The sequence below is a fragment of the Mesorhizobium sp. LSJC269B00 genome, assembly GCF_000502815.1.
GTDB lineage: Bacteria > Pseudomonadota > Alphaproteobacteria > Rhizobiales > Rhizobiaceae > Mesorhizobium.
In genome coordinates, this window is the sequence record NZ_AYVN01000003.1 from 557,977 (window position 1) to 615,647 (window position 57,671).

Annotated in this window: 51 protein-coding genes and 3 pseudogenes (2 of these 54 only partly in view); 28 read left to right on the forward strand and 26 right to left on the reverse strand. The window is 63.9% G+C overall.

All coding sequences use genetic code 11. The features are described from left to right. The 6 genes from X771_RS154130 to X771_RS154105 form a co-directional block, all read right to left on the reverse strand. Positions 1-574, reverse strand: partial view of a glycerol-3-phosphate dehydrogenase/oxidase gene (locus X771_RS154130; protein ID WP_023687719.1) — the start only. Its footprint begins 1,235 nt before the window's first position; the window shows 574 of its 1,809 coding nt (coding positions 1-574); its start codon is at positions 572-574; its stop codon lies off the left edge, out of view. A 77-nt stretch (positions 575-651) separates the two neighbouring features. Beyond that, a complete protein-coding gene (locus tag X771_RS154125; protein WP_023687720.1) occupies positions 652-1,647 on the reverse strand; it encodes an aldo/keto reductase in 996 nt (331 codons plus the stop codon). After that, positions 1,637-2,617, reverse strand: a complete 981-nt coding sequence (locus X771_RS154120) for a sugar-binding transcriptional regulator (protein ID WP_023687721.1) — start codon at positions 2,615-2,617, stop codon at positions 1,637-1,639. The genes X771_RS154125 and X771_RS154120 overlap by 11 nt, the downstream gene beginning before the upstream one ends. A gap of 1 nt (position 2,618) precedes the next feature. Next, a complete protein-coding gene (locus X771_RS154115; protein WP_023687722.1) occupies positions 2,619-3,605 on the reverse strand; it encodes an ABC transporter permease in 987 nt (328 codons plus the stop codon). Positions 3,606-3,622: 17 nt separating this feature from the next. Beyond that, on the reverse strand, positions 3,623-5,149 hold the full coding sequence (locus tag X771_RS154110) for a sugar ABC transporter ATP-binding protein (protein ID WP_023687723.1): 1,527 nt from the start codon (positions 5,147-5,149) through the stop codon (positions 3,623-3,625). 68 nt (positions 5,150-5,217) lie between these two features. Beyond that, the gene (locus X771_RS154105) at positions 5,218-6,189 is read right to left on the reverse strand and encodes a substrate-binding domain-containing protein (protein WP_050587426.1); all 972 of its coding nucleotides are present in this window, start codon (positions 6,187-6,189) and stop codon (positions 5,218-5,220) included. 402 nt (positions 6,190-6,591) lie between these two features. Here X771_RS154105 and X771_RS154100 point away from each other — a divergent pair, with 402 nt between their 5' ends. Next, positions 6,592-7,122: a hypothetical protein gene (locus tag X771_RS154100; protein WP_023687725.1), complete on the forward strand. Its 531-nt coding sequence runs from the start codon at positions 6,592-6,594 to the stop codon at positions 7,120-7,122. A gap of 16 nt (positions 7,123-7,138) precedes the next feature. Then, the gene (gene plsY / locus X771_RS154095; RefSeq protein ID WP_023670502.1) at positions 7,139-7,777 is read left to right on the forward strand and encodes a glycerol-3-phosphate 1-O-acyltransferase PlsY; all 639 of its coding nucleotides are present in this window, start codon (positions 7,139-7,141) and stop codon (positions 7,775-7,777) included. Positions 7,778-7,799: 22 nt separating this feature from the next. Here plsY and X771_RS154090 read toward each other — a convergent pair whose 3' ends face one another. Then, entirely contained in the window at positions 7,800-9,056 is a 1,257-nt protein-coding gene (locus tag X771_RS154090) for a ubiquinone biosynthesis hydroxylase (protein WP_023687726.1), read from the reverse strand. Positions 9,057-9,168: 112 nt separating this feature from the next. Between X771_RS154090 and tesB the strand changes: the two genes are divergently transcribed. The 6 genes from tesB to xth all read left to right on the forward strand — a co-directional run bounded on the left by tesB (position 9,169) and on the right by xth (position 16,901). Beyond that, positions 9,169-10,044: an acyl-CoA thioesterase II gene (gene tesB, locus X771_RS154085; RefSeq protein WP_023687727.1), complete on the forward strand. Its 876-nt coding sequence runs from the start codon at positions 9,169-9,171 to the stop codon at positions 10,042-10,044. Positions 10,045-10,262: 218 nt separating this feature from the next. Beyond that, positions 10,263-10,601 (forward strand): P-II family nitrogen regulator, encoded by a 339-nt coding sequence (locus X771_RS154080; protein ID WP_023670499.1) that lies wholly within the window; start codon positions 10,263-10,265, stop codon positions 10,599-10,601. Positions 10,602-10,632: 31 nt separating this feature from the next. Further along, positions 10,633-12,063, forward strand: a complete 1,431-nt coding sequence (locus X771_RS154075; RefSeq protein WP_023670498.1) for an ammonium transporter — start codon at positions 10,633-10,635, stop codon at positions 12,061-12,063. Positions 12,064-12,409: 346 nt separating this feature from the next. Further along, positions 12,410-15,079 (forward strand): DNA translocase FtsK, encoded by a 2,670-nt coding sequence (locus X771_RS154070; protein WP_023687728.1) that lies wholly within the window; start codon positions 12,410-12,412, stop codon positions 15,077-15,079. Between the two features lie 138 nt (positions 15,080-15,217). After that, entirely contained in the window at positions 15,218-15,898 is a 681-nt protein-coding gene (locus X771_RS154065; RefSeq protein ID WP_023670496.1) for an outer membrane lipoprotein carrier protein LolA, read from the forward strand. Between the two features lie 196 nt (positions 15,899-16,094). Then, entirely contained in the window at positions 16,095-16,901 is an 807-nt protein-coding gene (gene xth / locus X771_RS154060) for an exodeoxyribonuclease III (RefSeq protein WP_023670495.1), read from the forward strand. Positions 16,902-17,061: 160 nt separating this feature from the next. Here the strand turns inward: xth and X771_RS154055 are convergent, their stop codons facing one another. Both X771_RS154055 and X771_RS154050 read right to left on the reverse strand, forming a co-directional pair. Then, the gene (locus tag X771_RS154055; protein ID WP_023670494.1) at positions 17,062-17,517 is read right to left on the reverse strand and encodes a cyclic nucleotide-binding domain-containing protein; all 456 of its coding nucleotides are present in this window, start codon (positions 17,515-17,517) and stop codon (positions 17,062-17,064) included. Between the two features lie 165 nt (positions 17,518-17,682). Then, the gene (locus X771_RS154050; RefSeq protein ID WP_023670493.1) at positions 17,683-18,366 is read right to left on the reverse strand and encodes a response regulator transcription factor; all 684 of its coding nucleotides are present in this window, start codon (positions 18,364-18,366) and stop codon (positions 17,683-17,685) included. 145 nt (positions 18,367-18,511) lie between these two features. Here X771_RS154050 and X771_RS154045 point away from each other — a divergent pair, with 145 nt between their 5' ends. Then, positions 18,512-19,048, forward strand: coding sequence for a L,D-transpeptidase (locus tag X771_RS154045; RefSeq protein ID WP_196813612.1), 537 nt, complete (start codon positions 18,512-18,514; stop codon positions 19,046-19,048). A 113-nt stretch (positions 19,049-19,161) separates the two neighbouring features. Here the strand turns inward: X771_RS154045 and X771_RS154040 are convergent, their stop codons facing one another. Further along, positions 19,162-19,401 (reverse strand): hypothetical protein, encoded by a 240-nt coding sequence (locus X771_RS154040; protein ID WP_023670491.1) that lies wholly within the window; start codon positions 19,399-19,401, stop codon positions 19,162-19,164. 135 nt (positions 19,402-19,536) lie between these two features. Between X771_RS154040 and gcvA the strand changes: the two genes are divergently transcribed. Next, complete coding sequence (gene gcvA / locus X771_RS154035; protein ID WP_023683901.1) at positions 19,537-20,457, forward strand: transcriptional regulator GcvA; 921 nt, start codon at positions 19,537-19,539, stop codon at positions 20,455-20,457. Between the two features lie 15 nt (positions 20,458-20,472). Here the strand turns inward: gcvA and X771_RS154030 are convergent, their stop codons facing one another. The 6 genes from X771_RS154030 to tsaD form a co-directional block, all read right to left on the reverse strand. Then, on the reverse strand, positions 20,473-20,892 hold the full coding sequence (locus tag X771_RS154030) for a DUF1761 domain-containing protein (protein ID WP_023687730.1): 420 nt from the start codon (positions 20,890-20,892) through the stop codon (positions 20,473-20,475). 105 nt (positions 20,893-20,997) lie between these two features. Beyond that, complete coding sequence (locus X771_RS154025) at positions 20,998-21,696, reverse strand: methyltransferase (protein WP_198025822.1); 699 nt, start codon at positions 21,694-21,696, stop codon at positions 20,998-21,000. After that, positions 21,651-22,076 carry an EVE domain-containing protein gene (locus tag X771_RS154020; RefSeq protein ID WP_023683904.1) on the reverse strand — a complete coding sequence of 142 codons (426 nt, stop codon included), beginning with the start codon at positions 22,074-22,076 and terminating at the stop codon, positions 21,651-21,653. Before X771_RS154020 ends, X771_RS154025 begins: the two co-directional genes overlap by 46 nt. 88 nt (positions 22,077-22,164) lie before the next feature. After that, positions 22,165-22,461, reverse strand: a complete 297-nt coding sequence (locus tag X771_RS154015) for a YciI-like protein (protein WP_023687732.1) — start codon at positions 22,459-22,461, stop codon at positions 22,165-22,167. Positions 22,462-22,485: 24 nt separating this feature from the next. Continuing rightward, positions 22,486-23,502 carry an NAD(P)H-dependent glycerol-3-phosphate dehydrogenase gene (locus tag X771_RS154010; protein ID WP_023687733.1) on the reverse strand — a complete coding sequence of 339 codons (1,017 nt, stop codon included), beginning with the start codon at positions 23,500-23,502 and terminating at the stop codon, positions 22,486-22,488. Further along, positions 23,499-24,584, reverse strand: coding sequence for a tRNA (adenosine(37)-N6)-threonylcarbamoyltransferase complex transferase subunit TsaD (gene tsaD / locus X771_RS154005; RefSeq protein WP_196813717.1), 1,086 nt, complete (start codon positions 24,582-24,584; stop codon positions 23,499-23,501). The genes X771_RS154010 and tsaD overlap by 4 nt, the downstream gene beginning before the upstream one ends. Before the next feature lie 120 nt (positions 24,585-24,704). Here tsaD and hemC point away from each other — a divergent pair, with 120 nt between their 5' ends. From hemC to X771_RS153975, 8 genes and pseudogenes are all read left to right on the forward strand, one after another. After that, positions 24,705-25,628, forward strand: coding sequence for a hydroxymethylbilane synthase (gene hemC / locus X771_RS154000; protein WP_023687735.1), 924 nt, complete (start codon positions 24,705-24,707; stop codon positions 25,626-25,628). 1 nt (position 25,629) lies between these two features. Beyond that, the gene (locus X771_RS153995; protein WP_023687736.1) at positions 25,630-26,343 is read left to right on the forward strand and encodes a uroporphyrinogen-III synthase; all 714 of its coding nucleotides are present in this window, start codon (positions 25,630-25,632) and stop codon (positions 26,341-26,343) included. A 112-nt stretch (positions 26,344-26,455) separates the two neighbouring features. After that, positions 26,456-27,946, forward strand: coding sequence for a COG4223 family protein (locus X771_RS153990; RefSeq protein WP_023687737.1), 1,491 nt, complete (start codon positions 26,456-26,458; stop codon positions 27,944-27,946). A 10-nt stretch (positions 27,947-27,956) separates the two neighbouring features. Then, positions 27,957-29,455, forward strand: a pseudogene (locus tag X771_RS01000000164900) (heme biosynthesis HemY N-terminal domain-containing protein). A gap of 76 nt (positions 29,456-29,531) precedes the next feature. Next, positions 29,532-30,011: a TerB family tellurite resistance protein gene (locus X771_RS153985; protein WP_023687738.1), complete on the forward strand. Its 480-nt coding sequence runs from the start codon at positions 29,532-29,534 to the stop codon at positions 30,009-30,011. A gap of 14 nt (positions 30,012-30,025) precedes the next feature. Continuing rightward, a pseudogene (locus X771_RS01000000164905) lies at positions 30,026-30,755 on the forward strand (glutamine amidotransferase). 188 nt (positions 30,756-30,943) lie between these two features. Further along, on the forward strand, positions 30,944-31,207 hold the full coding sequence (locus X771_RS153980) for a YMGG-like glycine zipper-containing protein (protein WP_023670477.1): 264 nt from the start codon (positions 30,944-30,946) through the stop codon (positions 31,205-31,207). A 56-nt stretch (positions 31,208-31,263) separates the two neighbouring features. Further along, complete coding sequence (locus X771_RS153975) at positions 31,264-31,899, forward strand: outer membrane lipoprotein carrier protein LolA (protein ID WP_023687739.1); 636 nt, start codon at positions 31,264-31,266, stop codon at positions 31,897-31,899. A gap of 30 nt (positions 31,900-31,929) precedes the next feature. On the opposite strand, the gene X771_RS153970 is transcribed toward X771_RS153975, so the two are convergent. The 9 genes from X771_RS153970 to X771_RS153930 form a co-directional block, all read right to left on the reverse strand. After that, positions 31,930-35,133: a multidrug efflux RND transporter permease subunit gene (locus X771_RS153970; protein ID WP_023687740.1), complete on the reverse strand. Its 3,204-nt coding sequence runs from the start codon at positions 35,131-35,133 to the stop codon at positions 31,930-31,932. Next, entirely contained in the window at positions 35,130-36,236 is a 1,107-nt protein-coding gene (locus X771_RS153965; protein ID WP_023687741.1) for an efflux RND transporter periplasmic adaptor subunit, read from the reverse strand. The genes X771_RS153970 and X771_RS153965 overlap by 4 nt, the downstream gene beginning before the upstream one ends. 361 nt (positions 36,237-36,597) lie before the next feature. Next, complete coding sequence (locus tag X771_RS153960) at positions 36,598-37,839, reverse strand: MFS transporter (RefSeq protein ID WP_023670472.1); 1,242 nt, start codon at positions 37,837-37,839, stop codon at positions 36,598-36,600. A gap of 158 nt (positions 37,840-37,997) precedes the next feature. Next, positions 37,998-39,098 carry a pyridoxal phosphate-dependent aminotransferase gene (locus X771_RS153955; RefSeq protein WP_023687742.1) on the reverse strand — a complete coding sequence of 367 codons (1,101 nt, stop codon included), beginning with the start codon at positions 39,096-39,098 and terminating at the stop codon, positions 37,998-38,000. A gap of 133 nt (positions 39,099-39,231) precedes the next feature. Next, positions 39,232-39,696 carry a MucR family transcriptional regulator gene (locus X771_RS153950; RefSeq protein ID WP_023687743.1) on the reverse strand — a complete coding sequence of 155 codons (465 nt, stop codon included), beginning with the start codon at positions 39,694-39,696 and terminating at the stop codon, positions 39,232-39,234. A gap of 215 nt (positions 39,697-39,911) precedes the next feature. Then, the gene (locus tag X771_RS153945) at positions 39,912-40,616 is read right to left on the reverse strand and encodes an ROK family protein (RefSeq protein ID WP_023687744.1); all 705 of its coding nucleotides are present in this window, start codon (positions 40,614-40,616) and stop codon (positions 39,912-39,914) included. 119 nt (positions 40,617-40,735) lie between these two features. Further along, positions 40,736-42,109 carry a glucose-6-phosphate dehydrogenase gene (zwf, locus tag X771_RS153940; RefSeq protein ID WP_023687745.1) on the reverse strand — a complete coding sequence of 458 codons (1,374 nt, stop codon included), beginning with the start codon at positions 42,107-42,109 and terminating at the stop codon, positions 40,736-40,738. A gap of 23 nt (positions 42,110-42,132) precedes the next feature. Beyond that, positions 42,133-43,146, reverse strand: coding sequence for a phosphogluconate dehydrogenase (NAD(+)-dependent, decarboxylating) (gnd, locus tag X771_RS153935; protein WP_023687746.1), 1,014 nt, complete (start codon positions 43,144-43,146; stop codon positions 42,133-42,135). 42 nt (positions 43,147-43,188) lie between these two features. Next, on the reverse strand, positions 43,189-45,609 hold the full coding sequence (locus X771_RS153930; RefSeq protein ID WP_023687747.1) for a glucan 1,4-alpha-glucosidase: 2,421 nt from the start codon (positions 45,607-45,609) through the stop codon (positions 43,189-43,191). Positions 45,610-45,813: 204 nt separating this feature from the next. Here X771_RS153930 and X771_RS153925 point away from each other — a divergent pair, with 204 nt between their 5' ends. The 8 genes from X771_RS153925 to X771_RS153890 all read left to right on the forward strand — a co-directional run bounded on the left by X771_RS153925 (position 45,814) and on the right by X771_RS153890 (position 55,434). Continuing rightward, on the forward strand, positions 45,814-46,827 hold the full coding sequence (locus tag X771_RS153925; RefSeq protein ID WP_023683930.1) for an ABC transporter substrate-binding protein: 1,014 nt from the start codon (positions 45,814-45,816) through the stop codon (positions 46,825-46,827). Between the two features lie 48 nt (positions 46,828-46,875). After that, complete coding sequence (locus X771_RS153920) at positions 46,876-48,393, forward strand: sugar ABC transporter ATP-binding protein (RefSeq protein WP_023687748.1); 1,518 nt, start codon at positions 46,876-46,878, stop codon at positions 48,391-48,393. A gap of 1 nt (position 48,394) precedes the next feature. Beyond that, positions 48,395-49,366 (forward strand): ABC transporter permease, encoded by a 972-nt coding sequence (locus X771_RS153915; protein ID WP_023687749.1) that lies wholly within the window; start codon positions 48,395-48,397, stop codon positions 49,364-49,366. 2 nt (positions 49,367-49,368) lie between these two features. Beyond that, positions 49,369-50,316 (forward strand): ABC transporter permease, encoded by a 948-nt coding sequence (locus tag X771_RS153910; RefSeq protein ID WP_023687750.1) that lies wholly within the window; start codon positions 49,369-49,371, stop codon positions 50,314-50,316. 128 nt (positions 50,317-50,444) lie between these two features. Continuing rightward, the gene (locus X771_RS153905) at positions 50,445-51,470 is read left to right on the forward strand and encodes a BMP family protein (protein ID WP_023687751.1); all 1,026 of its coding nucleotides are present in this window, start codon (positions 50,445-50,447) and stop codon (positions 51,468-51,470) included. Between the two features lie 174 nt (positions 51,471-51,644). Then, complete coding sequence (locus tag X771_RS153900) at positions 51,645-53,156, forward strand: ABC transporter ATP-binding protein (RefSeq protein WP_023687752.1); 1,512 nt, start codon at positions 51,645-51,647, stop codon at positions 53,154-53,156. A gap of 281 nt (positions 53,157-53,437) precedes the next feature. Further along, positions 53,438-54,493, forward strand: coding sequence for an ABC transporter permease (locus tag X771_RS153895; RefSeq protein ID WP_023683937.1), 1,056 nt, complete (start codon positions 53,438-53,440; stop codon positions 54,491-54,493). Further along, entirely contained in the window at positions 54,490-55,434 is a 945-nt protein-coding gene (locus tag X771_RS153890) for an ABC transporter permease (protein ID WP_023687753.1), read from the forward strand. Before X771_RS153895 ends, X771_RS153890 begins: the two co-directional genes overlap by 4 nt. Positions 55,435-55,643: 209 nt before the next feature. On the opposite strand, the pseudogene X771_RS0133765 reads toward X771_RS153890, so the two are convergent. Next, positions 55,644-56,412: pseudogene (locus tag X771_RS0133765) on the reverse strand (SDR family oxidoreductase). Between the two features lie 233 nt (positions 56,413-56,645). Here X771_RS0133765 and X771_RS1000000166650 point away from each other — a divergent pair. Both X771_RS1000000166650 and X771_RS153885 read left to right on the forward strand, forming a co-directional pair. Continuing rightward, entirely contained in the window at positions 56,646-56,801 is a 156-nt protein-coding gene (locus X771_RS1000000166650) for a hypothetical protein (RefSeq protein WP_023687755.1), read from the forward strand. A 158-nt stretch (positions 56,802-56,959) separates the two neighbouring features. Next, on the forward strand, positions 56,960-57,671 hold the 5' portion of the coding sequence (locus X771_RS153885) for an LLM class flavin-dependent oxidoreductase (RefSeq protein ID WP_023687756.1). 245 nt of this gene lie beyond the right edge of the window; 712 of the gene's 957 nt are visible here — the first part of the coding sequence; the start codon lies at positions 56,960-56,962; its stop codon lies off the right edge, out of view.

The window sequence follows — 57,671 nt, forward strand, 5'->3', positions numbered from 1 at the left end:
TGCCGAGCCGTTCGGGGTAGCTGATCCAGGCGTCGTAATAGGTAGCGGAAAAGCGCAGTTTGGGATCGAGCGCCGGCCATTGCGCGAAGGTCGCCCTGGCGCCACGGAAACTGTGGCGCGGCAGCACCCGGCGCTTGCGCGTCGTCCAGTCGTAGAGCGCGAGGCCTGCCTTGATCGCCAGCGCGCCGCGGCTGGAAGGCGTTTCCGAAAAGCCGAGAAAGCCTGCCGCGCCGTTCATCAGCCCGGAGAAGACGGATCGGATCGGAATTGTCGTCGGCAGCGGCCGCACCATATGCGGCGCATTGGCCAGCAGCGCGTCGCGTTCGCGCAGCGATTCCTGCACCAGGCCGAACTCGCCATTCTCGAGATAGCGCAGGCCGCCATGGATCATGCGCGAGGGTGCCGCACTGCAGCCCGAACAGAAATCGTTGCGTTCGACCAGCAGAACTCGGAGACCCTGCAGCGCCAGTTCGCGGAAAACGCCGATGCCGTTTATGCCGCCGCCCATGACGACGACATCGAACGCGCCGTTGCGGCGGATCGTGTCGAGGATGACGGTTCTCTGATCAGCCATGGCTTTGCCGGGCAAGGTTGGGCCGTTCTGCCGTCCGGTGGACGGCAGCTCAACTTGGTTCGGGTTACTGGTGGCGGTCAGGCGTCGAGATTGGTCAGATGGCGGCTGGCGGCCTCACTGATCTGGTTGATCTCCTGTCCCGACAATTTGATGCGGCCGGCCTTCGCGTTTTCCCTGGCTTGCTGCGGGCTGCGCGCGCCGCAGAGTGAGAAGGTGATGCCGGGCTGCTGCAGCGTCCAGGCGATGACCACCTGCGCCTCGCTGGCGCCGTGCGCCTCGGCACTCGGCCTGATCGCTTCCATCAGCGCTGCCACCTTGCGGCGGTTGGCGAGCGAGAAGCGCGGATTGTCCTTGCGCTGGTCGTCGCCGGTAAAGACGCGGTCGGGACCGATCTTGCCCGAGAGCAGACCGAGCGCCAGGGAGGAATAGCTGAGCACCGACACGTTGTTCCCGGCGCAGAAGGGCAACAGGTCTTGTTCCATGTCGCGCGCAACCATGCTGTATTCCTGCTGGACCGCATCGAGCTGGCCGGCCGCGAGATAGGCCTTCACATCGGCGACGCTGACATTGCTGGCGCCGATGGAGCGGATCTTGCCCTGGGTTTTCAGCCGGTCGAGCGCTTCCATCGTTTCAGCGACCGGCGTCGTCGGATCCTGCCAGTGGGTGATGTAGTGGTCGATGTGGTCGGTGCCGAGACGGCGCAGGCTCTGCTCGACTTCGTAGACGACAGAGTCGGCACCGAGATAGCGATGCACGGGCGCGCCGTCATAGTCGAAGAAGTGGTTGCCCTTTTTCGCGTGCCAGATCAGCCCAAGCTTGGTGGCGAGCACGACCTTGTCGCGGCGGCCCTTGATCGCCTTGCCGACGATTTCCTCGGACAGCCCCTTGCCGTAGGCCGGCGCGGTGTCGATCAGCGAAACGCCTTCATCGATCGAGGCGCGGATGGTGTCGATGGATTGCGCCTCGTCGGTGCCGCCCCACATCCAGCCGCCAATGGCCCAGGTGCCAAGGCCGATCGCGGAGGCGGATATTCCCGACGCGCCAATGGTGCGCGTCAACATTTCAGGCGACATTGCGTATGCTCCCCGCATTGCTCAGGACTGCATTGGCCGTCTCTTCGTCCACGACCAGTGATTTGAGATAGTTGCCGCGAAGCGCTGCGCGGATCGGCCAGACCTTTTCGGCGCCGCTAGCGACGCCCATGACCGACCGGCAACGACCGAGCTCCGAAGGCGCCAGCGCCACCAGGCGGTCGTTGGGCGGATAGTCGGCCAGCGTGCCGTCGTCGCGGATCAGATGCGCAAGGAACTCGCCGACTGCGCCGCTGGCGGCGAGTTTTTCGCGGTCGGGATCGAGGCCCGGATGGAGGTCGTAATAGCTCGACCCCGGCGTCTGGATCGAGCCGACGCCGACCAGCGCGATCGCCGCCTTGCGCGCCAGATCAAAGATTTCGCGCACCGAGGCCATGTCCAGCAGGAGATCGCGCTGCTCGCGGCTTTCGGCAAAGAGCGGCGCATGCAAGAGCATGCTGGTGCCGCCGAGGCGTTCGGCCAGCCGCGTCGCCAGATGGTTGACGTCGGTATAGTGCTTGCCCTGGACGCCGCCGGTCAGCGGCACGACGGTGACGTCGAAGGCGCGCTCGGGCTGCAGGTTTTCGACCAGCGCGCTGATCGCCTTGCCGCCGGTAATGGCGATGACGTCGCCGTCGCGCAAAGTCTCGAGCAACTGGTTGGCCGCCGCGCGCCCCACCTGCTGCAGCGTGCTGTCGGGACTGCCGGCCACGGTCGGCGTCACGATCGCGGCTGCCAGTTGCGCGACCTCGATCAGCTGCTTTTCGATGTCGACGAGGCGCTGGAACGGGCTCTCGACCGCGATCCTCAGCATGCCGAGCTTGCGCCCTTGCGCGATCAGCCGATTGACTTTCGACGCCGAAAGGTTGAGCGCCGCCGCAATGTCGTTCTGCTTCATGCCGTCGAGGAAGTGCAGCACCAGAACGGTGTGGATCTGCCGGATCGCCTCGAAATCTTCCCTGCCGTCAGCCATCTCAGCCCCGCCGCTTGTTGAAGTAGTAGTCGGCGGTGACCGCCGTCAGCAGAATGGACCCGCGGATGATGTCCTGCCAATAGACGGACACGTCGAGCAGAGCGAGCGAGCTTGAAACGACGGAGAGCAGGATGGTGCCAAGGATGGCGCCGAGAATGGTGCCGGAGCCGCCGGTGAGGCTGGCGCCGCCGATCACCGCGGCGGCGATGACGTTCAGCTCCATGCCGGCGCCGAAGGTCGGCTGGGCCGAGCCGAAGCGGGCCATGTAGATCACGCCGGCAAAGCCGCACAGCGTCGAGCACAAAGTTGTCGTCAGGAACACGACCTTCTTGGTGCGAATGCCGGAATAGGCGGCCGCCTTCTCATTGCTGCCGGTGTAGAAAACTTTGCGAAACATCGTCGTGCGGCGCAGCATGAAGTCGGAAAGGATGACGAAGACGATGAAGATGATGATGACGACCGGAATGCCGCCAATGGCGCCCTGGCCGATGAATTTGAACTCGGGCGGCAGGGTATAGAGCCCGAGCGGGCGGCCGCCGGTGCCGAGCAGGCAGAGCCCGCGCGCAATCACCATCACGGCCAGAGAGACGATGAAGTGGTGCAATCCCACCCTGGTGACGAAGAAGCCCATAAAGGCGCCGATGCCTGCACAGGCCGCTATTGCAATCAATGATGCCAGCCAGGGGTCGACGCCGCCGAGGAAGAGCAGGCCGGCAATGACCATGGCGAGTGCGGTGACCGAACCGACCGAAAGGTCGATGCCGCCTGAGATCAGAAGGATCGTCATGCCGACGACGACGATGCCTTCGACCGCGAAGGCCATCGCCATCGCCCGCATGTTGTCCCAGGTCAGGAAGTACGGCGATGCGAGCGACATGACCGCAAAGAGCACGGCGATGATGAGGATCAGGCCGGTCTCGCGCATCCTGATCAGGCCGCCAAGCCTTTCACTGAACCCGATGCGGGCCGGCGGCGTCACGCTGTCCATGTTTTCCCCCACGATGCTCATGCGGCGCTCCGTTGCCGGCCGTCATCGGCAAGCGATGCCAGGACCATGATGTTTTCTTCGGTCATTTCCGCGCCGGTGACCTCGCCGGTGATGCGCCCTTCGCGCACGATCAGCACCCGGTCGCAGACGCCGATCAGTTCCGGCAGTTCCGACGAGATGACCACGATGCCGACGCCGTCGCGCGCCAGCTTGCGCAGGATCCGGTGGATTTCGGCCTTGGCGCCGACATCGACGCCGCGCGTCGGCTCGTCGAGGAAGATCACTTTCGGGTCTACCGACAGCATCTTGGCGATCGCCACCTTCTGTTGGTTGCCACCCGACAGCGTCGAAACCGGCTGGCCGACATGGCCGCACTTCAAGGACAGCTGCCTGCCGATCGTCTCCGCCCGCTGCTTCTCGCGGCGATCGTTGATGAGGCCGAAGCGGCTCGAGATCCGATCCACCGCCAGCGCCGAAATGTTGGCGGCGATCGACATATCGAGGAACAGCCCGTCACCCTTGCGGTCCTCGGAGAGGTAGACGATGCCGGCGGCGATGCTGTCGCCATAATGGGTCAGCGACAGCGGCTTGCCATGCAGGCTGACATTGCCGGTCACCTGACCCTCCAGCCGGCAGACACCCCGAACGATCTCGCTGCGACCGGCGCCGATCAGGCCGCCAATGCCGAGGATTTCGCCCTTGCGCAACTGGAAGCTGATGTCGCGGAAGGTGGTTGCTTCCGAGAGCTTGTTAACCTCGAGCAGGATTTCCTCAGCCCGCTCGTCGTCGCGCAGCTTCTCGGGATAGAGGCTGTCGATGACGCGGCCGACCATGGACGCCACCACCTGTTCGGGCGTCGTCGCCGATATGTCGAGCGTGGTGATGTACCGGCCGTCGCGCAGCACCGTGACGCGGTCGCAGTTTTCGAAGATTTCGGCCATGCGGTGCGAGATGTAGATGATGCCGATGCCTACGCCGGCAAGCTGGTGGATGATCTCGAACAGTTTCTTGGCCTCGCGCTCGGTCAGCGCGGCGGTCGGCTCGTCGAAGATGAGGATGCGGCAATCGAGCGTCAGCGCCTTGGCGATCTCGACCAGCTGCTGCTGGGAGATCGACAGGCTGCGCACCATCGCGGTCGGATCGATGTTGCCAAGTCGCGCCAGGATGGCTGTCGCACGTTTCTCGAGGTCGCGGTAATTCATCAGCAGCGCCTTGCTGGCGTTGGTGATCGACATGAAGATGTTTTCGGCCACCGAGACATCGGGGCAGAGCGCGATCTCCTGATGAACGAAGCCGATGCCGAGCTTTTGCGCCGCCAGCGGCGAGGGGATCGAAACGGAGCGGCCATCGATCTGGATGTCGCCGCTGTCGGGCGGCAGTATGCCGTCGATCACCTTCATCAACGTCGACTTGCCGGCGCCGTTCTCGCCGGCAATGGCGTGGATTTCGCCGGCGCGCAGCTCGAACCCGACATCGCGCAACGCACGGACAGGGCCGAACGATTTGCTGAGGCCGGATATTTTGAGGAGGGCCGGTTTTTCCATGGAGGTTCTCGACTGCTCAGGAAGATGGAGGCAACCGCGCCAAGCGGCGCGGCTGCCCAATGGTCGGATCAGCTGGGATCGCGGCCCTGCATGTACTTGTTCAGGTCGAACGAGTCGGCATTCTCCTTGGTGATGACGGCAAAGCCGTTATCGGCGAAGGGGATGCTCATCGGGTTGTGGCCCGACGTCTTGTAGTCGTTGAACGGGTCGATCAGTTCCGGATGCGCCGCCATGAAGGTGGCGACGAAGCCGAGATAACCCTGCATTCCCTGGTTCGGGCTCAGCGCCATGTGGATGTTGCCGGCCTTGATCTGCTCTAGCGTCGCCGGGGTGATGTCGGCATGCATGATCAGCACCTTGGCCTTGGCTTCGAGAACGGCCGCGACCGCGCCTTCGGCCGAACCGGCTTCCGGAATCCAAAGCGCCTTGAGGTTCGGGTTGGCTTGCAGCATCGAGGCAACCGCCTTGTTGGCGACATTGGCGTCCTGGTTAGAGGCCTGGCGTCCGACAAGCTTCATCTTCGGATAGTTCTTGGCGAGGTAATCGATGAAGGCAGTGACGCGAAGGTCGTGGTTGCTCTGGCCAGGGTTCTCCAGCACGCCATATTCCGCGTCGTCGCCGACCTGCTTGACGATCTCCTCGGCGGCGAACTTGGCTTCCGCCAGATTGTCCGAGGTGATGTAGGAGACGCGCTTGGATTTTGGCGAGTCGGCGGCGAAGGTGACGACGGTGGTGCCGTTCTCGATGGCGCGGTTGATCGGCTCGATGAACGGATCGGCCTGCATCGGGTGCAGCAGCACGCCGGCCGGCTTCTTGATCAGATCCTGTTCGAAGGAAGCGATCTGCTTGGCGATGTCATAGTCCGGCGTGCCCGAAAACACTGTCTTGCAGCCCATCGCCGCAGCCGCCTGCTTGAAGCCCTGATAGACCGGCACCCAATAGGGATGCGCGGAGACCATGACGTTCATCACGTAGGTCTCATCCGGCTTGCACTGAAACTTGCTCTCTGCCGACGCTGGCATCGCCAGGGTCAACGTCATCACAGCGGCGCTCAGCGCGCCCACCAGCCCAATCCTGTTCATTCTCTCCTCCGGGTTCCCCGACGATGAAAGCCTCGTCGCATCAGCTTTGCAAGAAATTTCATGAGATGAAATCTCTGGCAAGGTTGAATACGGCGGGATTTGTGGCATGTCAATGATGGCGCACGAAATATCAGTATATGAAATATCTTGCAGGTGGGGTGGGGTGGATGCGAAGTCGGCGTTATCGCCAAGCGGTTGCATCATTAGTGCCCGTGACGAGCGACCTGAACCCAGGACGTCCGATCTCGGCGTCTGGATGATTAGGGGGCCAGCTCTGTTTTCTCATCAGATACAATTCTTGCGTGTTGAAGCAACGCCGGAGTTCTCCTATCGTCGCCGCAATTTTCGGGGGAATTCGACATGCCTTTCCTGATTGCTATTCTCGGCGTGCTGGGAGCCGGGGCGTTCTGGTGGTATCGCATGAAGGCCATGAACGAAGCCGCGCGCGAGGTCGCCGACGTCGTCGGCCGCGTCCAAGGCAACATAAGGCGCAAGAAGCTGCGCAAGCAGGCGGCGCTGTCGCCGCTGACGGCGATCGACGATCCGGTGGTGGCGGCGGCAACGCTGATCACCGCACTGGCAGCGGAGCACGGCCCGATCCTGCCGAAGCGCGAAACAGTCATCCGCGAGGTGATCTCGCAGATTGCGGACAACCAGAAGAAGACCGATGAAGCCGTCATCTACGCCAAATGGGCCGCGGCGCAGATCGACGACACGACGATCGTCATCGACAAGCTGGCGCCCTTCCTGCGCGAGCGCCTCGATCCGCATGAGCGCGAAGATCTGCTGCAGATGCTGGATCGTGTTGCCAAGAGCGGCGAGCAGAGTTTCAAGGTCGCCGACCAACGCATGCTGCGACTGCGGCAGAAGCTGGGGTTTGAGGTCAACTGAGAAACAGCCCGGGCGCATGTCATTCTGGATAGCGAGCGTGGTAGGATCGGCTGCCGCTTACCTTATCGGCTCTACGCCTGCCGGCTATCTGGCGGGGAAACTGCTTAAGGGCATCGATATCCGGGAGCACGGCTCCAAGTCCACCGGTGCGACAAATGTATTGCGCACACTCGGGAAATGGCCAGCATTGGTGGTGCTTCTGGTGGACGTGCTGAAAGGGGCGGCAGCGGTCATCTTTGCCCGTTGGTTTTGTTTCTGGTCTTCCGCAACGCCGCCGTCGGCAATATCTGATATGCCCGTTTGGGCTCCTTGGGTTGTATGCCTGGCCGGACTCGCTGTTTTGCTTGGGCATAGCCGTTCGATCTGGCTGAATTTCACCGGCGGCAAATCGGCTGCGACGGGGTTGGGTGTTTTGTTGGCGATGTCCTGGCCTGTGGGTCTAGGCGCGGCGACGGCATTTGCCGTGGTGTTGGCAGTTTCCCGAATTGTGTCCCTGAGTTCGATGCTGGCGGCGCTCACCGCGATCGCCCTCGTCGGCGGCATGGAACAGCCATTGCCCTACCGGTTGCTGGTCATTGCCGGCGGCATCTACGTGATCGTGCGCCACCGCGCCAACATTGCGCGGCTGATGTCAGGAGCCGAGCCGCGTCTATGACAAAGCGGCACTCATTCCCGGCCTAAATCGCCTCACCCTTGAGCAGCCGTGGTGTGCCGTTGGACAACCCCGATGCCTGGCGGATGAAGAACTCCTTCAGCCTGGGCATCCGTTCGACAAGGCCGAGGCCTATGTCGCGGAGCTGGCGCAGCGGGCCGATGTCGTTGGAAAACAGCCGGTTCAGCACATCTGTGGTGACGCCCATCTGCACCGTGTCGAAGCGGCGCCATTGCTGGTAGCGCTCGAGCACGTCGAGCGCGCCGATATCCTGTCCCAAGCGATCGGCCTCGACCACCACTTCAGCAAGGGCCGCCACATCCTTGAAGCCGAGATTGAGGCCCTGGCCGGCGATCGGGTGGATGCCGTGCGCGGCATCGCCGGCAAGTGCTACGCGCGGGGCGACGAAGGCGCGCGCGATAGTCAGGCCGAGCGGCCAGGCGCGCGGCTTGTCGGTGACGCGGATTTCGCCGAGCTTCAGGCCGAAGCGCAATTCAAGCTCCTGCTCGAAGACGAGGTCGTCGCCCGAGACCAGCTTTTCGGCATCCTCGGAACGTTCGACCCAGACCAGCGACGAACGGTTGGTGCCGTCCTCGGTCGGCTTGAGCGGCAGCGTTGCAAACGGGCCGGCCGGCAGAAAATGCTCTTCGGCGCGGCCATTGTGCGGGCGCTCATGCGCCACCGTGCAGACGATGCCGGACTGGCCATATTCCCATTTCACCGTCTTGATGCCGGCCATGTCGCGCAATTTGGAATTGACGCCGTCGGCGGCGACCAGCAGCCGCGCCTCAATCGCCGCGCCGTCGGCCAGATGCACGGTGATGCCGGCGCCATTGCCGTCGAACGATGCGACCGCGACACCTTCGATGATGTCGATGCCGAGCTTTTGCGCGCGGCGGCGCAAGGCGCCGTTCAGGTCCTTGTTGGCGACCATGTGGGCGAACGGTTCGCCCGGCGCGACCTCGCCATCGAAGGTGAGAAACACCGGACGCACCGGATCGGCGGTGCGCGAATCGGTGACGATCATCTCGGTGATCGCCTGCGATTGCCCGACGATTTCCTGCCAGACGCCGAGCTGGTCGAGCATGCGGCAGGCGGCGGCGGCGATCGCCGAGGCGCGGCGGTCCTTCTGCCAGACGCCGGCGGGGGCAGCATCAACGACCGCCACGGCGAGGCCCGGCCGCGCCTGTTTCAGCGACACGGCGGCGGCGAGGCCGACATAGCCGGCGCCAGCGACCAGCACGTCGAGCGGGTTTTTTGCGTCCGTGTTGCGGTTCGCCATGTCAATTCCTTTCGAAGTCTCGACCATCCCCGCCCACTGGGGCATTCCGGCCTTGACTGCCCGCCATTCCTGTCGGAAACCGCCATAGCATCTTACGGCGAGGTCACGAAGCATGACGGCGGCCATGGACGAGCTTCTCAGCATTCTCGACCTCGAGCAGCTGGAACACAATCTGTACCGTGGTCGCAGCCCCAAGCTCGACTGGCAGCGCGTTTTCGGCGGCCAGACCATTGCCCAGGCGCTGGTCGCCGCGCAGCGCACCGTCGAGCCCGAGCGCCACGTGCATTCGCTGCACGGCTATTTCATGCGGCCCGGCGACACCAAGGTGCCGATCGTCTACGAGGTCGACCGCATCCGCGATGGCGGCTCCTTCACCACGCGGCGCGTGGTGGCGATCCAGCACGGCCAGGCGATCTTTTCGCTGGAAGCCTCGTTCCAGCAGGATGAGGTTGGCCTTGAGCATCAGCTGCCGATGCCGCGCGACGTGCCGCCGCCCGACAGCCTGTTGTCGCAGCGCGAATTGCTGGGCAAGTTCGGCGAGGCGGTGCCGGACGGCATCAAGCGCTATTGGGAGCGTGACCGGCCGATCGAGATGAAGCCGGTGATGCTGAAGCATTACACCAGCCGCGAAAAGCTGGAGCCGCAGCAGAACATCTGGATCCGCACCACCGGCCCGGTGCCGGCCGACCGCGGCATCCAGGCGGCGGTGCTTGCCTACCTCTCCGACATGACGCTGCTCGACACCTCGACCTTTGCGCACGGCCGCGCCATTTTCGACCGCGACATCCAGGCGGCGAGCCTCGACCATGCGATGTGGTTCCATCGCAGCCATCCGCTCGATGACTGGATCCTGTACACGCAGGACAGCCCCTCGACGCAGGGGTCGCGCGGCTTCACCCGCGGCTCGCTGTTTGCCCGCGACGGCACGCTGATCGCCTCGGTTGCCCAAGAAGGCCTGATCCGGCTGAAGCGGCCGCCTGCGGAATAGGCATTTTCGAAAAATTGCCTACTTTTTAATCAGTGACTGTCCGTTGACAGTGCGCACCGTGGCGCCGGGACTCGAGCGATCCGTTTGTTTACAATGAGTTAACACCCTGCTTCGGCAACTGGCACGGAGCTTGAATCCTGTTGGGCACTCTCCGGGCTTTTTGGGATCGGTGAAGGTGTGCAAACGCGGGGGACCGCAACAGCAAAGGGTGAAACCTTATGAAAATCGTGATGGCAATCATCAAGCCGTTCAAGCTCGACGAGGTGCGCGAAGCGCTCACCGCCGTCGGCATCCAGGGCCTGACCGTCACCGAAGTCAAAGGCTACGGGCGTCAGAAGGGACACACGGAAATCTATCGCGGGGCGGAATACGCGGTCAGTTTCCTGCCGAAAATCAAGATCGAAGTCGCGGTTAGCACAGACCTGGTCGACAAGGCCGTCGAAGCCATCACGGCGGCGGCCAAGACCGGCCAGATCGGCGACGGCAAGATCTTCGTCTTCGGCATCGATCAGGCGGTGCGCATCCGTACCGGCGAAACAGACACCGACGCACTTTGAGCGGCGAACACGTATTCCAATGGAGAGTTCAATGAATATACCTTCCACCTTGAAGTCAGTGGCGCGCTCCGCGCTGCTGGGCTCCTTAGCGCTCGGAGCATTGGGCACGGTTGCTGCCTTCGCGCAGGAGGCGGCTCCCGCCGTCGCGGCGGCAGCGCCAGCAGCGCCGGCTTTTACCGTCGACAAGGGCGACACCACGTGGATGATGATTTCCACCGTGCTGGTGCTGTTGATGACCATTCCCGGCCTTGCGCTTTTCTACGGCGGCCTGGTTCGTACCAAGAACATGCTGTCGGTGCTGATGCAGGTCTTCACCATCACCAGCGTGGTCATGATCATCTGGGTCTTCTACGGCTACAGCCTCGCCTTCACCCCGGGCAACGCCTTCGTCGGCGGCCTTTCGAAGATGTTTCTCTCCGGCGTCAACGTATCGACGCTTTCGGAAACCTTCAGCAAGGGCGTCGCCATTCCTGAACTGGTGTTCGTCGTCTTCCAGATGACCTTCGCCTGCATCACGCCCGCCCTGATCGTCGGCGCATTCGCCGAACGCGTCAAATTCTCCGCCTTGATCCTTTTCGTTATCCTATGGGTGACGTTAATCTACTTCCCGATCGCGCACATGGTCTGGTTCTGGGGCGGCCCGAGCGCCTATGCCGACCCGTCCGGCCTGATCTTCAGCTTCGGCGCCATCGACTTCGCCGGCGGCACGGTCGTTCACATCAATGCGGGCATTGCCGGTCTCGTCGGCGCGCTGATGATCGGCAAGCGCATCGGCTACAAGAAGGACATCATGGCGCCGCACTCGATGACGCTGACCATGGTCGGCGCTTCATTGCTGTGGGTCGGCTGGTTCGGCTTCAACGCCGGTTCGAACCTCGAAGCAAACGCCTATGCGGTGCTGGCGATGATCAACACCTTCGTCGCCACGGCGGCGGCGGCAGTGGCCTGGATCGTGCTTGAATCGCTGCTGCGCGGCAAAGCCTCCATGCTCGGCGCTGTTTCGGGCGCGGTCACCGGCCTCGTCGCGATTACGCCGGCTGCAGGTTTTGCCGGCCCGATGGGCGCTATCGTGCTTGGCATCGTCGCCACCTTCGTCTGCTACTTCTTCGTCTCGGTGGTGAAGAACACGTTCGACTATGATGACAGCCTCGATGTCTTCGGCGTCCACTGCGTCGGTGGCATCATCGGTGCGCTCGGCACTGGCATTCTGGTCAATCCCGCCCTCGGCGGCGCCGGCATCGTCGACTATTCGACGGCCGACTTCGCCGCCGGCTATGCCGGCACGGCCACGCAGCTCCTGGCACAGGGCAAAGGCGTCCTGGTAACCCTGCTGTGGTCGGGCATCGGCAGCGCAATCCTCTACAAGGTCGTCGACTTGATCATCGGTCTGCGTCCGACAGCCGACGCCGAGCGCGAAGGCCTCGACCTGACTTCGCATGGCGAAGCGGCCTACCACTCGTAAGCACCGCGGGGCGGCTTCGGCCGCCCCGCATTCTCCCATCCCGTCGTGACGCTCCCGAAAGGAGTTCACGCTTTGAGGCCCGGGTCATTCCGGGCCTCTCTTTTTGGCAACCGTGCTGGCAGGCCTCGGTCCCTGCGCAATCACGTTCTAGTGATGGCCGCCGGCGGGGAGACGTCGACCGGATTGGTTCCGAACTGTTGAGACTGCCTACAGTGGAGTGAGCAAGATCGTGGCTCCGGGTGCGTATAGTTAATGCGGCCTTAACCTTCCCCCCGATAGTCTGACATCCGAATCTGCCGGAGTGCGTCATGCGCCCGGCCAGTCCATGACAGACGGGGAACGAAGCATGCGTTCAGGGGCTTCAGCACCGCTCGCGCTGACCGATACGGGGCACGGCATCCAGGCATTCGCGCGGCGCCAGGTCGGGCGGCTGGTCGGCGCCGGCCTGTTTGCGCTGGTCGCCTTTGGCGTCGCGGCGCTGGCGACCTGGAACGTCGCCGATCCCAGCTTCTCGCACGCCACCGCCAACATCGTCACTAACGCCATGGGTTATGCGGGCGCGGTATTCTCCGACCTCGCCATGCAGTTCTTCGGCCTTGCCGCGGTCGCCGCCCTGATGCCGGCGGTGATCTGGGGCTTTCTCCTGTTTTCGGCGCGCGGCGTCGACAGGCTGCCGAAGCGCGGCCTTGCGTGGTTCGGCTTCGCGCTGCTCGCGGCGGCGATGGCCGGCTGCGTGGTGCCGCCCAAGACGTGGCCGTTGCCGACCGGCCTCGGCGGTGTGTTCGGCGACATGGTGCTCAATATTCCGGGCGTGGTCATTGGCGGCTACCCGACCGGCATCGTTGCCAGCATCATTGCCATGGTGCTCATTGCGCCGGCGGTGTGGCTGTTTGCCTATGGCTCGGCGCTGATTGCGCGCAAGAACGGCTTTGCCGTCATGGAGCGCACCGCGGAGCCCGATCCCCGAGAGGACGACCTGCTCTTCGACGAAGACGAGGACGAGGGCGACGAGGGGATACTGGCGCTCGGCGCCGTTACCCACTGGTGGCTGTCTTTCCGCGCCTGGATGCATCGCCGGGCTGTGCGCCGCCAGCAGGAGCGCGACGAGTTCGAGCCGGAGATGGAGCAGCGCTCCACCGCATGGCGCCGCGCCGCCGAACGGGTCGAATCGGCGGAATTCGCCGAAGCGCGGATGAGCCCGGATGGCCGCGCCCGCGTCGAGCCGGAATTCTTCGCCGCCATGGTCAATGACCGCAGCGTTTCCGTCGATCCGGACGATGACGACGTCCTCGATGCCGGTTTCGACAATGGCGACGAGGAGGTCGAACTCGACGACGAGCCGGTCCAGCGCCGTGCCGCGCCGAACGCCAAGATGCAAAACTTCCGGTCAGATGCGGCGACCCGCGTCGCCGCACCTGCGCCGCGTCCCGCTCCCGGCGCGCGCGTCCAGCGCGAGGCGCAGACCTCGCTGATCGGCTCGGAAACATTCGAAATGCCGTCGCTGCATTTCCTGTCGGAGCCGAAGAACGTGGTGCGCGACGCCAGCCTGTCCAAGGACGCGCTGGAGCAGAATGCGCGCCTGCTCGAAGGCGTTCTGGAGGATTTCGGCGTCAAGGGCGAGATTATCGCGGTACGGCCCGGCCCGGTGGTCACGCTCTATGAGTTGGAGCCGGCGCCCGGCATCAAATCGTCGCGCGTCATCGGCCTGTCCGACGACATCGCCCGCTCGATGAGCGCCATTGCCTGCCGCGTCGCCGTGGTGCCCGGCCGCAACGCCATCGGCATCGAATTGCCGAATGCCAAGCGCGAGACCGTCTATCTCCGGGAGATCCTGGCCAGCCGCGATTTCGAGACGACCAAGTCCAAGCTGGCGCTGGCGCTGGGCAAGACCATCAATGGTGAGGCGGTGATCGTCGACATCGCCAAGATGCCGCATGTGCTGGTCGCCGGCACCACCGGCTCCGGCAAGTCCGTCGCCATCAACACCATGATCCTGTCGCTGCTCTACAAGCTGACGCCGCAGGACTGCCGGCTGATCATGATCGACCCGAAGATGCTGGAACTTTCGGTCTATGACGGCATCCCGCACCTTCTGACGCCGGTGGTCACCGACCCGAAGAAGGCCGTGGTGGCGTTGAAGTGGACGGTGCGCGAGATGGAGGACCGCTACCGCAAGATGTCCAAGGTCGGGGTGCGCAACATCGACGGCTTCAACGCGCGCGTGCAGTTGGCTGAAAAGAAGGGCGAAAAAATCTCGCGCACCGTGCAGACCGGCTTCGACCGCCAGACCGGCGAGGCGATCTACGAGACCGAGAACCTCGATCTTGAGCCGATGCCCTACATCGTCGTCATCATCGACGAGATGGCCGATTTGATGATGGTCGCCGGCAAGGACATCGAAGGCGCGGTGCAGCGCCTGGCACAGATGGCGCGCGCGGCCGGCATCCATGTCATCATGGCGACGCAGCGTCCGTCGGTCGACGTCATCACCGGCACCATCAAGGCCAATTTCCCGACCCGTATCTCCTTTCAGGTGACGTCGAAGATCGACAGCCGCACCATTCTGGGCGAGCAGGGCGCCGAGCAGCTGCTCGGCATGGGCGACATGCTGTACATGGCCGGCGGCGGCCGCATCCAGCGCGTGCACGGCCCGTTCGTCGCCGACGACGAGGTCGAGAAGATCGTCGCCCATCTGAAGCTGCAGGGCGTGCCCGAATATCTCGACGCCATCACCGAGGATGACGGCGAGGACGATGACGAGCCGTCGGGCAAGGGCGGCGCTGGTGGTGGCGGCAACAGCAATTTCGAGGATTCCGACGATCCCTACGACCAGGCGGTCTCGGTCGTGCTGCGCGACGGCAAGGCGTCGACCAGCTATATCCAGCGCCGGCTCGGCATCGGCTACAACCGCGCCGCCTCGATCATCGAGAAGATGGAGAAGGAAGGCATTGTCGGCCCGGCCAACCATGCCGGCAAACGCGAAATCCTGGTGCCGACCGAGGACGACAAGTTTTGATCAGCCGATACGGCCCGGCGGCAACCTTGAACCTTTTGGCGCGTTACAGCGACTGAGCGCTGTCCGGCCCGCCAAACTTAAGTCTAACTGGGGGTCCACGGACTGCAACGAGACACACACCACACGAGAGTGACCGGCATGAAAAACGATCTTTCCGCGATCAGCGATTTCGCTCCAAACCGTCGCCAGTTGCTCGGTCTTGGCCTGATGCTTGCCGGCGCCGCGGCCATCAACGTCGTGCCGGGGTTCCAGCTCCTGGCCTCGGCGCAGGCGGCGGTGCCGCCGACGGCGCAAAAGATCGCCGACCATTTCTCCTCGGTCAAATCGATGAGCGGCGAGTTCGTCCAGTTCGGCCCCAACAACCAGCAGACCGGCGGCAAGTTCTTCCTTGAGCGGCCAGGCAAGATTCGCTTCAACTATGACGGCAAGTCGAATTTCCGGGTGATTTCCGACGGCAAGTCGGTGGTCATCCTCAACAAGCGGCTGAAAACGTCCGATCTCTATCCGTTGTCGAAGACGCCGCTGAAGCTGTTGCTCGACACCAAGATCGACCTCTCGGGGGGCCGCGTGAAATCGATCAAGGAAGAGAGCGACCTCACCACCATCCAGCTTGCCGACAAGTCGGTGTTCGGCAATTCGAAGATCACTATGATGTTCGATCCGAAATCCTATGATCTGCGCCAGTGGACCATCACCGACGCGCAGGGCAAGGACACCACGGTGATGATCTACAACACCAAGGAAGGCGTCAGCTTCCCTGCGGACACCTTTGCCATCGACTATGCGGCGAACCGCGAGCTGAACACCAACCAGCGCTAGATGCGGTGAGGCCGGCCTGCCAATGGCGATCTCCTGCGCTTCCGGTGCTCACGTGGTTTAAGTACGCTCCGCTCCGGTTCTCGGAGACCGCCATTCGACTCGGCCTGACCTGAATCAGAGCCGCCGCCCGCAAAGGCTGGCTTGTGTTTGTGGCGCTAGGCTGGCAGTAGATCGGCGACCTTGTTCGGACCGCCGCATGCCCTTCTCCATCGCCACTTGGAACATCAACTCCGTGCGCCTGCGCATGCCGATCGTCGAGCGGCTGCTGACGGAGCAGGCGCCCGATGTGCTTTGCCTGCAGGAGACGAAGGTTCCCGACGAGCTGTTTCCGGAAAAGGCGTTCCGCAAGGCCGGCTACGAGCACATCGCATTCCATGGCCAGAAGGGCTATCACGGCGTTGCGACGGTGGCGCGGCGGCCGATCGAGATTGTCGAGAAACGGCGCTTCTGCGAGATCGATGACAGCCGGCATCTGTCGGTCAAGGTGCAGGCCGGCGGCAAGGCAATCCTGGTCCACAATTTCTACGTGCCGGCCGGCGGCGACGAGCCCGATCCGGAGATCAACCGCAAGTTCCGCCACAAGCTCGATTTCGTTGCCGAGATGAACGCCATCCGCGCCGCGCATGACGAGGTGTCAGCCTCGATCCTGGTCGGCGACCTCAACATCGCTCCGCAGGAGCACGATGTCTGGTCGCACAAGCAATTGCTCAACGTCGTCAGCCACACGCCGGTCGAGACGCAAAATTTCGACGCGATGCGGATCGCCGGCGACTGGGTCGACCTGATGCGGCTCGACGTGCCGCCAGAGCAGAAGCTCTACACCTGGTGGAGCTATCGCGCGCGGGACTGGGAAGCCTCGAACCGCGGCCGCCGGCTCGACCATGTCTGGTCGTCACCGAACCTGGTGCCGAGCTTTGCCGGCTATGAGATCCTGCGAGAGGCGCGTGGCTGGGAGCGGCCCTCGGACCATGTGCCGGTGATTGCGCGGTTCGACCTGGATTAGGCGGGCCGATATTCAGGTGAGGCCGGCCTGCAAATGGCCGATACCTGCGCTTCCGGTGCGTACTTTGAGTACGCTCTGCTCCGGTTCTCGGTATCAGCCATTTTCGACTCGGCCTGACCTGAATCTCGACACACCCAAGCGTGAGCGCGGTCGCGGGGACCTACCCGCCAAACCTTGGGGCCAACTTCTCGATGCGGGCGATCATGGCCTGAAAATCATCGAGGATTCGCTGGTGCAGTTTCACCGCCACTTCGGGATATTCCTCCAGGATGCGGCGAAACATCTTGCGGCTCAACCTTATCACTTCCGAATCGGTCTCGGCCGAGGCGCTGGTCAGCCGTCTTGAGTCGGCGATCAGCGCCAGTTCGCTGAGGATCGTGCCGGGGCCGGCGGTGCCGATCGGGATGCGGTCGCCGTCATGCTCGCGGTAGAGCACGATGCGGCCACTGACCACGATATAGGCTGAGTCGGCTTCGTCATCCTCGCGGTACAGCTTGCGGTCGGCCTGCAGATGGGTGGCTTCGGCGCCGAAGGCGAGCAGGCGCAGCTGTTCCTGCGTGAAACCCTCAAAGAGCTTCACGGCGGACAGGATGCGGATGTCGTCATCCAGCGCCATCTCTAGCTGCGTCCCCGAACGGTCAGTCCAATCCCTCCCTTAGAGCGCCGCGTGTCCAATGGACGCTCTAACACTTCAATCTGCGCAGCGGGCCGATCCAGGCTCCCCCAGCCGGATCCTCCCCGAAACAGTCCCGCCCCGACCGCCTATCGAACAATGAAAAGTTTAAGGAACCAGCTTGTAGCCGCCGCTTTCTGTCACAAGAATTTCAGCATTGGAAGGATCGCGCTCGATCTTCTGGCGCAGCCGGTAGACGTGCGTTTCCAGCGTGTGCGTGGTGACGCCGGAATTGTAGCCCCACACTTCCTCGAGCAGGACGTCGCGCGTCACCACCTTCTGGTCGGCTCGATAGAGATATTTGATGATCGAGGCTTCCTTCTCGGTCAGCCGCACCTTGCCGCCGCGCTGGTCGATCAGAAGCTTCTGGCTGGGCTTGAACGTGTAGGGCCCGACCGAAAAGGTGGCGTCCTCGCTCTGCTCGTGCTGGCGCAGTTGTGCGCGTATGCGGGCGAGCAGCACGGCGAAGCGGAACGGCTTGGTGACATAGTCGTTGGCGCCGGCCTCGAGGCCCAGAATTGTGTCGGAATCGGTATCGTGGCCGGTCAGCATGATGATCGGCGCCTTGTAGCCACCCTTGCGCAGGATCTTCACCGCCTCGCGGCCATCCATGTCCGGCAGCCCGACATCCATGATGAGCAGGTCGATGAGCCCGCCGCGCGCCGCGGCGACGCCTTTGGCGGCGGTCGCTTCCTGCAAGACGTCGAATTCTTCGTAAAGGGCCAGTTGCTCGACGAGGGTTCCGCGCAGGTCGTCATCGTCGTCAACGATCAGAATGGTACGTGATGTCATGGATCAATCCATTGTTTTGAAAAGAATTTTCAGTTGACCGCCCCCCATTTATGCGGAAGCTGACCGGCGCAACAGTCCGATCACAGTGATTTGTTCCGTGACACGATCATACAAGAAAAAACGCGATCGCAATGCAGCCGGCGCAATTTTGCCGAAAGGGCTGCGTGTGCTGGTGGTTCGGGCGAGGCCGGGCAACCCCAGCCAGGGGATATTGCAGGCCGGCAGCAAGGTGTTTGCCTGTGCGCTCGGACGCGGCGGCATCTCGGCCAACAAGCGCGAAGGCGACGGTGCGACGCCGCTTGGCGAGATGCGGATTTTGTCAGGATATTTTCGGGGCGATCATTTCGCGGCCGGCCGCAAAACCCGGCTGGCGATGGCGCCGATCGGCGCCGATCTCGGCTGGTGCGAGGTGCCGGACGACCGCAACTACAACCGGCCGGTGAAAATCCCCTATGGCGCCAGCCATGAGCGAATGCGGCGCGACGACCGCCTCTATGACGCCTGCCTGGTGCTCGACTGGAACATGGCGCCGCGCCGGCGCGGCCGCGGCAGCGCCATCTTCTTCCATCTGGCGCGCCCAGGCTTCACGCCGACGCAAGGCTGCGTGGCGGTGACGGCGCGGACAATGGCGCGGCTGTTGCCGCTGGTGTCGGACCGGACGGTAGTGAGGGTGGTGAGGTAGGGAGTAGGGAGTAGGGAGTAGGGAGTAGGGAGTAGGGAGTAGGGAGTAGGGAGTAGGATGGTCTCGGCGTCGTTTCAATCCTTCACTACTCACTACTCACTACTCACCATTGCCTAACGCCTTCTCGGCTTCTGCCACCCAGTGTCCAGCAATCCAAGCCGGCCGAGTTCCCGGTCCACGGCCCGCGTCACGTCCTTGCGCTGCGCGCCGACATCGCGCAGTTGGCGATCCGAAAGGTCCTCCACGTCCTGGCGCGGCAGGTTGATGGCGACTTTCGCCTGGCGAAGCCAGTCCGTTACGGCATGCAACCAGTTCGAGCGAGCCGCTGGCGAGTTCAAAACGAAGATGGACATGATGCGCTCCCGTGTTCCGCCGGATATCAAATCCGGCTTGATGGTGTTTCGATGGATGCATCATGCCGCATTGAAATCCATGAGAGAAACGAGTAGTTCTTTTCGGATCGTCAAGTTTTATTTGAGGATACGTTGATGTCCCGTCTGTTGCCCGGAACGCGCGCGCTGAGGACTCTGGAAGCCGCCGCCCGCCACCTCAATTTCACCCGCGCTGCCGACGAGCTCGGGCTGACGCCGGCGGCGGTCAGCCACCAGATCAAGGAAATCGAGGATCAGCTCGGGCTGGTGCTGTTCACGCGAACCAGTCGTACCATCCGGTTGACCGAGGCAGGTACGGTGCTGTTCGAGGCCTCGATCGATGCGCTCGACCTGCTCAACCGGGCGGTGTCGCGGGCGCGCAAGCTGACGCGCGGCACGGCATTGCTGAAGGTAACGCTCGACGCGCAGTTCGCGTCAAAATGGCTGATGCGGCGCGTCGACGATTTTCGCAAACTTCAGCCCAGTATCGAACTGAGGTTCGACATCGGCTACGAAGTGCGCGATTTCGAACTCGACGACGTCGATGTCGGCATCCGGTTCGGGGTCGGCAAGTATCCGGGGCTTCGCGCCCATCGCCTGTTCGACAACATCCTCATTCCGGTGTGCAGCCCGAGCCTGCTGACCTCCGGCCCGCCGCTGCGCGAACCGCGCGACCTCTTCAACCACACGCTTGCCCATATCGAATGGTCGCGCCAAGGCGTGACATGGCCGAACTGGCGCATGTGGATGGCCGCGGCCGGCATCAACGATTTCGACGACAGCCGGACTATCGTGTTTGGAACCTCTACCGATGCCGTGCAGGCGGCGCTCGACGGCAACGCCGTGGCGCTCGCCGAGTTCGCCATGGTGGCAAACGACCTTTCCCAGGGAAGGCTGGTGCAGCCCTTTGAACTCGGTCTGCGCGTGGGGCCGGAGTTCGGCTACTTCCTGGTCTATCCCGAGAGCACTGCCAACGATCCGCGCATTATCGCTTTCCGCGAATGGATCCTCGACGAAGTCGCCAGGACGCAGACCTGACGACTTCTGCAGGCCTCAGCCGGCGACCGGCGCCCCGAACCAGCCGATCACCGCGCCGATGAGCAACAGCACGCCGAGCCAGTGGCCGCCGTCGATGAGGGTCAGGTCCCAGCCGAAATTCTCATAGCGATGGTTGGCCGTCAGCGTCGTGGCGACGAATCCCAGCCAGAGGACGAAGCCGAAGACCAGCCCTGCTACAAGGACCGGCTCGCCGCCCGTCATCGCGCCGACGACCAAGGCCAAGACCAGCGCCATGATCAGCTCGGCGATGAAGGAGATGATGAAGGGCAATATCGATTTCTTTGACGTTGACGGATCGATCCTGGCCGCCCTCATCCAAGGCTTGCTGAGGGCCGTGTACCAGACCGCGCCAAACAGCCACGCCGCGATGGCCGCGACAACCACCGCCAGCCAGTTCACCACTGAAAAATCCATAAAGTCCTCCCCTCAAGCAAGCCGCCCAAAGCCTGACGGTTCTGGGATAACGACATGCGTATTCTTCAAATCAATGCGCGATGGAACGCCTGTTCGGCAATGCCGTCAAGCGAAGCGCCACACCGTGGTGCGCTTCACCAGGGCGTCCTCCAGCGCCCGCGTCACCGCCACTTCGTAGACTGCGAGCGGCTTCAGTCCCGCCTTCGGCATGTAGGAGCGGCCCGGATCGCCGACGAGGATGTCGGCGCCGCGCGCCTTCAGTGTCGAAAACCACGGCATCAGCGTGTCGGCGAAGGATTTGTCGTAGAAGACGTCGCCGGCCAGCACCACGTCCCAGCCGGCGTCGGTGCCGATGCAGTCCGTGCCGCAAAAGTCGATGGCAACGCCATTGGCCTTTGCGTTGAGGCGGATCGCCGTTTCGCAGAACGGGTCGATGTCGGCGGCGATCACGTGCGCCGCACCCGCCTTGCCGGCGGCGATGGCGACAAGGCCGGAGCCGGAGGCGAAGTCGAGCACGCGTTTGCCCCGCACATCCGACGGATTGTCCAGCACGTGACGGGCAAGGCCCTGACCGCCGGCCCAGGCAAAGGCCCAAAACGGCGGCGGCAGGCCGATTTCGATCAGCTCGTTCTCCGTGCGCTGCCAGAGGTCATGCGCTTCGTCGGCAAGATTGAGCACAATCTCCGGCACATGCGGCGGCGACATAAGCGCCGTGTTGTCGAGAATGAACCTTTTCGCGCTGTTCGGCGTGAGGGCCGTCACGGAGCCGGCGTCAGGCCGCCCATGCGGCAGACTTCCTTCCATTCGGCCGGCGTCACCGGCTGTACGGAAAGCCGTCCAAGCCGCACCAGCGCCATCTCGGCGAGTTTCGGATTGGCCTTGACCTGTTCCAGCGTCGGCGGGTTCGGCACATCCTTGAAGGCTCGGATGTCGACGCATTCCCAGCGCGGATCGTCGGTGGTGCTGTCGGGATGGGCAAGCCCGCAGACTTCGGCAATGCCGACGACGTTCAGCCCTTCATTGGAGTGATAGAAGAAGCCGAGATCGCCGATCTGCATCGCCTTCATGTTGTTGCGCGCTGCATAGTTGCGCACGCCGTCCCACTGCGTGCCGGCCTTGCCCTTGGCCTTCAGCGCCTCGAAGGAGAAGACCGAAGGTTCGGATTTGAACAGCCAGTAGTTCATGTCTTTGCTCCAACTACTATTTTTTGCGCAATTCCGGACGGAAAACCGTTCCACACTTTTCCTGGGATCGCTCTAGGCGCCGTCGGAACTAACTAGCCGCCGGCTTGTTGAAGGTCCAGTTCCACTGGCGGATTTCGACACTTTCGAACAGCCCGGCCTTGGCATAGGGGTCGGCAGCCGACAGCGCCTGCGCACCCGCGAGGTCGGGCGCTTCCACGACGACGAGGCTGCCATTGGGCTTGCCCTCGGCGTCGAGGAACGGGCCGGCAAAGGCCAGTTTGTTGTCGGCGTTCAGGCGTTCGAGAAAGGCGACGTGGACCGGCCGCGTATCGACCCGCACCTGCAGGCTGCCCGGCTTGTCCTTGCAAATCAACGCAAACAGCATGTGAAACTCCGGTTTGTTTGGGGATCAGAGGTCGGTTTCGGTTTTCAGGGGTCGCGTCATCAGCGCGGACACAGCCTGCCGAATGGTGATCGTGCCGTCCAGTATCGCCGACACCGCAGCGATGATCGGCGCGTCGATGTGGCGCTCGGTGGCGATGCGGGCGGCGATCGCCGCCGTCGGCACGCCTTCGGCGAGCGGCAGTCCGGACAAGGGCTTACCTTGCCCCAGCGCCAGCCCATAGGCGAAATTGCGCGACTGGGCCGAAGAGCAGGTGAGCAAAAGGTCGCCGAGGCCGGAAAGCCCCATCAGCGTCTCCGGCTTGGCGCCGAAGGACGCGCCGATGCGGCGCAGTTCGACGAAGCCGCGTGTCACCATGGCGGCCTGCGCGCTGGCGCCGAGCCCAGCGCCGGTGACGGCGCCAGCGGCAATGGCGAACACATTCTTCAAAGCACCGCCGATCTCGACGCCGATCAAATCGTCGCTGGAATAGCAGCGCAGATTCTGCGCCGAAAAGCGCGCGGCAAGCTCGGCCGCCAAGGCGTCGTCGGGGGCAGCAACCACGACAGCGGTCGGCAGACCCCTGGCCACATCGGCGGCAAAGCTCGGACCGGACAAGGCCGAAACCGGAGTTTCGGGCAGGATCTCACCAACGATCGCCGACAGCAGCGCGCCGGTGTCGCGCTCGATGCCTTTGGCGCAGAGAACCAGCGGGATGCCTTTCGGCATATGGGGCTTTGCCGTCGTCAGCATGGCGCGCAGCGCCTGCGCCGGCGCCACGGCCAGCGCGCAATCGGCATCGGTCAGGGCCGTGCCGATATCGCTCGTCGCCGCAATGCCTGTTTCAATGGCGATGCCGGGGAGATAACGCGGGTTCTCGCCGCGGCGGATCGCGGAAACAGTCTCTTCGTCGCGGGCGTAGAGCCGGACATCGTGACCGGCGCGCAGCATCGCCAGCGCCAGCGCCGTGCCCCAGGCGCCGCCGCCGAGCACGGCGACGCGCCAGCCGGTTCTGTCCCTGCCGCTTGTGTTGCCGGCGCTCATGCTTTTGCTCCGCGCCGGCCGGAGCCGACCATCGGGGCCGAAATGCTGTCCAGCGGCCAGCGCGAACGCGGCACGAAATCGAAGCCGTTCTCTTGAGACAGGCCTGCCCGCAACCGCTCGATGCCGGCCCAGGCGATCATCGCCGCGTTGTCGGTGCACAGTTTGAGCGGCGGCGCGACAAAGGCGAAGCCGGCCTCGGCGCACTGCTTCTGCAGCGTCGCCTTGATCGCTCTGTTGGCGGCGACGCCACCGGCAACGACCAGCGCCGGCTCGGCCTTGTCCGGAAATTCGTCGCGGAAGCGGGCCAGCGCGCGGGCCACGCGGTCGCCAAGTGCGTCGGCTACCGCCGCCTGGAACGAGGCGCAGATGTCGGCGACATCCTGCTCGCTTAGCGGCTGGATGGCGGTCGCCGCCTGGCGCACGGCGGTCTTGAGGCCGGAGAAGGAGAAATCGGGCTGCGCCGAGCCCCTCATCGGCCGCGGAAAGGCAAAGCGCGTCGCATCGCCCGACATTGCCGCCTTTTCGACGTTCGGGCCGCCGGGATAGGGCAGGCCGAGCATTTTGGCCGTCTTGTCGAAAGCTTCGCCGAGCGCGTCGTCGATGGTCGTCGCCCAGCGCTGGTAGTCGCCAACGCCGCGCACGGCGACGATCTGGGTGTGGCCGCCGGAAACCAGCAGCAGCAAATAGGGAAAGTCGAGCCCGTCGGTCAGCCTTGCGGTCAGTGCGTGGCCTTCGAGATGGTTGATGGCGATCAGCGGCTTGCCGGCGGCCGCTGCAATCGCCTTGGCCGTCATCAGGCCGACGATCAGCCCGCCGACCAGGCCGGGGCCCGCAGTGGCGGCAATGGCGTCGATGTCGGCCAGGGCTACGCCCGAATCCGCAAGAGCGGCCTCGACAATGCCGTCCAGCGCCTCGACATGGGCACGCGCGGCGATCTCCGGCACGACGCCGCCGAAGGCGGCGTGCTCCTCGATCTGGCTGAGCACGATGTTGGACGCAATCACCGGCACGGAATCGCCGTCCAGCGTCACCACGCTGGCGGCGGTCTCGTCGCAACTCGTCTCAATGCCCAGAACGCGGATCAATTCGTCGCTGTCTCCAGAGATTGTGTCGCCGGACTTTCCTAGTTAGTAGAGGCGGGCCTCGTTAGGGAGAGCGCCGGAAACGCAAAGCCAGCCGGGGGTTATCACGGACCGCGCGCCATGCAAACTTTGAAAATAGGAACACGCGGCAGCCCGCTGGCGCTCGCCCAGGCGCATGAGACGCAGGCGCGGCTGATGGAAGCGCATGGCATGCCGGCGGAAGCCTTCGAGGTCGTCGTCATTTCGACCAGCGGCGACCGCATCCAGGACCGGCCGCTGTCGGAAGCCGGCGGCAAGGGCCTGTTCACCAAGGAAATCGAAGAGGCGCTGCTGGCCGGCACGATCGATATCGCCGTGCATTCCTCCAAGGATATGCCGACAGTGCTGCCGGACGGGCTGGAGCTGTCCGCCTTCCTGCCGCGCGAGGATGCGCGGGACGCCTTCATCGGCAAGGCGGTGAAGCGCATTGTTGATTTGCCGCAAGGCGCCAAGGTGGGGTCGTCTTCGCTCAGGCGCCAGGCGCTGATCCGGCGCATGCGACCGGACCTAGACGTGGTCATGTTCCGCGGCAATGTGCAGACCAGGCTGCGCAAGCTGGAGGAAGGCGTCGCCGAAGGCACGATCCTCGCTTATGCCGGGCTGAAGCGGCTCGGGCTCGGCCATGTCGTCACCGATCTGATGCCGCTCGATGCTTTTCCGCCGGCGCCGGGACAAGGCGCAATCGGCATCGAAACCCGCATCGGCGACAGCGAGGTCGAAAAGATGCTGGTGGCCATCCATGATGTGTCGACAGGCCAGGCGCTGGCCTGTGAGCGCGCCTTCCTGGCGGCGCTCGATGGCTCCTGCCGCACGCCGATCGCCGGCTATGCGACGATATCGGGCGGCAGGCTGGTTTTCGCCGGGCTGATCATTTCGCCCGATGGCACGCAATCGCATGAGGTCAAGGCCGAAGGCTTGGCGCTGGATGCCGCTGACATCGGCACGGACGCGGCCAGGATGGTGCGGGTCAAAGCGGGCGAAACCTTCTTCGACGGCTGGGTCTGATATGCGTGTCCTGGTGACGCGGCCGCAACCTGGGGCGTCGCGAACCATGCGGCGGCTGCAGGAATTGGGATTTGAGCCGCTCCTTCTGCCGCTGACCGAAACGGTGACACTGCGGGTTGGCGCCGATGCTGCGAGCGACAATGCCGTGGCCGTCGCTGTGACCAGCGCAAATGCGGTGCGGCATGCGCCGAAAGAACTCATTCGTGCGCTCGCCGCCTTGCCTTGCCATGCCGTCGGACGCAGGACGGCTGAAGCGGCACGTTCGACAGGGTTCTTGTCGGTCAGCGAAGGGGCGGGCGACGCCGAGCGGCTGGCCGAGGCGATTGCTGCCGGCCTTTCCGGCAAGGCGGTCGTCTATCTCACAGGGCGCGTGCGGTTTCCGGCATTCGAGGCGCGGCTGCGAAAGGCCGGCGTCGAGGTCCGCACCGTCGAAACCTACGACACGATTTCGCTCGATTATTCCGATGCTGAAATCCGTACACGCCTGTCCGATCAGGCGGTCGACGCGGTGCTGCTCTATTCAGCCAAGGCGGCGGCAGCGTTGCAGGCCTTGGCCAGCCGGGCGGAACTGCGCGATCTCTTTGAAAACATGCAGGCTTTTGCGCTCTCCGAGCGCGTGGCAGCGGCGTTTGACAATGCCGCCGGCAAAAAAATACGCATTGCGCGGGAACCGCAGGAGGAGGCGCTGCTTGAGCTGTTGCACCGCGGCGACTGAGCCCCGTGTCATCACGCCGCCCCTTTTCACCTGATGATGATGTGCTAGACCATTTTTCAAACCATCACGCGCCGTCGGGCGCCCAGACGAAGCAGGATTGCGGAGCCCAGGCATGGTCAAGACGCCGAAGATGCGACATTCGAAAAGCCGCCGCGAGCCGGTGACCATCGAACTCGAACCCGGCGCTGTCTCGCGCATTGCCGATGCGGATGCCGCCAAGACGGATGTCGCCAACTCGGACGACGTCGAGGCCCCGGCAGGGTCGGTTGCGGCTGAGGATGCGGCTGCCATGGCCAATGCGCAGCCGGAGACGCCTGACGAGCCCGTTCATGCCGATCAAGCCGATCTCGAGCCGTGGGAGCACTCCGACGCCGCGGCGCAGGCCGCTCCCGAAAGCGCCGATGCCAAGGCGTCCACCCAGGCGGAGCAGCCTTACCCCACTGCTTCGGATGCGCCACCGCGCGCCAGAACCTCCGACTTCAGTTTCGAGGATGCCTCGCCCAAGCCGGGTGCACCCAAGGAAACCCCAAGGACAGCCGGGAACCAGCCCATGGCCGCGCAACCGAAGCGCACGAACGGCATTGCCGCCGGCATCATCGGCGGTGTCATCGCGCTGGCTGCCGCCGGGGGGCTGCAGTTTGCCGGCGTGCTTGGCGCTCCGGGCTCAGGGGCGGGCACGGTCTCGCTCGACGGCGTCAATGGCGAGATCGCTTCGCTGAAGCGCGAAATCGCCGACCTCAGGGAAGCCAGCGGCAATGGCGCCGCAACGGCCAAGGTCGACGGGCTGTCTTCGGCGCTGGATCAGGTCAAGGCCGATGTCGCATCGCTGAAATCGGCGGTCGAAAAGGACGGCGCCGGCGACAATGCCGGGCTTGCCGCGCTTGGCGACAAGGTCAAGCAGATCGAGACGGCGGTTGCCGCCCTTGGCCAGGCCGGTGGTGCAGCGCCCGTCGATCTCGCGCCGCTCAATGAAAGACTGGCGGGCCTCGACGCACTGGTGAAATCGGCCGGTGAGGCAGCCAAGACGCAGGAAGGCAAGATCGCCGCGCTGGAGCAGTCGGTGACGCAGCTCGCCGGCAAGGTCGATGCGCAGGCCTCGCAGCCAAAGATCGCGATGGCCATCGCCGCTTCGGCCTTGAAGGCGGCGCTTGACCGCGGCGCGCCGTTCGCCGCCGAGTTGGAGACCTTCGCGGCGATCTCGCCCGATGCACCGCAGATTGCAGCGCTGCGCCCCTACGCTGAAAAGGGCGTCCCGACCCGCACCGAGATCGCCGGCGAGGCCGACGCCGCGGCCAATGCGATGGTCGCGGCGGCGACGCCGGTCGATGAAAATGCCGGCTTCTTCCAGAACCTTTTGTCGAGCGCCGAATCGCTGGTCAAGGCCCGGCCGATCGGCGCCGTCGAAGGCGCCGGCGCGCCGGAAACCGTGGCGCGCATCGAAGTGGCGGTCAACCAGGGCGACTACGCCAAGGCGCTCAGCGAATACGCAACGCTGCCGGATGCGGTCAAGGCTGCCGGCGCCGACTTTGCCAGCAAACTGAAGGCGCGCATCGACGTCGAGACGCAGGTCGACGCGCTGATTGCAGGTGCGATGAAGGCATGAGGACGACACGATGATCCGCATTCTCATCTTTCTCGCCGCCGTCTTCGCCCTCGGTCTGGGCTTTGCCTGGCTGGCCGATCGTCCCGGCGAGATGGTCGTTACCTTCAACGGTTACCAATACCAGGTCAGCCTGATGGTGGCGGCGGTGGCGATCGTTGCCGTCGTCGCAGCGGTGATGATCGTCTGGTGGCTGATCAAGTCGCTGTGGAACAGCCCATACACGATCTCGCGCTATTTCCGCGTGCGCCGCCGCGACCGCGGCTACCAGGCGCTGTCGACCGGCATGATCGCAGCCGGCGCCGGCGACGGCGCGCTAGCCCGCAAGAAGACCAAGGAAGCCGCCAAGCTGATCCGCTCCGACCAGGAGCCGCTGATCCAGTTGCTCGAAGCGCAAGCCTCGCTGCTCGAAGGCGACCATGAGGGCGCGCGCGAAAAATTCGAGGCCATGCTCGACGACCCCGAAATGCGGCTGCTCGGCCTGCGCGGGCTCTATCTCGAAGCCGAACGGCTCGGCGACCGCAACGCCGCGCGTCACTATGCCGGGCGCGCCGCTTCCGTCGCACCGCAACTGGCTTGGGCCGCCGAATCGACGCTTGAAGATCTGACCGGGCGCGGCGACTGGGACGGCGCGCTGAAGCTGGTGGAGGCGCAGAAGTCGACCAGGCAGATCGAACGCGACGCCGCCAATCGCCGCCGCGCTGTGCTGTTGACCGCCAAGGCGCAGGCGCTGACCGACAGCGACCCCAATGCAGCCAAGGCAGCGGCACTCGAGGCAAACAAGCTCGCGCCCGATTTCGCGCCGGCCGCGGTTGCAGCCGCCAATCTTCTGTTCAAACAGAACGATGTGCGCAAAGGCTCGAAGATCCTTGAGGCAGCCTGGAAGGCGGAGCCGCATCCCGAGATCGCCGAGCTCTACACCCATGCAAGGCCGGGAGATGCCGTGGTCGATCGTCTCAACCGGGCGAAGAAGCTGCAGGAGCTGAAGCGCAACAATGCCGAATCGTCGATGACGGTGGCGCGCGCCGCGCTCGATGCGCAGGATTTTTCCACCGCCCGCCGCGAGGCGGAAGCGGCGATCCGCATGGATCGCCGGGAAGGCGCTTACCTGCTGCTGGCCGATATCGAGGAGGCAGAGACCGGCGACAGATCGGAAGAGCACACGNCGCTTTCGCCTGGCGCGCACCGATGGAGCGGCTGGGCCAGCTCATCGACAGCCATGAAGACGAAGCCGATGTGCCGGTGCTTGCGGCACCCGCCAAGCCGGCAAAGGAAGCCGAAGTGATCGATCATCCCGCCGTTGCCAAGACGATCAGCGAGGCGCCGACCGAGCCGAAGCCCGCTGTGGGCGACGACCAGGTCACGCCGGTCACCGCCGCCGCTTTCGCCGCAATACCACCCGATGCCGAACCCGTCGAACCTGCCGAGGAACTGGCGCGGCTGCCCGACGACCCCGGCGTCGACCCCGATGACGAAGCGGAGAAGTCACCGCGCCGCTTCCGCCTGTTTTGATCGCTGAAGCATGATCCCAAAAAGTGGATACCGGTTTTTGGAAAAGATCATGCTCCAATAATGTGAAGTGAGCACCATGTTTGAACGCGTCCTGGCCTTTCTGAAAGACCTGCCCTCCGGGGCTGGGGCTCGCGCCAATGCGGACGATCCGCGCGTTGCGGCGTCGGCTTTGCTCTATCATGTGATGAATGCCGACGGCGTGCGCCAGGATGTCGAGTGGGAGCGGTTCAAGCAGGTGCTGGCGCAGAGCTATTCGATCAGCGGCGACGAGCTCGATGCACTGGCTGCCGCCGGCGAGCGCGCCGACAATGAGGCGATCGACCTCTATGCCTTCACCAGCGTCTTGAAGCGCCATCTCGACGCCGAGGCGCGCAAGGCTTTCATCGGCCTGATGTGGGAAATCGTCTATGCCGACGGCGAACTGCATGAACTGGAGGACAACACCGTCTGGCGCGTTGCCGAACTGATCGGCGTCGAGCGCCAGGATCGCGTCGAGGCGCGCCGCAAGGCGGCGGCCGCCGCGCCCGACGCCAGCGGAACGTCGAGCGACGAATAGGATTCCGCCTTTCCATGCCGCCCAGACCGAGCTCGAAACCAAAAGTCCTGATCGTGCTGCATCAGGAGACTTCGAGCCCCGGCCGGGTTGGCCACATGCTGCTCGAGGAAGGTTTCGACCTCGACATCCGCCGGCCGCCTCTCGGCGACAGCCTGCCGGAGACGCTGGAGGGACACGCCGGCGCCGTGGTGTTCGGCGGGCCGATGAGCGCCAATGACGAAGATGAGTTCGTCCGCCGCGAGACCAACTGGCTCAATGTTCCGCTAAAGGAGAACCGGCCCTTCCTCGGCATCTGCCTTGGCGCGCAGATGCTGGCCAATCATCTCGGCGGCAAGGTCGAGGGGCATGGCGAGGGGCTGGNTCAGACGTGTGCTCTTCCGATCTTGGTATCCGCTGAAGCCGACCGAAGCCGGCAAGAAGCTGCTGCCTTGGCCCGACATGGTCTACCAGTTTCACCGCGAAGGCTTTTCGCTGCCCAGGGATGCGACGCTGCTGGCGACGGCGGAAACCTACCCCAACCAGGCTTTTCGCTATGGCGACAATGCCTGGGGCATCCAGTTCCATGGCGAACTGACCCGGTTGATGATGCAGCGCTGGGTGGTGCGCGGCGCGCACCGTTTCGAATTGCCCGGCGCGCAGCCCGGCCGCGACCATCTCGGCGGCCGGCTGATCTGGGATATGCACCTCAAGCGCTGGCTGAGCGAATTTTTGAGCCTTATCTTCGGCAAGCCTACTGAGGGATAGAGCAAGATCCAACTACTCTGAACGGCCGAGCTTGCCCAAAGACGACTTACCTCTGGGAGGCGTGTACGATGGATCCGGGACCTTAGCCCGTTCCCGCAGATTTGGATTGCGCCCCAAACACTCCGATGGATCGAAAAACTCCGTGGCGCATTTAAGCTTCGGCTAATAACGGCCCCAGGAGAGAACCAATGAAGAAGACGCTGCTCATTTTAAGCCTACTCATTCCGCTCGCGGCATGCTCCCGCACCGAACAAGGCGCTGCCGTCGGTGGTTTGGGTGGCGCAGCTGTAGGCGCAGCAGTGGCCGGCGACCCGGTAAAAGGGGCGGTTGTTGGCGGGGCGGTCGGAGCGCTGGCCGGGGCGGTCATCGGGCACGCCAGCGAAGCCGGCCAGTGCAGATATCGCGGTCGGAACGGTCGAGTTTACGTTGCTCAGTGCCCGGACGGCTACTGATCTCAAAGACGCGTGATCTCTTTCGATCACGCGTCTTTTCGGGGTAGGATAACTGAATGGCATATAACAGCAAAAGACTGCGGGCTTTCTGGTTCGCCGTTGTCAGCGCTGTCGCGATAAACGCCGAACTTTCGACCGCGGCCTTGGCCGCACCTGTAGAAGCGAAGACGATTGCCGATCACTTCTCATCGGTAAAGTCCATGTCCGGGGACTTTGTCCAGTCGGGCCCAAGAGCGGAAAGGACCAAAGGGAAATTTTTCCTCCAGCGGCCGGGCAAGATCCGGTTCAACTATGCAGGCCAATCAGGGGTCAGCGTAATTGCAGATGGAAAATCCTTGGTGGTCTATAACAAGAAGCTCAAGACATCGCGGCTTTATGCTCTCTCGAAGACGCCGCTCAAGCTGCTCCTCGACAATCAGGTCAACTTTTCCGGCAATCGCCTCAAAAGTATCAAGGACGATGGCGCCCAGGTGATCATCAGGCTGGCCGACAAGTCGGCCTTCGGCAATTCGAATATCACTATGGTGTTTGACAGGGAATCGCTCGATCTACGCAGATGGACCCTGACTGACGAGAGGGGCCTTACCTCGACAGTCACCATATCCAACGTGAAGCAGGGCGTTCGCGCTCCTGCGGGCACCTTCACTATCGACTATGCCGCAAACCGTGAATTCAACACCAAAACGAAATAGTCGGCAGCGCCACGAACTGCCCGTGTAACACTACTCGGCGGCCGTCTCCGACGGCACCTCTGCCGGTGCCGAAGGCTCGGCCTCGGCATGCGGCTTGCGCCGTGAAAACAGCGACCTTAGCGTGACGTAGAACACCGGCGTCAGGAACAGGCCGACGAAGGTGACGCCGAGCATGCCGGAGAACACCGCGGTGCCGAGCGACTGGCGCATTTCCGCGCCCGGGCCTGTCGCGATCATCAGCGGCACGACGCCGAGGATGAACGAGAAGGCGGTCATCAGGATCGGCCGCAGCCTGAGCCGGCAGGCTTCGACGGCAGCCTCGGCGGCCGACAGGCCGCGTTCCTGCGCCTGCCGCGCGAATTCGACGATGAGGATCGCGTTCTTGGCGGCAAGTCCGATCAGCACGATGAGGCCGATTTGCACGAGGATGTTGTTGTCCAGCCCTCGGAACGACACGCCGAGCAACGCCGCGAGCACGCCGAGCGGCACCACCAGCACGATGGCGAACGGCAGCACCCAGCTTTCATATTGCGCCGCCAGCGCCAGGAACACGAACAGCACCGACAGTCCGAAGATATAGACAGCGGCATTGCCGGTGTTGCGCTCCTGATAGGCGAGTTCGGTCCATTCGTAGGAGGTACCGGCCGGCAACGTCTGTGCCGTGATCGCTTCCATCTTGGCAAGCGCATCGCCGGTGGAAACACCGGGCGCGGCGTTGCCCTGCAGCGGCACGGAGACGTACATGTTGTAGCGCTGGACCAGCGCCGGGCCGGTGACGTCGCGGATCTCGATCAACGTGCCCAGCGGAACCAGCGCGCCGGTCGCCGAGCGCACCTTCAGTTTCAAGATGTCGGCGCGATCGAGGCGGAACGCCTGGTCGGCCTGCGCGCGCACCTGGTAGACGCGCCCGAAAGCGTTGAAGTCGTTGACGTAGGCGGTGCCCAGATTGATCGACAGCGTCTCGAAGATGTTGGGGATCGGCACGTTCAGGATGCGCGCCTTGTCTCGATCGATCGCCAGGAAGAATTGCGGGCTGGACGCGGAGAAGGTGGTGAACACGCCGGTCAGCCCCGCCGTCTTGTTGGCCTTGCCGGCAATTTCATAGGCAAGCGCCAGGATCTGCCGCATGTCGGCGCTGTTGCGCTCCTGGATCTGCAGCTTGAAGCCGCCGGCATTGCCGACGCCGCGGATCGGCGGCGGCGGCAGTGCGATAATGAAGGCTTCCTTGATGCTTTGCAGGCTGCCGAACAAATTGCCGATGACCTGGGTCGCGGACTGGCCGGCTTCCAGTCGCTTGTCAAACGGCTTGAACCTGGCGAAGATCACGCCCGCGTTGCTGGCATTGGTAAAGGTGGCACCGGAGAAGCCGGCGAAGGCGACCGCGTAGTCGACGCCCGGCGTTTTCTGGATGATCTGCGACGCCTGCTGGATGACGGCATCGGTCCGCGATAGCGAGGCGCCGTCCGGCAACTGGACGACGACGATCGCATAGCCCTGGTCGAGCGACGGAATGAAACCGCGCGGCACCGTCTGAACCATATAGACCGTGGCGTAGATGAGGGCCGCGAAAACGGCCAGCGTGGCGGCGATCGCTATTCGCGAGCCGACCAGCACGCGCACGATGCTCGAATACCAATGGGCGACCTTGTCGAAGCCGCGATTGAAGCCGTCGGCGAGCGCCCGTCCGAACCGCGCCAGGAAAAAGCGCGGCGGCGCCGCAGCAGTGTGGTGCGGCTTGAACAGCAGCGCGGCCAAGGCCGGCGAGAGCGTCAGCGAATTGAATGCCGAGATCGCCGTCGACACCGCGATGGTGATCGCAAACTGCAGGTAGAACTGCCCGGAAATGCCGGGAATGAAGGCTGTCGGCACGAACACCGCTATCAGCACCAGCGAGATCGCGATGACCGCCGTTCCGACTTCGTCCATGGTCAGGTGCGACGCCGGATTGGGCGCCAGCCCGCTGGCGATATTGCGCTCGACGTTCTCGACCACGACGATCGCATCGTCGACGACGATGCCGATGGCCAGCACGAGGCCGAACAGCGTCAGCATGTTGAGGGAGAAGCCGGCGGCGTAAAGCACCGCCAGCGTGCCGATCAGCGACACCGGGATCGCCACGATCGGCACGATCGCCATGCGCCACGATTGCAGGAAGACGATGATGACGATGATGACCAGCACCATCGCCTCGAGGATCGTCTTGTAGACCTCCTGGATCGACTCGGCGACGAACTCGGTCGGATTGTAGACGATGTCGTAGCTCAACCCCTTCGGGAAGTCCTGGGAAAGCTCCTTCATCTTGTCCTGGATCTCCGCGGCTGCGGCGAGCGCATTGGTGCCTGGCCGCTGGAAGATGGCGAGCGCCACCGCCGGTTTGCCGTTGAGATAAGAGTTGGTGACGTAATCCTTGGCGCCGAGCTCGATGCGCGCCACGTCCTGCAGCTGGATCAGGCGGCCGTCTTCGGCCGATTTGACGATCACGTATCGGAAGTCGCGTGCGTCGTTGAAGCGGCCTTGCGTGGTGACCGTGTACTGGAACGCCGTGCCGGTATTGGTCGGCGGCGCGCCGATGGAGCCGCCCGACACCTGGACGTTCTGGTCGCGCAGCGCCTGCACCACATCGCCCGAGGTCATCCCCAGGGCGGACAGTTTTTCCGGATCGAGCCAGATGCGCAGCGAATATTCGCGTTCGCCAAAGATGATGAGGTCGCCGACGCCGTCCAACCTGAGCAGTATGTCGCGCACCCGCGAGCGGGCGTAGTTCGAGACGTAGAGCTGGTCGTAGGTATTGTCGGGCGACAGCATGTGCACGACCATCATCAGGTCGGGCGAGCTCTTGATGGTGGTGATGCCGAGGCGGCGGACTTCTTCGGGCAGGCGCGGCTCGGCGACCGAGACGCGGTTCTGTACCAGCACCTGCGCCTGGTCGAGATCGGTGCCTAGCTCGAAGGTGATGGTCAGCGCCATCGCTCCGTCGCCGGACGAATAGGACGACATGTAAAGCATGCCCTCGACGCCGTTGATCTCCTGCTCGATCGGCGTTGCCACCGTCGCTGCGACCGTCTCGGCGTCGGCGCCCGGGTACTGGGCGCGAACGACGATGGTCGGCGGCGCGATCTCGGGATATTGCGCGATCGGCAGCTGGGTATAAGCAATCCCGCCGAGGATCAGGAGGACGATCGAAACCACCGATGCGAAGATCGGACGGTCGACGAAGAAATGGGCGAACCTCATTGCTGCAACCCGGCGGTCTCGACCTTGGGCGGCAACGTCACCATCTCGACTTTCACCTTGGTGCCGGGCCTGGCGTGCATCAGCCCGTTGACGATGATCGTCTCGTCGCCGGTCAGGCCCGCGCGGATCACCCGGTAGCCGTCGAGAAGCGGGCCGGTGCGCACGGGCTTCGCCGACACCATCCCGGCCTCATCCACCAGGTACACGATGCGGCGATCCTGATCGGCGCCGACCGCCTCGTCGGGCACCAGGACGCCGCTATGCGGCAGCGACCCCGGCACGTTGATGCGCCCGAACATGCCTGGCTGGAGAACGCCGTCGGCGTTGGCAAACCTTGCACGCACCCGCATGGTGCCGGTCGCGTTGTCGATCCGGTTCTCGGCAAAATCGAGCTTGCCCTTGAATACCGCCTCCGCGCGGTCAGCGACGCGAACCACCACCTCGAGCCCGCCGGCGCCTTCCTGCATGCTGCCGCCGCGCTCCTTCGCGTCGCGGGCGTAGCTGAAATACAGGCGCTCATCGACGTCGAAATAGAAGTCGATCGGATCGCGCGTGACGATAGTCGTCAGCAAGGTGGAATCCGGCTGCACGAGGTTGCCGACCGACACCAGCCGGCGGTCGATGCGGCCGGACAAGGGCGCCTTGATCTCGGTGAACTCCAGGTTCAGGTTGGCCGTCGTCAGCGCAGCCGTCGCGCCTTGCATCTGCGCCTGCGCCGAAAGGTATTCCCGCCGACGGTCGTCGACCGTCGCGGCCGAGATATTGCCGGTCTTGGCGAGTTCATCGGCGCGATCCAGCTGCATCTTGGAGAATTCGAGCAGGGACTTGGCGACGTCTACTTGCGACTTGGCGGCATCGTAGGCCGCCTGGTACGGACGCTGGTCGATGGTGAAGAGCAGGTCGCCCTTGTTGACCAGTGCGCCGTCCTGGAAGCTGATCTTGTCCAGATAGCCGCTGACGCGCGAACGGATGGCGACCTCGTCGACGGCTTCGAAGCGCCCGACGAACTCATCGTCTTCGACGATTTCACGCACCACCGGCTTGGCCGCCGTCACCACCGGCAGTTGCTGGTCCTGCGCAAACGCGTTGCTGCTGAAAGCCATGCCGAGCAGGAATGCCACTGGGACGGCGGAGCGGGCCAGCCAGCCGGCCGATCGGCTGGGTCGCCAGCTTGCGTCGCGATGCGATTGCCGATTCCCTGAAGTGTCCATTTGCGTCCCCGCTAGCTGGACCCGGAGGTCGGGTGGTTCTCTTCTATATTTAAGGTTTCTCGTCGAGACCAGAGCACTGCAGTATTGTGCATGGCAACATAATCATTTTCCATATGGACTGAAATGTCCACCCTGTGGCTGCCCCGCCATCTGGCTAGTTCGCCCAGAACCGGCCCATCCGCTTCCGGCCCATCTCAGCCGTCATCGGCGCAAGCTGATTTGGACCGAGCGCCGGATCCTGCGGCTTACTCGATCAATTGCGGCTGTTGAGATGCCGCACCCTTCGCAGTTGCGGAAATAGCACCGCCCACAGTCCGGCGACGGCAATCGCACCGACGCCGCCGATCACCACCGCCGGCACGGTGCCGATCAGCGCCGCCATGGTGCCGGCGCGGAACTCGCCGACTTCGTTGGAGGCGCCGACGAAGACCTGGTTGACGGCGTTGACGCGGCCGCGCACCTCGTCGGGTGTCCACAGCTGGATCAGCGTCTCCCTGATATAGACGCTGAACATGTCGGTGGCGCCGAGGCCGGCAAGGGCCAGGATCGACAGCCAGGTGATGGTCGAGACGCCGAACAGCACGGTGAAGGCGCCGAACCCGGCGACGAAGCCGAGCATGATCTTGCCGGCACTGTCGCGCAGCGGATGCCCGGCAAGCCAGACCGCGACACAGATGGCGCCGATGCCGGGCGCCGAGCGCAGCAGGCCGAGGCCCCACGGGCCGAGTTCCAGAATATCGCGGGCATAGACCGGCAGCAGCGCCGAGGCACCGGACAGAAGCACGGCGAAGAGGTCGAGCGAGATGGCGCCCAGGACGATCTTCTCGCTCCAGATGTATCGGAAGCCGGCAAACAGCGTCTCCATCGTCGGCTTGTCGGTGGCGCTCTGCTGGGCCGGTTTCGGAATGGTGAAGATCAGCAGACCGGCCACCAGCATCAGCACGGAGGCAACGGCGTAAGCGGCTTCGGCCGAGACGCCATAGAGCAGGCCGCCGGCGACCGGGCCCACAATGGTCGCCGTTTGCCAGGCGGACGAGTTCCAGGCGATCGCATTGCCGAAATCTTCCGGCGGAACAAGGTTGGCGAACAGCGACGACGAGGCCGGCCCATAAAAAGCGCGCGCCAGGCCGAACATAGCCAGCACGATGAAGATCGGCAGCGGGCTGACGAGACCGCGCAGCGTGAAGTACAACAGGACAAGCGCACAACCTGCCTCGACTACCGTCGCCAGCGCCATGATCAGGCGGCGGCCGAAACGGTCGGCGACAACGCCGGTGACCAGCACCAGCAGCAGCGACGGCAGGAACTGGACGATGCCGACAATGCCGAGATCGAAGGGATCGCGCGTCAGATCATAGATCTGCCAGCCGACGGCGACGGACACGATCATGGTGGCGAAGGTGGTCAGGAAACGCGCCGCCCAATAGCTCAGGAAGGAGCGATGGCGGAAGGCGGCGTAACGCCGGTCAGGCGGTGTATGGGAATGGGATGTCATGGATACAGGCCCCGTTGCTTGCATTGGCCGGCGGGGCACTTCCCGGAAATGGGCGCTGTTCCGGCCAATGAAACTTATCAAAGTTCGGGGCGCGTATGCGTGAAAATCGGGCCTGGATCAAGCGGTTTTCCAGCCGCTCGCCCGATTGCACGCGGACGTTACTGCCTCAGCGCGGCGGTGATGGCGTCGAGGCCGCCCTGTAATTCCGCCTCTTTCGGCCAGCCGAAACCGACGCGGAAGAAGCGCTTGGGCATATCGAACCAGTGGCCGGGACCGACATAGGTGCCGTGGTTTTCCAAGAGATTGACGTAGAAACGGTCGAGGTCGAAGTCTGGACTGACATTGAGCCTTGGAAATCCGACGACGCCGCCTTGTGGCCGCACCCAGTCGACCAGCGGCTCGCGGTCGATCCAGTCTTGCACAATGTCGCGGCGTTTCGCCATCTCGGGCAGCAGCGCGCCCAAGAAAGCGTCGCGGCGCCCCAGCATGCCGCGCGCAATGCCTTCGTCGATGACGCTGCCGCAAATGCCGATCTGCTCCTTGGCGGCGAGGAAGCGCTCCTGCAGTTCAGCATCGCTGGTGATCAGCCAGCCAATGCGGATGCCGGGAATGCCGAAGGCTTTCGACAGCGACGAGACACTGATCGCCTTGGGGCTGAGAGAAGCCGCCGCCGGCAGGCGCTGTCCATAGGAGAGGTCGCGATAGGTCTCGTCGACCAGCAGATGGCAGCCGCTCGCTTCGGCCAGCGCAATCAGCGCGTCGAGATCGGCCCGGCCCATCATCGTGCCGGTCGGGTTGTGCGGGCAGGTGACGCTGATCAGCTTGGTGTTCGGTTGCATGCTGGCGGCGACGCGGCCGAAATCGATGGCAAAGCCTGCGTCGAAATCGAGATCGACATAGGAGATGGCGCAGCCGATCGCCTTGGGGGTCTCGATGTTGGTGGCGTAGTTCGGCCGGACGACGACAAGGTGGTCGCGCTCCGACAGAAGCGAGGTCGAAATGATGAAGAGCGCGCCCGCCGCACCGGCGGTCACCAGAACATCGTCAGGCGAAATGCCGGAATCCTGCGCCGCGATCAGCGCCCGCAACTCCTTGTCGCCGCGATGCTCGCCGTAGAACAGCGTGAGATCCGGCAGCGACAGGCCGACGTCGGAGAGTTTCTGATCGGCGATCGAGCTTTCGGAGAGATTGAACCGAATGCGATCGTAGCCGTATTCCTCCGGCGCCTCTTTCTCGATCACCATTCTGGCGTAGTTCATGGCTGCTCCCCCAAAGTCCTGACACTCAGAGGTACAAGCCATAAAAGCACGAAGCCTGCCAAGGCTCATTCGCCGGCAGGCTTCTGTTCCAGTCGTCCAAACGATTGGCTCAGGGCCGAGGCGCTGATCCCACTCAGGCCGGAACTTTGGCCTTCCGACCCTTGGCTTTCGCCGGCGCGGCCACTGCAGCCTTGCGGCCGAGGCCGATCGACTTGGCCAGCTCGGAGCGCGACGCCGCGTAGTTGGGGGCAACCATCGGATAGTCGGCCGGCAGGCCCCATTTGGTACGATAGGCTTCCGGCGTCAGGTTGAAATGGACGCCGAGATGGCGCTTCAGCGATTTGAATTTTTTGCCGTCCTCGAGGCAGATGATGTAATCCGGCGTCACCGACCGCTTGGGATTGACGGCCGGGATCTGCGGCGCCGCCACTGGGGCCGGCGGCTGGCTGAGCCCTCCGATCGACGCCGCAACGCTGGCGATGAGATCGCTCAGGCCGGCAACGGGCAAGCGGTTCTTCTCGACGTAAGCGGACACGATATGGGCGGTAAGCTCGAGCAGGTCGATGTCCTTGTCAGAGTCGTTGCTGTCGTCGGCCAATTTATCTCTCCGTCGCTAGGGGGGGTGGCGGAAACTCCCAGAGTGGTCCCAGCGGAGCCGGAAATCCGCTCTAGTCATTTGTCTTGCCGCATATGTGCGGTTGCGCCAGATGATTCCATCCGGTGCCACCGATCTAATCGCCAAATCTGCGTAACGCAATGACTTCGTATCGCGCCACACGTCATTTTGAACAACTATACTGAATTTTAATACTATCAGACGATCAGCGCCTTGTCGCGCCATAGTCGAAAACCGCCCTCGAAAGCGCGCGTATTGTCGCCGCGCCTGGATGTGGCGGGCAATTCATCCAGTCTGTCGACATTGCCGCCGCCGATGACGACATAATCCGGCTGCAGCGCCGCACGCAGCCGCCCGACGACGTCGAAAACGTATTTGCGCCATTTTTTCTTGCCGTATTTCTCCAGGCCGCGCTCGCCGACATAATCTTCGAAACTGCCGCCCTTGCGGTACGGCAGATGCGCCAGTTCCATCGGCTGGCCGACATTGTCGAGGATCATCGCCGCGCCCAGGCCGGTGCCGAGGCCGAGGAACAGCATGCGCCCGCCATCGTAGCTGCCGATCGCCTGCAGCAGCGCGTCGTTGACGACCTTGACCGGCTTGCCGAAGGCGGCAGCAAAATCGTAGCCGTCCCAGCCCTTGCCGAGATTGGCGGGATCGAGCGAAGGCCTGTTGCGCCTGACCGGGCCGGGATAGCCCATCGAGATCACGTCATAGGCCAGCCCTTCGGCCAGCGTCTTCACCGTGGCGACCATCTGCTGCGGTGTCAGGTCCGGTCCGGAATCGGCTCGGCGCATCTCGCCGCCGGCGCTGGTGAGGATTTTCACATGCGAGCCGCCGACATCGATCGTCAGCACGATCGGTTCGGCGTTGGCCTTCGCGGGCCTGGCTGCCTTGGCCATGTCGTTTCCTCCGCTCACTTGGCGCATTCCCGCGTTTCAGGGAAACGGGGGAATGCTCCAACTCTTTATTTTTACCCAATTTCGGACGGAAAGACCGCTCGCACTTTTCCTGGAATTGCTCAACTCGGATTGATCCAGCCGTTGGGCGGCCCGAAGCTGGCCATGGCGTCGGCAGGCCCCCAGGTCTTCGGCTCATACATATGCGGCGGCGTAGTGTCGCCCAGCACCGGGCCGACGATGCGCCAGGCAAGCTCGCTGGCATCCTGGCGGGTGAACAATTGGCCATTGCCGTTCATGGCATCGCCGATCAGCCGCTCATAGGGCGGCATGTCGCCCTTCGAATCGTCGAGCGCGGTGAGCTCGACCTGCTCGCCGACCATGTCGTCGCCGGGCGCCTTGCGTTGCGCGCCGATCGAGATCGCCACCTGCGGGTCGATGCGGAAGCGCACGTAATTTGCGTCGCTGGGCTTGATCGGATCGAAGACGTCGAGCGGCGGCCGCTTCAGCCGCACGATCACTTCGGTCACATGCACCGGCATGTTCTTGCCGGTGCGGATGAAGAACGGCACGTCCTGCCAGCGCCAGGTGTCGACCATGAAGCGCACGGCAGCAAAGGTTTCGACCGGCGAGTTCGGCTTCACGCCGGGTTCAGCGAGGTAGCCGGTGAACTGGCCGCGCACGACGTCGTCCTTGGTCAGCGTGCGGATGGCGCGCAGCACCTGCACCTTCTCGTCGATCAGATCGTCGGCCGAGCGGCCGACCGGCGGTTCCATGGCGAGCAGCAAAAGGATGTTGAGCAGATGGTTCTCGATCACATCGCGGATAGCGCCGACATCGTCATAGAATTTGCCACGGCCTTCGACGCCGAAGTCCTCGGCCATGGTGATCTGTACGCTTTCGACGAAGTTGCGGTTCCAGATCGGCTCGAGAAAGGAATTGGCAAAGCGGAAATAGAGCAGGTTCTGGATCGCCTCCTTGCCGAGATAGTGGTCGATGCGGAAGATCGACTGCTCTTCGAACACCAGATGCAGCACGCGGTTCAGCCAGCGCGCCGATTGGAGATCGTGGCCGAACGGCTTTTCCACCATCAGCCGCGCGCCATGCGCGGTACCGGATTGCTCCAGCCCCTGGACGACGGTCTCGAACATGGTCGGCGGCACCGCCATATAGTGCAGAGGCCGCTGCGCCGAGCCGAGCGCCGTCTTCAGCTTCTCGAAGGTCGCGCCGTCGCGGTAGTCGCCGCTGACATAGCGCAGCAGACTGGCGAATTTGGCGAAGATCTTTTCGTCGATCTTGCCGAGAGCGTTGACGATGCCGTCGCGGGCCCTCGCCTGCAATTGGTTGATGTCCCAGGCATCGAAGGCGACGCCGATCACCGGCTCGGTCAGCGTCCCCTTGGCTACCATCTGGTAGAGGGCCGGAAATATCTTCTTGTGGGCAAGGTCGCCGGTTGCTCCGAAGAGCACCAGCGTGTCGGACCGTTCCGGGCTCATCTTGCGCGTCTCCCCTGCGGCCTTCACTTGCCGGCCTTCGGCTTTTCGACATGGCCGCCAAAGGCATAGCGCATGGCCGACAGCAGCTTGTCGGCGAATTCGGATTCGCCCTGCGAGGAGAAGCGGTCGAACAAAGCCGAGGACAGAACCGGCGCCGGCACGCCGGTGTCGATCGCCGCCTTCAGCGTCCAGCGGCCTTCACCGGAATCGGAGACGCGGCCGCCGAACTGGGCCAATGCCGGGTCGCTCTTCAGAGCGCCGGCGGTGAGGTCGAGCAGCCAGGAGCCGATCACACTGCCATGGCGCCAGACCTCGGCCACTTGCGGCAGGTCGATGTCGAACTGATAGTATTGCGGGTTTTCCAAAGGGCTGGTCTCGGCGTCCGCCGTGCGCTGTCTTTTGCCGGCATTGGCCGATTTCAGGATGTTCATGCCTTCGGCGTAGGCGGCCATGACGCCATATTCGATGCCGTTGTGGATCATCTTGACGAAATGACCGGCGCCGCTCGGTCCGCAATGCAGGTAGCCAAAGGGTGCGGTTCCGCCCGCCTTGTCGGGCGTGGCGCCGGCATCGGCACCGGGCGCCAGCGTGGCGAAGATCGGATCGAGGTGTTTGACCGCCGTATCGGGGCCGCCGATCATCAGGCAATAGCCGCGCTCCAAGCCCCAGACGCCGCCGCTGGTGCCGACATCGACATAGTGCAGGCCCTTGGCCGCAAGCTCGACCGCCTGGTCGACGGCGTCGTGATAGTAGGAATTGCCGCCGTCGATGATGATGTCGCCGGGTTCCATAAGTGCCGCCACCTGGTCGGCGATCCTGCCGGTGATCGCTGCCGGCAGCATCAGCCAGGCGCTACGCGGCTTGGACAGCTTGCCGACGAACTCTTCCATGGAGGCGGCGCCGATGGCGCCATCGGCAACCAGGGCGGCAACGCTTGCCGGGTTGATGTCGTAGACGACGCATTCATGGCCGTCGCGCATCAGGCGGCGCACCATGTTGGCGCCCATCCTGCCCAGTCCCATCATTCCGATCTGCATGGTCTTGTCCTAGTCGCTTGAGGAAAGAAAATTGTGGGCGAGTTAGTTCTCAATGCCGACGGTGAAGTCGACATTCTCCCAACGGTCGCCATCGGGCCAGAAAAAAGTGAAGACGATCGTATTACCTCGCGGAATATCGGCCACCGGCAGATCCGCCAGATGGACGCCAAAGACATTCACGGACGTGTTGATTTCATGGCTGGTCTGCCACTGGTCGCCGCTCCAGCGGATCAGTCCCGGCTGCAGCAGTTCAACCCGCAGCGTCTTGCCGGCTTCCATGGTGCGCAGCCTGTTGTTGAAGCGCCATATCCTCAGCGGCGAGCCGGTCTTGTCCCTGACATAGCGCTTGACGCCTTGCGGCGGCATGTCGAAGACGGCGCCGTCGCGGAGCGAGCGCAACAGCTTGATGTGTTCCGAATGCGCCCAGACCAGCGGCATGGCGCTGCCCGACGGCCTGCCCAGCCACAATTCGCGCTGCGGTATGTCGGCGCCGTCCCAGACCTGTTCCGGCAGCAGACCGCCCACGCCAGCCGAAGCCTCGAATGTCCTGAGCAGGCTTGCCGCCTTGTCCTTGTTACCGGCGGCCAGCTCGTAGTGGGCGCGTTCGCCGGCCAGCAACGGCCAGGGCCGGCCCTGGCCGTTGCCGTCGAAGGGGGCGCCGTCGGCGTGTTCGCCATAACCGTCGCTGGTGTAGCGATACCAGAGAGGCCCTTGCGGCAGGTCGCAGCGCAGTTGCGCGTCTATGATCTTGACCGTGCCGACGATGCGCGGATCGTCCGCGGCCCTGAGGCCGAAGCGGACCAGCGCCAGCGCGTCCGGGCTGACAATCGCTTCGGCCGGCTTGTCGGTATCGCCCGGCGGACGGTTCTTGATCGGTACGAAGCCGTCCTTCGGCGATGCGGCGCCTGAAGCGTCGGCCGGCGCGATGCGGATGTAGTAGCCGTCGACGCCAGCCTCGTGGCGCTCCGGTGTGCCGCTGACATAGGTCCAGCGCTCGATCTGGTCGTTCCAGCAATCCGCGACCTCGCGCAAATAGTTAGCCGGCTCGGGTTTGCCGTTGACGTCGAACAGATCGGCGGCGCCAAGCAGTGCCGATATTTCGACGGCGAGCGTGAATGGGCTGTAGCCGGCATCCTCTTCCCAGCGGTCCTGCCCGGTGAAGGGACCATTGCGCACGACATAGGACACGGCCTTCTCGATCATCGGCATGAAGGCGGCGAGCTTGGCGCGCGGCAGGTGGCCGGCGCGGTGCAGCCCATCGGCAAGCAGCAGCGGGAAGGCGCATTCGTCCATCTGGATGCCCGGCCAATAGAGCGAGCCGTCGAGCCACACATTTTGTGGCCAGTGGCCGTCCGGCTGCTGGATGGAACGGAGATAGGCGAGGATCTCAAGCGCCTGCGCCGGATCGCCGGCGGCGAGGAAGCCGCCCGCGGTTTCGACGAGGTCGCGCGGCCAGACCAGATGATAGCCGCCGAGGTCGTCGTCGCCCTTGCTCGCTCCCCAGGGGATCGACAGGCTGGCAACGGCCGCACCGGGCCTCGCCAGCGACAGGTGCGTCGCCAGCACCGCTGTGCTGACGCGGTAGGTGTTGAGCCCGGATGCATCATGGTGGTCGAGCTGCGTCAGGCCTGCCTGCCATTTCCGCCATTTCGCGACATAGGCCTTTGCCGCCGGCTCAAAACCGCGTTTCAGGCTGGCGGCGGCGTTTTCGGCCGCTTCATCCGGCGTTGCCCCAAACCCAAGCGCAAGCAAGGCTTTGCTGTTGCGTAAGGAAAAGCCGATCTCGCCGGTCAGCGCGACATTGCCGTCCTCCGCCCTTTGGCAGGTCGGATCGAGCCGGCCGGCGCGGCTGAGTTGCTGCCAGCCGTCGGAAAAGCCTGCATAGCCGGCCGAGCAGTCGCCCCAGGGCAGCGAGGAGGCAAGCGCCAGGCAGACGCCGCGCCCGGACGCAAACAGCATCGGCTTGCCCTTGTGCTCGCCGATCCAGGCGGTGTTGCCCATGCCGGCATTGACCAGATGCGGCGCCAGCAGGGCGTAGACGCGGTAGTCCGTGGCCACGCCCTCGAGTGCCGTGAAGCTGGTTTCCTGCAGCAAGGCCGGGCGCGCCGGATCCGCCAGGATGCGCTTTTCGACCCGGTAACAGGCCGTCGCGTTGACCAGCCGGTAGGCGGGCACGCCGTCCTCGAACGGCTCGATGGCATGTGTGGCGTCACGCTTCTCCTCGGAAAACCAGCCGCCGGGACCGGTGACCAGCAGTCCCATGTCGCGCGTGCAGGCGCTGTCGAGGCCGGGATAGTAGACTTCATTGACGATGCCATGGCTGAGCGTGAACCAGACGCGGCTCGCCGTTGAAAGCGCGGCACCTACGCCGCTCTTGGCGCTTGACGTCCAGCGCGCCGGAATTCCGGGCGCGCCCATTCTTTTGGGTGCACTGGGGGGAAGGGTCGGCGGCGTCGCTGCCATGCATGGTCTCCTGGGCCCTTCCCTAAACCAGCAGGCGAAGGCTTTTCAATCATCGCACCTGAAGTTGATCGCCAAAGCGTAACCGATCGCAGTTGACAAGCGAGCTCATCTGCATTTGTCTGACAATAGATAAAAAACAGGCAGCCAACGCCAAAACCATCAGCAACAGTCGGCGGGGCCGACAATCCATGGGAGGATTATGACATGAAGAAACTGCTCGTCCTGAGCGCTCTGGCGGCGATGCTCGCCTCGGGCACGGCGCTCGCCGACACCAGCGGCAAGAAGATCGCCTTCTCCAACAATTACGCCGGCAATTCGTGGCGTCAGGCGATGCTCGACAGCTACGGCATCGTCACCAAGAAGGCGGTGGAGGACAAGATCGTCGGCGCCGCCGACATCTTCACCACCGCCGACAAGGAAGTGCCGACCCAGGCTGCCCAGGTGCAGAACCTGATCCTGCAGGGTTATGACGCCATCGTCATCAATGCCGCATCGCCGGATGCGCTGAACGGCGCCATCAAGCAGGCCTGCGATGCCGGCATCGTCGTCGTCTCCTTCGACGGGACCGTCACCGAACCTTGCGCCTACCGCGTCGTCGTCGACTTCAAGGACATGGGCAAGCAGGAAGTCGAGCAGATGGCCAAATTCCAGCCCAAGGGCGGCAATTTGCTGGAAATCCGCGGCCTTGCCGGCACCTCGATCGACGATGCCATCCATGCCGGCATCCTCGAAGGCGTCGCCGCCCATCCCGAGTTCAAGATCGTCGGTTCGGTGACCGGCGACTGGGACCAGACGACGGCGCAGAAGGCGGTCGCGACGATCCTGCCGTCGTTGCCCGACATCGTCGGCATCGTCGACCAGGGCGGTGACGGTTATGGCGCGGCACAAGCCTTTGCCGCCGCAGGCAAGCCGCGTCCGACCATCATCATGGGCAACCGCCAGGACGAGCTGAAATGGTGGAAGGAGCAGAAGGACAAGGACGGCTACCAGACCTGGTCGGCCTCGATCGCGCCCGGCGTGTCGTCGCTGGCCTTCTGGGTGGCGCAGCAGGTGCTCGACGGCCGCACGGACATTCCGCATGACCTTTTGGTGCCGTATCTCGCCTTTACCCAGGACAATTTCGAGACCGAGCTGCCGAAAATCAAGGAGGGCGGCGTCGCCACCCACGAATACAGCCAGGAAGACGCAATCGCGGCGATCAAAGCCAATATCAAGTGATGCATTGCATTCATTGCCAGCGGCATGACCGACCGGATATCGTTGAGCATGCCTGAGGCCAATACGGACATCATCAGACTGGGCGGCGCCGAAAAACATTTCGGCGCCGCCCATTTGGACATCATCAGGCTGAACGGCGCCGAAAAACATTTCGGCGCCGTTCGGGCGCTTAACGGCGTCGACTTCCATGTTGTATCAGGCGAATGCGTCGGGCTGGTCGGCCACAACGGAGCCGGCAAATCGACGCTGATGCATATGGTGGCCGGTACGCTGCAGCCCGATGGCGGTGAGATCGCGGTGCGTGGCAATGCCGAAACCGACTACTCGGTGGCGCGCGCGCTGAAACTCGGCATACGCTGCGTGTTCCAGGAACTGTCGCTCTGCCCTAACCTCAGTATCGCGGAGAATACGCGCATCAACCATCCGGCGCTCACCGGCTTCGGCTGGCGACGCAAGGCGGCTGCTCTCATTGCCGCCAAGCTGGACGAAATCTTTCCGGATCACGGCATCTCGGCAGACGACATTGCCGGCGATCTCTCCATCGGCCGGCGGCAGATGGTCGAGGTGGCGCGCGCCTTCACGGTGACGCGCGATCCGCTCGACTTGGTCATTCTCGACGAGCCGACCTCTTCGCTGGACGCGCATACTGCGGGCCAGCTGCTTGCCTTCGTGCGCCGTTTCGTAGCCACCGGGGGCAGCTGCATCCTGATCTCGCATGTGCTGGGCGAGGTGCTGCAGAATGCCGACCGCATCGTGGTCATGCGCGACGGCAAGGTGGTCGCCACGGACGTTGCAAAAGCGTTCGACCGCGACCGGCTGGTGGCCACCATGGGCGGCGCGGAAGCGCGCGAGAAGATCGCGGCGGAGATCGCCGCCAGGCCGGCGGCGGGCCCGCTCAGGGTGCGGGCGCGGCCCGAGCGGCAGCAGGACGGCAAGGAGCTTGTCGCCCGCGCCGGCGAGATCATCGGGCTTGCCGGGCTTGCCGGCCATGGCCAGACCGACCTGTTGCTGGCGATCTATGCCGCCGCGACGCGTAGAAGGCTTGATATCGAGGTGACCGCCCCGGTGGCGCTGGTGGCCGGAGACCGCCAATCGGACGGCATTTTCCCGCAATGGTCTATTGCCGAAAACATCGGCATCCGCTCGCTGGCGCGGCTGCGCAAAGGGCTGCTGATCTCGCCGCAGCGCGAGGCCGAGCTTGCCGAGTTCTGGAAGCAGAAGATCGGCATCCGCACGCCTGACATGACCAACAACATCTTCTCGCTGTCCGGCGGCAACCAGCAGAAGGCGCTGTTTGCCCGCGCACTGGGTTCCGATGCGCAGATCGTGCTGATGGACGATCCGATGCGCGGCGTGGACATCGGCACCAAGCTCGAGGTCTACGATCTCGTGCGCGAGGAGGCGGCCAAGGGCCGGACCTTCCTCTGGTACACCACCGAGACCGAAGAGCTCGACAATTGCGACCACATCCATGTCTTCAAGAACGGCCGCATCGTCGCCAATCTCACGCGCGACGAGCTGACCGAGGAAAAGATCATCCAGTCCTCATTCGGCGACGCGGCCTGAGATGACGGCAATCGCTCCCGGCCCGACGACCTCGCCGCGCAGCAATGCCGCCCGCGCGCGCCTGTTGCGCAGCCTGTTGCCGGCGCTGTCGCTGGCGCTGGTGGTTATCGCCATCGCCTGGCTCAACCCACGCGCCATCAGCTATTTCGGCTTCAGCCTGATGTTGAACCTGGCTATCCCGATCGCGCTGGCGACGATCGCCCAGATGTTCGTCATCGCCGGCAATGAGCTCGATCTGTCGATCGGCACTTTTGTCGGCTTTGTCGGCTGCGTCACCGCGACCTGGCTGAAGGACGCGCCGCTGCTCGGCGTGGTCATCCTGCTCGGCGCCATCGGGGTCTATGCACTGCTGGGCGCATTGATCCATCTGCGCAATCTGCCGTCGATCGTGGTAACGCTAGGCATGAGCTTCGTCTGGCAGGGGCTTGCCATTCTGGTGCTGCCCAAGCCCGGTGGCAAGGCGCCGGACTGGCTCTTGTCGCTGATGGCCTTCAAGCCGCCCTTCATTCCGTTCCCTATCATCGCCGCGCTGGCGATCGCAGCGGTGGTGCATTTTGGGCTGATGCGCACCTCTTATGGCGTCATCCTGCGGGGATCCGGCGGCAATCCGGCGGCGCTCAGGCGCGCTGGCTGGTCGCTGCTTCGAACCAAGATCGTGCTGTTTGCGCTGACCGGCCTATTCGGCGTTCTGTCCGGCATGGCGCTGATCGGTATCACCACCTCGGCCGACGCTAATATCGGCAATGGCTACACGCTGCTGGCGATCGCCGGCGTCATCCTCGGCGGTGGCGAGTTCGTCGGCGGCCGGGTATCGCCGATTGGCGCCGTGCTCGGCGCGCTGACACTGGCGCTGGCGGCATCGCCTCTGCTCACCTTCATGCACATTCCGCCGGACTGGCAGGTCGCGGCCAACGGCGCCATCCTGATCATCGTGCTGGCAGCCCGCGTCCTGATCAGCCGCAGGGAGAGGTAGCGATGACATTTGTGAAATCGCTTGTCGCCAAACCCTGGATCTGGTCGTTCATCGGCGCGATGTTCGTCTGGCTGGCGACCATCGCTTTCACCGGCGGCTATGGCGGCGGCGGCATGATCACGGCGGCACTTTCGCTTGCCGTGTTCACCGTGATCGTCGGCGTCGGCCAAATGTTCGTCATCACGCTCGGGCCAGGCAATGTCGACCTGTCGCTGCCGGCCAATATCGGGCTCGCCAGTGCCGTCGCCATGAAGGTCATGGGCGGCAGCGATTCCATGATCGTGGTCGGGCTGCTCGCCGCGCTCGCCTGCGGCGCCGCCATCGGTGCCGTCAACTATCTCCTGATCTGGGCGCTGAGGATCCCGCCGATCATCGCCACTCTGTCGGCCAGCTTCATCATCCAGTCGATCGACATCAGCTATGGGCGTGGCCTGCAGATCAAGCCGCCGCCCGGCTTTGCCGATTTTGCGAACTGGCAAATCCTGGGCATTCCAGTGCTGGCGATCCTTACCGTGTTGTTCAGCATCGGTGCGGCCATCGCCTTGCAGCGCATGATCTATGGCCGCTCGGTGCTGGCGATCGGCCAGAACATCCGCGCCGCGTGGCTTGCCGGCGTCAATGTCGGCCGCACCCGCTTCCTGACTTACACGCTGTCGGGCGCGCTCGGCGGCATGGATGGGGCGCTGCTCGCCGGCTATTTCCGCGGCGCCAATGTCGATATCGGCAACGAGTACCTGCTGGCCTCGATCGCCGTCGTCGTCATCGGCGGCACCTCGGTCGCCGGTGGCAAGGCCAATGTTCCCGGTGTCTGGGGCGCGGCGCTGTTCCTGGTACTGCTTCTGACCATGCTCAACACGTTCGGCGTCAGCGCCGGCGTTCGGCTGTTGCTGACCGGGCTGATCATCGTCGGCGTCATCACCGTAGCCGGCGGCGAGAAGGCGCTGCGCTAAAAGGCGTGAGCCCGGCAGCAGTCCCGCTAAATTTGACCATGTGGACAAAAGTCCGCACCCGTTCCATAGTTCCGCGTCTGATTTCGGAACAGCCGGCTCGACACGGCTGTCAAACAGAGGGGCACTAGATGGAAAACCGGAAAAACAAATCGCAATCGACCGGCCTGTCGCGGCGCGACGTGCTGGAACTCGGCGCACTTGGCCTGGCCGCAGCCATGCTGCCGGGTGCAGCCTTCGCCAAGGACAAGAAGCTGAAGGTGGCGGCGATCTTCGCCACGCCGATCGAGGAGCCGTGGGACAACCAGATCCACGTCGCCCTGCAGAAGGCCGAGAAGGAACTCGGCATCGAATACAAATGGTCGGAAAAGGTGCAGACCGCCGATTTCAGCCGCGTCATGCGCGAATATGCGCAAGGCGGGTACCAGCTGGTGCTGGGCGACGCCTTCGCCGCCGAGCGTGAATCGCGCCGCACGGCAAAGCAGTTCCCGAAGACGGCATGGCTGTTCGGCTCGGGCGCCGGCCCGGCCGAGCCCAATTTCGGCGTCTTCGACAACTGGATCCACGAGCCGGCCTACCTCTCCGGCATGATCGCCGGCAAGATGTCGAAGTCGGGCACGATCGGCGCGGTGGCGGCCATGGGCATTCCGGAAGTGAACCGGCTGGTCAACGCCTTCTTTGCCGGCGCCAAGGAGGTCAATCCCAACATCAAGAAGAAGGTCGCCTTCATTGGCTCGTTCTTCGATCCGCCCAAGGCCAAGGAAGCGGCGGTCGCCCAGATCGATGCCGGCGTCGATGTCATCTATGCCGAGCGCTTCGGCGTCATCGAGGCGGCGGTGGACAAGAAGATCCTCGCCATCTCCAACATGTCCGACCAGTCGAGCCTCGGCCCCGACACGGTCATAACCGGGCCGGTCTGGGACATGTATCCGACGGTCGAGCAGGCGATCAAGCTGGTCAAGGCCGGTGTCTTCACCGCGCAGGATTATGGCGATTTCTCGCGCATGGCCAAGGGCGGGTCGTTCCTGGCGCCCTACCATAAATTCGACAAGACGCTGCCGGCGGATGTGAAGGATCTGGTCGAGAAGAAGAAGGTCGAGATCCTGGAAGGCAATTTCCGGGTGGATGTGGATGAGAACACGCCGGTTTCGGATTAGCTCGGCGCACCCCCTCCCCTTGAGGGGAGGGTGGCCCGCAGGGCCGGGTGGGGTCCTCCGCGAAGTGCTCCATCCTGCTAAGTCATGGGTTGAGGCAGTTGAGGTGACCCCACCCGCCTCGCTTCGCTCGGCACCCTCCCCTCGAGGGGGAGGGGTATCTCCGCAGGAGCATCCTTGTCCGCCCCTCTCATCGAAATGCGCGGCATCACCAAGAGCTTCGGCGCCGTCAAGGCGAATGAGGCTGTCGATCTAAGCGTCGCCCCAGGTGAGATCCTCGGCCTGCTGGGCGAAAACGGCGCCGGCAAGACGACGCTGATGAATGTGCTGTTCGGCGCCTATGCGCCGGATGCCGGCGAAATTCTTATCCAGGGCAAGACCGTGCGGATCACCAGTTCGGCCGATGCGCTGGCCGCCGGCATCGGCATGGTGCACCAGCATTTTCATTTGGCGCCAAGGCTGACGGTCCTGGAAAACCTTCTGATTGGCTTTCCCGCCAAATCCGGCCGCATCGACCGCGCCGGCGGACTTGCCCGGTTGTCCGACATCAGCCGTCGGCATGGGCTGACGCTGGACCCCAACCTGCCTGTCTCCGCGCTGTCGGTCGGCGAGCAGCAGCGGCTCGAAATCGTCAAGGCGCTGTTTCGCGGCGCCAGCCTGTTAATCCTCGACGAGCCGACGGCGGTGTTGGCGCCGGGCGAGGTCGACGGGCTGTTTTCGGCGCTGCGCTCGATGGCGGCGCAGGGGCTCGGAATCATCTTCATCTCGCATAAATTGAACGAGGTGCGGGCGCTCACCCATCGCTGCACCGTATTGCGGCACGGCCGCGTCGCCGGCCGTGTCGACGATCCGGCGAACACGACATCGGCAGAAATGGCGCAGCTGATGTGCGGCCATGAGATCGTGCCGCCGGCAAGAGGACCTTCGACCCCAGGCGCGGCGGTGCTGACGCTCGACGGTATTTCCACCTCACGGCATTCGGGGACGCCGCTGCGCGATGTATCGCTTGCCGTTCGCGCGGGCGAAATCCTCGGCATTGCCGGGGTCTCCGGCAATGGCCAGCGGGCGCTGGCCGAGGTGATTTCCGGCACGCGCGCGCCCGACGCCGGCGCGATGACGATAGCCGGCAAACCTGTTACGCGGTTCTCGCCGCGCGAGGTGCAGGCGCTCGGCCTTGGCCGCATCCCGGAAGACCGTATGACGACCGGGCTGGTCACCAATCTGCCGCTCGCCGATTCCATGGTGTTGCCGCGCATTGGTACTGCGGCTTTCAGCAGCCGGGGCCTGCTCAAGCCAGATGCGATCCGCGCCTTCGCCGAAGAACAGATCAAGGCCTATGACATCAGGTGCCCCGGGCCGATGACCCGCGCCGGCGCGCTGTCGGGCGGCAATCTGCAGAAGGCGCTGCTGGCGCGCGAACTGGCTTTCGACCCGAAGGTGCTGATCGTCTCGCAGCCGACGCGCGGCCTCGACATCGGTGCCGCCCGCTTCATCCACGAAAAATTCCTCGACATGCGTGCCAAGGGCTGCGGGATCATCGTCATCGGCGAGGATCTCGAAGAGCTGCTGGTGCTCTGCGACCGCATCGCGGTGATGTATGAGGGCCGCATCGCCGGCACGCTGGACAGCGCCGATGCGACCATCGCGCGGCTTGGGCTGCTGATGACCGGGGCGGAGGGCAGAGCCTAGATGGACTTTCTCACTCGGTTCCTCGCAGAAACCTCAAATAATACTGCCCGCTTTTGGCTGACTTTAAGCGTCAGCGCTGCCCCTCACCTGCCTGCCGGCATCCTCTCCCCGTATAGAGACGGGGAGAGGGGCTCTCACCCATGGTTTCGCCAATCACCACAGCTGCAAGAGGGGAGTTGCATAGGGCCCGGATCCCTTCTCCCCGTGTCTATACGGGGAGAAGGTGCCGGCAGGCGGATGAAGGGCGGCGCGACCGTCTGGGCGGCGGAGGGGCATAGCTGATGTTCCGCCTCGAAGCCCGCAGTTCCACCCCCGCCTGGTTCAATCTCGCTTTGCCGCTGCTGGCCATCGGCGCAGCGCTGGTCCTGTGCAGCGGCCTCATCGCGCTGGCCGGCGCCGGCGTGCTTGAGGCCTATGGCGTGATGCTGTCGGCCTCGTTCGGCGACAGCTATGCCATCACCGAAACGCTGGTGCGCGCCGCCCCGATGATCTTCACCGGGCTGGCTGTGGCCGTCGCCTTCCGGGCCAAATTCTGGAACATCGGCGCCGAGGGCCAATTGCTGGCCGGCGCCGTGGCCAGCTGCTTCGTCGGCGCCATCCCAATGCCGGGCGCGCTGGCGATCCTGTCGATGGCGCTGGCCGGCGCTGCTGCCGGTGCCGCTGTCGCGCTTGTGCCGGCGACCCTGCGAGTGAAATTCAAAGTCGATGACGTCGTCAGTTCGCTGCTGCTCAATTCGGTCATCTACTATGCGCTAATGGCGCTGATCGAGGGGCCGTGGAAGGACTCGTTCAGCGGCTATCCGATCTCGCCGCCGATCGAGGATTCGGCGAATTTCCCGGTGCTGCTCGAAGGCACAAGGCTGCATCTGGGTGTCATCGCCGCGTTGATCGCGGCACCGTTGATCTGGTTCCTGATCGTGCGCACCACGCTCGGCTTCCGGATCAGGGTCACCGGCGAAAGCCCGGAAGCCGCCCGCTATGGCGGCATCCACGTCGAGCGGGTGCTGATTTCGACGGCGCTGCTGTCGGGCGCGCTGGCCGGGCTTGCCGGCGTAGGCGAGGTCGGCGGCGTGCATTTCCAGGTGATGAGCGACATTTCGCCGGGCTATGGCTATTCCGGCATCGTCGTTGCCATGCTGGCCAGGCTCAATCCGCTCGGCGTCGTACCGGCGGCGATCTTCCTGGCCGCCGTGATGACCGGCGCCGAAGCGATGTCGCGCGCCACCGGCGTACCGGCGTTCCTCAGCGATGTCATCCAGGGCACGGCGCTGCTCGCCATGCTGGTGGCGCTGCTGTTCACGGCCTATCGCATCCGCCGCGTCGGTGCCGCCTTATGAGCGCGGTGTTCGAACAGATTTTTCAGGTCGGCTTCCTCGCCGCCATTATCCGCATCGCCACGCCGCTGGCATTTGCCACGCTGGGCGAGATGTTCTCCGAGCGGGCCGGCGTGCTCAATCTCGGTATCGAAGGCATCATGCTGCTCTGCGCGATGACCGGCTTCACCGCCGCCAGCCTCAGCGGCAGCCTGTGGCTCGGCGTGCTGGCCGCGGTGTTGACCGGCATGGCGATGAGTGCGCTGCATGCGCTGTTCACCGTGGCGCTCGGCCTCAGCCAGCATGTCTGCGGCATCGGCGTTACTTTGTTCTCGTCCGGCCTTGCCTATTTCCTCTACCGTCTGACCTTCGGCCAGCAATCGGTGCCGCCCAGCATCAAGGGTTTTCAGACGGTGCCGATCCCGCTGCTGTCGGATATTCCGGTTCTGGGGTCAGCGGTTTTCAACCAGTTTGCGCTGGTCTACTTGGCAATCATTGCCATCCCGCTCGCTGCTTTCGTGCTCTACCGCACGCCTTGGGGGCTGTCGGTGCGGATGGTCGGCGAGAACCCGCGCGCCGCTGATTCCGCTGGGGTCAGCGTCATCGCCACGCGCTTCCAGGCGGTCATCCTCGGCGGTGCGCTGATGGGGCTTGCGGGCGCCTTCCTCACCATGGCACAGTTCAACGCCTTCACCTTTGGTGTGGTGTCGGGCCGTGGCTGGGTGGCGATCGCGCTGGTCGTGTTCGGCCGCTGGGACCCGTGGCGCTCTGCGGGCGCGGCGCTGCTGTTCGCCTTCGTCGATGCGCTACAATTGCGCATGCAGGCGAGCGGCCTCGGGCATATTCCCTATGAGGCGTTCTTGATGCTGCCGTTCATTTTCACCATCGTCGCGATGGCCGTGATGTCACGCAACGCGGTTGCGCCGTCGGCGCTGCTGAAGCCGTTTCGACGAGAAGAGCGGTAAGGCGAGTAGGACTTGGCGCCCTTCCTCTCCCCCGGGGGAAGAGGTGGCGCTGCGAAGCAGCGACGGAGCGGGGAACCACCTCGCCACTGTTGCCAACGGGTGCGCATGAATCTTCCTTGCGCCAAGGGTCGACCCCCACTCCGTCGAGCTGCGCTCGACACCTCTCCCCCGATCGACGGGGGAGAGGAAGGGCGCCAAGCCTGGGATACTCACATCGCCGTAAAACCATTTATCGACAAACAGATGCGTGCCATTGACGAAGCTGGACTCATCGCTGGCGAGGTACAGCGCTGCCTTGGCCACTTCCTCCGGCTCACCGATGCGGCCCTGCTGTGCGGCCAATGCGGCGCCCGACACGTCGACGCCGAGCTTGCCGAGATCGGCGACCTCGCGCAGGCCGTGCGGCGTGCGGATGAAGCCGGGACAGACGGCGTTGCAGCGTATGTTGCGGTCGCGGAATTCGACTGCGATGGCGCGCGCGAACATGTGGCAGGCGCCCTTGGTGGTGTCGTAGAGCACCTCCATGGGTGTGGCCGCCACAGCCGAGATCGACGAGGTGCAGACGATCGAACCGCCACCGGCAGCGATCATGCCCGGCAACACGGCGCGCGTCATCAGGAACATCGAGCGGACATTGACCGCATGCAGCCAGTCCCATTCCTGCACTGTCGTCTCCAGGAACGGCTTTATCACGATGGTGCCGGCATGGTTGAACAACACCGTGGCCGGGCCGAGCCTGGCAGTCGCAGCCTTCACTGCGGCCTCGACCTGCGCCTCGTCCGAGACGTCGGCCACCCAGTGTTCGGCGATATGTCCCCGCGCGCGTATCGCCGCCGCAGTGGCTGCCGCCGCCTCGCCATTGCGGTCAATGATCGCCACCTTGGCGCCTTCGGCGGCGAACAATTCCGAGGCCGCTCCGCCCATTCCGGTCGCGCCGCCCGAGATGATTGCAATCTTGCCGGCTAGTCTTGTACCCATGTTCTGTTCCCCGTTCCCGATCGAAATAATCCGCATTTACGCCGGAATGGCGATGCTATCGCCTATGCAGACGTCGGCCAAGCTTGTCGCTCGCTTGTCTCCAACAGGGGTCTCCCAGCAATGCCAAACCAAATAATAAAGAATACTGAGAAAATCATTCTACATATCTCCAAAAAATAGCACTCGACAAAGTCTACTGATTTTATAGATTAATCCGCAAGACGGAGGTCGATATGTCCTATATCCAGAACGCCGAGACGGACCGCACCAGCCAGAGGCTGGCCAATAGCCAGGTTTTCCGCCCGGCCTATGCCGGCGCTTTCGCCTATCTCGTCTTTGCCCTTGCGTTCGTGTTCACCGGGGCAGTCGTGCTCGGCTTGATTCCCTGACCGATCAGGCCGAAAGGGTGGCGACCTAGCGCTTTCAGTGAGTGACCGGAGTTGATGAACCGAACGCGGACGCGCTTTGGCGCTGATGCTTGTTTTTACGCATGTCGTCGTCTCAAAACCGGGGGCGACATACATCCAACGTGATGGAGGAGATGGCAATGCCGATCGAGTTCACGCATGTTCCCGGTAAAACGCACGCCGCCGATGCCGGTTCGGCCGTACCGTTCTTCTATGATTTCGTCGAGACGGCGACCAAGCTGTCGCTGATCGAGGATTCCGGCTTCCAGAACATCGTCGTCGACGACCCGGCCGGGCTGTTGACCAATATGGACATCGCCGCCCAGGCGCTGGACCGCACCTCGTCGCTGGAAGTGGTGCTGACGCACTGGGCCGGCGTGATCGCGCCAGCCGTTGCGGCGCGGCAACTGGCGGCGCTCGACGCCAGGAGCGGCGGCCGGCTGGCGCTGAGGATGCTGAGCGAGCCGCTGGATGACGACGATGCCGAGACGCGTCCGGTCGGCCACACCGTGGTCTGGCAGCGCATCGACGAATATCTGGTGCTGCTGAAGCGGCTGTGGTCGAACGACCGGCCCTTCGACCATGAAGGTGCATTCTACAGCATCAAGGGTGGCTATGTGCCGCGCAAGGGGCCGCATGGCGTCGACGTGATCATCCGCATGGGTGGCCAGTCTGGCACCGCGCTCAGGGCCGCCGGTCGCCATGCCGACGTCTTCGAACTGGCGGCTGGTTCGCTCGACGAGATCCGCCAGCTGATGGAACGGGCGCGCAGTGCCGCCGCCGAGCATGGCCGCGCCGGCAAGCTGCGTTTTGCGCTTCCGGTCCGGGTCCGCTCGGAGGGTGGCGCCTCTA

Coding starts and splice junctions, on each gene's coding strand:
- X771_RS1000000166650 (WP_023687755.1), top strand. CDS start 56,646: ATGTCCTATATCCAGAACGCCGAGACGGACCGCACCAGCCAGAGGCTG.
- X771_RS153985 (WP_023687738.1), top strand. CDS start 29,532: ATGTTTGAACGCGTCCTGGCCTTTCTGAAAGACCTGCCCTCCGGGGCT.
- X771_RS153895 (WP_023683937.1), top strand. CDS start 53,438: ATGTTCCGCCTCGAAGCCCGCAGTTCCACCCCCGCCTGGTTCAATCTC.
- tesB (WP_023687727.1), top strand. CDS start 9,169: ATGACGGCGGCCATGGACGAGCTTCTCAGCATTCTCGACCTCGAGCAG.
- X771_RS153930 (WP_023687747.1), bottom strand. CDS start 45,609: ATGGCAGCGACGCCGCCGACCCTTCCCCCCAGTGCACCCAAAAGAATG.
- zwf (WP_023687745.1), bottom strand. CDS start 42,109: ATGAGCCCGGAACGGTCCGACACGCTGGTGCTCTTCGGAGCAACCGGC.
- X771_RS154015 (WP_023687732.1), bottom strand. CDS start 22,461: ATGCTGTTTGCGTTGATTTGCAAGGACAAGCCGGGCAGCCTGCAGGTG.
- X771_RS154010 (WP_023687733.1), bottom strand. CDS start 23,502: ATGAGCGCCGGCAACACAAGCGGCAGGGACAGAACCGGCTGGCGCGTC.
- X771_RS153980 (WP_023670477.1), top strand. CDS start 30,944: ATGAAGAAGACGCTGCTCATTTTAAGCCTACTCATTCCGCTCGCGGCA.
- X771_RS154040 (WP_023670491.1), bottom strand. CDS start 19,401: ATGTCCATCTTCGTTTTGAACTCGCCAGCGGCTCGCTCGAACTGGTTG.
- plsY (WP_023670502.1), top strand. CDS start 7,139: ATGTCATTCTGGATAGCGAGCGTGGTAGGATCGGCTGCCGCTTACCTT.
- X771_RS154120 (WP_023687721.1), bottom strand. CDS start 2,617: ATGGCTGACGGCAGGGAAGATTTCGAGGCGATCCGGCAGATCCACACC.
- X771_RS154100 (WP_023687725.1), top strand. CDS start 6,592: ATGCCTTTCCTGATTGCTATTCTCGGCGTGCTGGGAGCCGGGGCGTTC.
- X771_RS153925 (WP_023683930.1), top strand. CDS start 45,814: ATGAAGAAACTGCTCGTCCTGAGCGCTCTGGCGGCGATGCTCGCCTCG.
- X771_RS153960 (WP_023670472.1), bottom strand. CDS start 37,839: ATGACATCCCATTCCCATACACCGCCTGACCGGCGTTACGCCGCCTTC.
- X771_RS154115 (WP_023687722.1), bottom strand. CDS start 3,605: ATGGACAGCGTGACGCCGCCGGCCCGCATCGGGTTCAGTGAAAGGCTT.
- X771_RS154055 (WP_023670494.1), bottom strand. CDS start 17,517: ATGGCGCTGGATGACGACATCCGCATCCTGTCCGCCGTGAAGCTCTTT.
- X771_RS154080 (WP_023670499.1), top strand. CDS start 10,263: ATGAAAATCGTGATGGCAATCATCAAGCCGTTCAAGCTCGACGAGGTG.
- X771_RS153975 (WP_023687739.1), top strand. CDS start 31,264: ATGGCATATAACAGCAAAAGACTGCGGGCTTTCTGGTTCGCCGTTGTC.
- X771_RS154070 (WP_023687728.1), top strand. CDS start 12,410: ATGCGTTCAGGGGCTTCAGCACCGCTCGCGCTGACCGATACGGGGCAC.
- X771_RS153915 (WP_023687749.1), top strand. CDS start 48,395: ATGACGGCAATCGCTCCCGGCCCGACGACCTCGCCGCGCAGCAATGCC.
- X771_RS154030 (WP_023687730.1), bottom strand. CDS start 20,892: ATGGATTTTTCAGTGGTGAACTGGCTGGCGGTGGTTGTCGCGGCCATC.
- X771_RS154050 (WP_023670493.1), bottom strand. CDS start 18,366: ATGACATCACGTACCATTCTGATCGTTGACGACGATGACGACCTGCGC.
- X771_RS154105 (WP_050587426.1), bottom strand. CDS start 6,189: ATGACGTTGACCCTGGCGATGCCAGCGTCGGCAGAGAGCAAGTTTCAG.
- X771_RS153995 (WP_023687736.1), top strand. CDS start 25,630: ATGCGTGTCCTGGTGACGCGGCCGCAACCTGGGGCGTCGCGAACCATG.
- X771_RS154065 (WP_023670496.1), top strand. CDS start 15,218: ATGAAAAACGATCTTTCCGCGATCAGCGATTTCGCTCCAAACCGTCGC.
- X771_RS154075 (WP_023670498.1), top strand. CDS start 10,633: ATGAATATACCTTCCACCTTGAAGTCAGTGGCGCGCTCCGCGCTGCTG.
- X771_RS153890 (WP_023687753.1), top strand. CDS start 54,490: ATGAGCGCGGTGTTCGAACAGATTTTTCAGGTCGGCTTCCTCGCCGCC.
- X771_RS153945 (WP_023687744.1), bottom strand. CDS start 40,616: ATGGCCAAGGCAGCCAGGCCCGCGAAGGCCAACGCCGAACCGATCGTG.
- X771_RS154025 (WP_198025822.1), bottom strand. CDS start 21,696: ATGGAAGGAAGTCTGCCGCATGGGCGGCCTGACGCCGGCTCCGTGACG.
- X771_RS153955 (WP_023687742.1), bottom strand. CDS start 39,098: ATGAACTACGCCAGAATGGTGATCGAGAAAGAGGCGCCGGAGGAATAC.
- X771_RS153910 (WP_023687750.1), top strand. CDS start 49,369: ATGACATTTGTGAAATCGCTTGTCGCCAAACCCTGGATCTGGTCGTTC.
- X771_RS154020 (WP_023683904.1), bottom strand. CDS start 22,076: ATGAACTACTGGCTGTTCAAATCCGAACCTTCGGTCTTCTCCTTCGAG.
- X771_RS153905 (WP_023687751.1), top strand. CDS start 50,445: ATGGAAAACCGGAAAAACAAATCGCAATCGACCGGCCTGTCGCGGCGC.
- X771_RS153920 (WP_023687748.1), top strand. CDS start 46,876: ATGCCTGAGGCCAATACGGACATCATCAGACTGGGCGGCGCCGAAAAA.
- gnd (WP_023687746.1), bottom strand. CDS start 43,146: ATGCAGATCGGAATGATGGGACTGGGCAGGATGGGCGCCAACATGGTG.
- X771_RS153970 (WP_023687740.1), bottom strand. CDS start 35,133: ATGAGGTTCGCCCATTTCTTCGTCGACCGTCCGATCTTCGCATCGGTG.
- X771_RS154110 (WP_023687723.1), bottom strand. CDS start 5,149: ATGGAAAAACCGGCCCTCCTCAAAATATCCGGCCTCAGCAAATCGTTC.
- X771_RS153990 (WP_023687737.1), top strand. CDS start 26,456: ATGGTCAAGACGCCGAAGATGCGACATTCGAAAAGCCGCCGCGAGCCG.
- xth (WP_023670495.1), top strand. CDS start 16,095: ATGCCCTTCTCCATCGCCACTTGGAACATCAACTCCGTGCGCCTGCGC.
- gcvA (WP_023683901.1), top strand. CDS start 19,537: ATGTCCCGTCTGTTGCCCGGAACGCGCGCGCTGAGGACTCTGGAAGCC.
- X771_RS154090 (WP_023687726.1), bottom strand. CDS start 9,056: ATGGCGAACCGCAACACGGACGCAAAAAACCCGCTCGACGTGCTGGTC.
- X771_RS154125 (WP_023687720.1), bottom strand. CDS start 1,647: ATGTCGCCTGAAATGTTGACGCGCACCATTGGCGCGTCGGGAATATCC.
- hemC (WP_023687735.1), top strand. CDS start 24,705: ATGCAAACTTTGAAAATAGGAACACGCGGCAGCCCGCTGGCGCTCGCC.
- X771_RS153965 (WP_023687741.1), bottom strand. CDS start 36,236: ATGGCTTTCAGCAGCAACGCGTTTGCGCAGGACCAGCAACTGCCGGTG.